The 56,995-nt window shown below is 69.9% G+C and carries 53 protein-coding genes and 2 pseudogenes (1 of these 55 cut by a window edge); 29 read left to right on the top strand and 26 right to left on the bottom strand.

Going from position 1 to position 56,995, the window contains the following annotated elements:
- The 7 genes from KBX63_RS26290 to KBX63_RS26260 form a co-directional block, all read right to left on the bottom strand.
- Positions 1-28, bottom strand: partial view of a hypothetical protein gene (locus KBX63_RS26290; RefSeq protein ID WP_210915807.1) — the 5' portion only. 149 nt of this gene lie to the left of the window's left edge; 28 of the gene's 177 nt are visible here — the first part of the coding sequence; its start codon is at positions 26-28; the stop codon falls past the left edge of the window.
- On the bottom strand, positions 25-291 hold the full coding sequence (locus KBX63_RS26285) for a hypothetical protein (protein WP_247663120.1): 267 nt from the start codon (positions 289-291) through the stop codon (positions 25-27). The genes KBX63_RS26290 and KBX63_RS26285 overlap by 4 nt, the downstream gene beginning before the upstream one ends.
- Positions 288-872 carry a hypothetical protein gene (locus KBX63_RS26280; RefSeq protein WP_210915806.1) on the bottom strand — a complete coding sequence of 195 codons (585 nt, stop codon included), beginning with the start codon at positions 870-872 and terminating at the stop codon, positions 288-290. Before KBX63_RS26280 ends, KBX63_RS26285 begins: the two co-directional genes overlap by 4 nt.
- Positions 873-957: 85 nt before the next feature.
- Positions 958-1,593, bottom strand: coding sequence for a GGDEF domain-containing protein (locus KBX63_RS26275; protein ID WP_210915805.1), 636 nt, complete (start codon positions 1,591-1,593; stop codon positions 958-960).
- 92 nt (positions 1,594-1,685) lie between these two features.
- Entirely contained in the window at positions 1,686-2,498 is an 813-nt protein-coding gene (locus KBX63_RS26270) for a MarR family transcriptional regulator (RefSeq protein WP_210915804.1), read from the bottom strand.
- Between the two features lie 806 nt (positions 2,499-3,304).
- Positions 3,305-4,135, bottom strand: a complete 831-nt coding sequence (locus tag KBX63_RS26265; RefSeq protein WP_210915803.1) for a hypothetical protein — start codon at positions 4,133-4,135, stop codon at positions 3,305-3,307.
- A 569-nt stretch (positions 4,136-4,704) separates the two neighbouring features.
- The gene (locus KBX63_RS26260) at positions 4,705-4,920 is read right to left on the bottom strand and encodes an AlpA family transcriptional regulator (protein ID WP_210915802.1); all 216 of its coding nucleotides are present in this window, start codon (positions 4,918-4,920) and stop codon (positions 4,705-4,707) included.
- A 154-nt stretch (positions 4,921-5,074) separates the two neighbouring features.
- Here KBX63_RS26260 and KBX63_RS26255 point away from each other — a divergent pair, with 154 nt between their 5' ends.
- Positions 5,075-5,362 (top strand): hypothetical protein, encoded by a 288-nt coding sequence (locus KBX63_RS26255; protein ID WP_210915801.1) that lies wholly within the window; start codon positions 5,075-5,077, stop codon positions 5,360-5,362.
- A 107-nt stretch (positions 5,363-5,469) separates the two neighbouring features.
- Here KBX63_RS26255 and KBX63_RS26250 read toward each other — a convergent pair whose 3' ends face one another.
- From KBX63_RS26250 to KBX63_RS26220, 7 genes are all read right to left on the bottom strand, one after another.
- The gene (locus KBX63_RS26250) at positions 5,470-6,381 is read right to left on the bottom strand and encodes a replication-relaxation family protein (RefSeq protein WP_210915800.1); all 912 of its coding nucleotides are present in this window, start codon (positions 6,379-6,381) and stop codon (positions 5,470-5,472) included.
- Between the two features lie 247 nt (positions 6,382-6,628).
- Positions 6,629-9,169 carry a type IV secretory system conjugative DNA transfer family protein gene (locus KBX63_RS26245; protein ID WP_210915798.1) on the bottom strand — a complete coding sequence of 847 codons (2,541 nt, stop codon included), beginning with the start codon at positions 9,167-9,169 and terminating at the stop codon, positions 6,629-6,631.
- An 11-nt stretch (positions 9,170-9,180) separates the two neighbouring features.
- Complete coding sequence (locus tag KBX63_RS26240; protein ID WP_210915797.1) at positions 9,181-10,980, bottom strand: VirB4 family type IV secretion system protein; 1,800 nt, start codon at positions 10,978-10,980, stop codon at positions 9,181-9,183.
- On the bottom strand, positions 10,977-11,948 hold the full coding sequence (locus KBX63_RS26235; RefSeq protein WP_374102266.1) for a PrgI family protein: 972 nt from the start codon (positions 11,946-11,948) through the stop codon (positions 10,977-10,979). The genes KBX63_RS26240 and KBX63_RS26235 overlap by 4 nt, the downstream gene beginning before the upstream one ends.
- Entirely contained in the window at positions 11,948-12,862 is a 915-nt protein-coding gene (locus KBX63_RS26230; RefSeq protein WP_210915791.1) for a conjugal transfer protein TrbL family protein, read from the bottom strand. The genes KBX63_RS26235 and KBX63_RS26230 overlap by 1 nt, the downstream gene beginning before the upstream one ends.
- A 7-nt stretch (positions 12,863-12,869) precedes the next feature.
- A complete protein-coding gene (locus KBX63_RS26225) occupies positions 12,870-13,247 on the bottom strand; it encodes a pilin (RefSeq protein WP_210915789.1) in 378 nt (125 codons plus the stop codon).
- Positions 13,248-14,180: 933 nt separating this feature from the next.
- Positions 14,181-15,272 carry a hypothetical protein gene (locus KBX63_RS26220; RefSeq protein ID WP_210915787.1) on the bottom strand — a complete coding sequence of 364 codons (1,092 nt, stop codon included), beginning with the start codon at positions 15,270-15,272 and terminating at the stop codon, positions 14,181-14,183.
- Between the two features lie 108 nt (positions 15,273-15,380).
- Between KBX63_RS26220 and KBX63_RS26215 the strand changes: the two genes are divergently transcribed.
- Positions 15,381-16,166 carry a hypothetical protein gene (locus tag KBX63_RS26215; RefSeq protein WP_210915783.1) on the top strand — a complete coding sequence of 262 codons (786 nt, stop codon included), beginning with the start codon at positions 15,381-15,383 and terminating at the stop codon, positions 16,164-16,166.
- Positions 16,167-16,866: 700 nt separating this feature from the next.
- On the opposite strand, the gene KBX63_RS26210 is transcribed toward KBX63_RS26215, so the two are convergent.
- Positions 16,867-17,751: a hypothetical protein gene (locus tag KBX63_RS26210; protein WP_210915781.1), complete on the bottom strand. Its 885-nt coding sequence runs from the start codon at positions 17,749-17,751 to the stop codon at positions 16,867-16,869.
- Between the two features lie 700 nt (positions 17,752-18,451).
- On the opposite strand from KBX63_RS26210, the gene KBX63_RS26205 reads away from it, so the two are divergent.
- The 8 genes and pseudogenes from KBX63_RS26205 to KBX63_RS26175 all read left to right on the top strand — a co-directional run bounded on the left by KBX63_RS26205 (position 18,452) and on the right by KBX63_RS26175 (position 25,540).
- Complete coding sequence (locus KBX63_RS26205) at positions 18,452-19,741, top strand: PQQ-binding-like beta-propeller repeat protein (protein ID WP_210915778.1); 1,290 nt, start codon at positions 18,452-18,454, stop codon at positions 19,739-19,741.
- A 199-nt stretch (positions 19,742-19,940) separates the two neighbouring features.
- A pseudogene (locus KBX63_RS35530) lies at positions 19,941-20,226 on the top strand (hypothetical protein); the annotation flags it as partial.
- 209 nt (positions 20,227-20,435) lie between these two features.
- The gene (locus KBX63_RS26200; protein WP_210915776.1) at positions 20,436-21,311 is read left to right on the top strand and encodes a hypothetical protein; all 876 of its coding nucleotides are present in this window, start codon (positions 20,436-20,438) and stop codon (positions 21,309-21,311) included.
- A gap of 55 nt (positions 21,312-21,366) precedes the next feature.
- On the top strand, positions 21,367-22,293 hold the full coding sequence (locus tag KBX63_RS26195) for a DNA methyltransferase (RefSeq protein WP_247663147.1): 927 nt from the start codon (positions 21,367-21,369) through the stop codon (positions 22,291-22,293).
- A 76-nt stretch (positions 22,294-22,369) separates the two neighbouring features.
- Positions 22,370-22,930 (top strand): DNA cytosine methyltransferase, encoded by a 561-nt coding sequence (locus KBX63_RS26190; RefSeq protein ID WP_307871851.1) that lies wholly within the window; start codon positions 22,370-22,372, stop codon positions 22,928-22,930.
- On the top strand, positions 22,899-23,693 hold the full coding sequence (locus tag KBX63_RS26185; protein WP_210915774.1) for a hypothetical protein: 795 nt from the start codon (positions 22,899-22,901) through the stop codon (positions 23,691-23,693). Before KBX63_RS26190 ends, KBX63_RS26185 begins: the two co-directional genes overlap by 32 nt.
- Positions 23,694-23,975: 282 nt before the next feature.
- Positions 23,976-24,203 (top strand): DNA-binding protein, encoded by a 228-nt coding sequence (locus tag KBX63_RS26180; protein WP_247663118.1) that lies wholly within the window; start codon positions 23,976-23,978, stop codon positions 24,201-24,203.
- A gap of 92 nt (positions 24,204-24,295) precedes the next feature.
- Entirely contained in the window at positions 24,296-25,540 is a 1,245-nt protein-coding gene (locus KBX63_RS26175; protein ID WP_210915773.1) for a tyrosine-type recombinase/integrase family protein, read from the top strand.
- A 639-nt stretch (positions 25,541-26,179) separates the two neighbouring features.
- On the opposite strand, the gene KBX63_RS26170 is transcribed toward KBX63_RS26175, so the two are convergent.
- The 3 genes and pseudogenes from KBX63_RS26170 to KBX63_RS36870 all read right to left on the bottom strand — a co-directional run.
- The gene (locus KBX63_RS26170; RefSeq protein ID WP_210915771.1) at positions 26,180-26,584 is read right to left on the bottom strand and encodes a RidA family protein; all 405 of its coding nucleotides are present in this window, start codon (positions 26,582-26,584) and stop codon (positions 26,180-26,182) included.
- Positions 26,585-26,751: 167 nt separating this feature from the next.
- Positions 26,752-27,363, bottom strand: a complete 612-nt coding sequence (locus tag KBX63_RS26165; RefSeq protein ID WP_210915769.1) for a Type 1 glutamine amidotransferase-like domain-containing protein — start codon at positions 27,361-27,363, stop codon at positions 26,752-26,754.
- A gap of 137 nt (positions 27,364-27,500) precedes the next feature.
- Positions 27,501-28,069, bottom strand: a pseudogene (locus KBX63_RS36870) (transposase); the annotation flags it as partial.
- A 654-nt stretch (positions 28,070-28,723) separates the two neighbouring features.
- On the opposite strand from KBX63_RS36870, the gene KBX63_RS26155 reads away from it, so the two are divergent.
- The 3 genes from KBX63_RS26155 to KBX63_RS26145 all read left to right on the top strand — a co-directional run bounded on the left by KBX63_RS26155 (position 28,724) and on the right by KBX63_RS26145 (position 31,687).
- Positions 28,724-29,293: an RNA polymerase sigma factor gene (locus tag KBX63_RS26155; protein WP_210915765.1), complete on the top strand. Its 570-nt coding sequence runs from the start codon at positions 28,724-28,726 to the stop codon at positions 29,291-29,293.
- Positions 29,280-30,446 carry a CU044_5270 family protein gene (locus KBX63_RS26150; protein WP_210915762.1) on the top strand — a complete coding sequence of 389 codons (1,167 nt, stop codon included), beginning with the start codon at positions 29,280-29,282 and terminating at the stop codon, positions 30,444-30,446. The genes KBX63_RS26155 and KBX63_RS26150 overlap by 14 nt, the downstream gene beginning before the upstream one ends.
- A gap of 375 nt (positions 30,447-30,821) precedes the next feature.
- Positions 30,822-31,687, top strand: a protein-coding gene (locus KBX63_RS26145) for an IS5 family transposase (protein ID WP_307871853.1) whose coding sequence is annotated in 2 segments (ribosomal slippage) — positions 30,822-31,161 and positions 31,161-31,687 — 867 coding nt in all. Because the reading frame shifts where the segments join, the coding sequence is not laid out codon by codon here.
- Positions 31,688-31,799: 112 nt separating this feature from the next.
- On the opposite strand, the gene KBX63_RS26140 is transcribed toward KBX63_RS26145, so the two are convergent.
- On the bottom strand, positions 31,800-31,970 hold the full coding sequence (locus tag KBX63_RS26140; protein WP_210915760.1) for a hypothetical protein: 171 nt from the start codon (positions 31,968-31,970) through the stop codon (positions 31,800-31,802).
- A 110-nt stretch (positions 31,971-32,080) separates the two neighbouring features.
- Complete coding sequence (locus KBX63_RS26135) at positions 32,081-33,055, bottom strand: DUF5996 family protein (protein WP_210915759.1); 975 nt, start codon at positions 33,053-33,055, stop codon at positions 32,081-32,083.
- A gap of 1,210 nt (positions 33,056-34,265) precedes the next feature.
- Between KBX63_RS26135 and KBX63_RS26130 the strand changes: the two genes are divergently transcribed.
- From KBX63_RS26130 to KBX63_RS26120, 3 genes are all read left to right on the top strand, one after another.
- Positions 34,266-34,637 carry a helix-turn-helix transcriptional regulator gene (locus KBX63_RS26130; RefSeq protein ID WP_210915857.1) on the top strand — a complete coding sequence of 124 codons (372 nt, stop codon included), beginning with the start codon at positions 34,266-34,268 and terminating at the stop codon, positions 34,635-34,637.
- A gap of 370 nt (positions 34,638-35,007) precedes the next feature.
- Positions 35,008-35,334: a dihydrofolate reductase family protein gene (locus tag KBX63_RS26125; protein ID WP_210915758.1), complete on the top strand. Its 327-nt coding sequence runs from the start codon at positions 35,008-35,010 to the stop codon at positions 35,332-35,334.
- Between the two features lie 69 nt (positions 35,335-35,403).
- Positions 35,404-36,114, top strand: coding sequence for a helix-turn-helix domain-containing protein (locus KBX63_RS26120; protein ID WP_307871850.1), 711 nt, complete (start codon positions 35,404-35,406; stop codon positions 36,112-36,114).
- A gap of 79 nt (positions 36,115-36,193) precedes the next feature.
- On the opposite strand, the gene KBX63_RS26115 is transcribed toward KBX63_RS26120, so the two are convergent.
- The 3 genes from KBX63_RS26115 to KBX63_RS26105 form a co-directional block, all read right to left on the bottom strand.
- Positions 36,194-36,952 carry an SRPBCC domain-containing protein gene (locus KBX63_RS26115; protein ID WP_210915757.1) on the bottom strand — a complete coding sequence of 253 codons (759 nt, stop codon included), beginning with the start codon at positions 36,950-36,952 and terminating at the stop codon, positions 36,194-36,196.
- Positions 36,953-37,078: 126 nt separating this feature from the next.
- On the bottom strand, positions 37,079-37,531 hold the full coding sequence (locus tag KBX63_RS26110; protein ID WP_210915755.1) for a DUF6069 family protein: 453 nt from the start codon (positions 37,529-37,531) through the stop codon (positions 37,079-37,081).
- A 1-nt stretch (position 37,532) separates the two neighbouring features.
- Positions 37,533-38,141, bottom strand: a complete 609-nt coding sequence (locus KBX63_RS26105) for a helix-turn-helix domain-containing protein (RefSeq protein WP_210915754.1) — start codon at positions 38,139-38,141, stop codon at positions 37,533-37,535.
- A gap of 364 nt (positions 38,142-38,505) precedes the next feature.
- Between KBX63_RS26105 and ileS the strand changes: the two genes are divergently transcribed.
- On the top strand, positions 38,506-41,628 hold the full coding sequence (gene ileS / locus KBX63_RS26100) for an isoleucine--tRNA ligase (protein WP_210915753.1): 3,123 nt from the start codon (positions 38,506-38,508) through the stop codon (positions 41,626-41,628).
- 45 nt (positions 41,629-41,673) lie between these two features.
- Here the strand turns inward: ileS and KBX63_RS26095 are convergent, their stop codons facing one another.
- Complete coding sequence (locus tag KBX63_RS26095) at positions 41,674-41,865, bottom strand: hypothetical protein (RefSeq protein WP_210915751.1); 192 nt, start codon at positions 41,863-41,865, stop codon at positions 41,674-41,676.
- Positions 41,866-43,021: 1,156 nt separating this feature from the next.
- On the opposite strand from KBX63_RS26095, the gene KBX63_RS26090 reads away from it, so the two are divergent.
- The 7 genes from KBX63_RS26090 to KBX63_RS26060 all read left to right on the top strand — a co-directional run bounded on the left by KBX63_RS26090 (position 43,022) and on the right by KBX63_RS26060 (position 49,655).
- Positions 43,022-44,173, top strand: coding sequence for a sensor histidine kinase KdpD (locus tag KBX63_RS26090; protein ID WP_210915750.1), 1,152 nt, complete (start codon positions 43,022-43,024; stop codon positions 44,171-44,173).
- Positions 44,170-44,634 (top strand): roadblock/LC7 domain-containing protein, encoded by a 465-nt coding sequence (locus tag KBX63_RS26085; RefSeq protein WP_210915749.1) that lies wholly within the window; start codon positions 44,170-44,172, stop codon positions 44,632-44,634. Before KBX63_RS26090 ends, KBX63_RS26085 begins: the two co-directional genes overlap by 4 nt.
- Positions 44,635-44,658: 24 nt before the next feature.
- Positions 44,659-45,003 carry a DUF742 domain-containing protein gene (locus KBX63_RS26080; protein WP_210915743.1) on the top strand — a complete coding sequence of 115 codons (345 nt, stop codon included), beginning with the start codon at positions 44,659-44,661 and terminating at the stop codon, positions 45,001-45,003.
- Positions 44,981-45,586, top strand: coding sequence for an ATP/GTP-binding protein (locus KBX63_RS26075; RefSeq protein ID WP_210915742.1), 606 nt, complete (start codon positions 44,981-44,983; stop codon positions 45,584-45,586). The genes KBX63_RS26080 and KBX63_RS26075 overlap by 23 nt, the downstream gene beginning before the upstream one ends.
- Before the next feature lie 21 nt (positions 45,587-45,607).
- Positions 45,608-46,849, top strand: coding sequence for a styrene monooxygenase/indole monooxygenase family protein (locus tag KBX63_RS26070; RefSeq protein ID WP_210915741.1), 1,242 nt, complete (start codon positions 45,608-45,610; stop codon positions 46,847-46,849).
- Positions 46,850-48,523: 1,674 nt separating this feature from the next.
- Positions 48,524-49,189, top strand: coding sequence for a hypothetical protein (locus KBX63_RS26065; protein WP_210915739.1), 666 nt, complete (start codon positions 48,524-48,526; stop codon positions 49,187-49,189).
- Between the two features lie 232 nt (positions 49,190-49,421).
- Entirely contained in the window at positions 49,422-49,655 is a 234-nt protein-coding gene (locus KBX63_RS26060; protein WP_210915737.1) for a hypothetical protein, read from the top strand.
- A 58-nt stretch (positions 49,656-49,713) separates the two neighbouring features.
- On the opposite strand, the gene KBX63_RS26055 is transcribed toward KBX63_RS26060, so the two are convergent.
- The gene (locus tag KBX63_RS26055; RefSeq protein ID WP_210915734.1) at positions 49,714-49,881 is read right to left on the bottom strand and encodes a hypothetical protein; all 168 of its coding nucleotides are present in this window, start codon (positions 49,879-49,881) and stop codon (positions 49,714-49,716) included.
- 276 nt (positions 49,882-50,157) lie between these two features.
- On the opposite strand from KBX63_RS26055, the gene KBX63_RS26050 reads away from it, so the two are divergent.
- Together KBX63_RS26050 and KBX63_RS26045 are read left to right on the top strand one after the other, a co-directional pair.
- Positions 50,158-51,564 carry an IniB N-terminal domain-containing protein gene (locus tag KBX63_RS26050; protein WP_210915731.1) on the top strand — a complete coding sequence of 469 codons (1,407 nt, stop codon included), beginning with the start codon at positions 50,158-50,160 and terminating at the stop codon, positions 51,562-51,564.
- A 1,330-nt stretch (positions 51,565-52,894) separates the two neighbouring features.
- Positions 52,895-53,473, top strand: a complete 579-nt coding sequence (locus tag KBX63_RS26045; RefSeq protein WP_210915729.1) for a transposase — start codon at positions 52,895-52,897, stop codon at positions 53,471-53,473.
- On the opposite strand, the gene KBX63_RS26040 is transcribed toward KBX63_RS26045, so the two are convergent.
- The gene (locus KBX63_RS26040) at positions 53,430-53,828 is read right to left on the bottom strand and encodes a hypothetical protein (RefSeq protein WP_210915725.1); all 399 of its coding nucleotides are present in this window, start codon (positions 53,826-53,828) and stop codon (positions 53,430-53,432) included. The two genes, KBX63_RS26045 and KBX63_RS26040, sit on opposite strands and share 44 nt — an antisense overlap.
- Positions 53,829-54,202: 374 nt before the next feature.
- On the opposite strand from KBX63_RS26040, the gene KBX63_RS26035 reads away from it, so the two are divergent.
- From KBX63_RS26035 to KBX63_RS26025, 3 genes are all read left to right on the top strand, one after another.
- The gene (locus KBX63_RS26035) at positions 54,203-54,592 is read left to right on the top strand and encodes a hypothetical protein (RefSeq protein ID WP_210915722.1); all 390 of its coding nucleotides are present in this window, start codon (positions 54,203-54,205) and stop codon (positions 54,590-54,592) included.
- Between the two features lie 222 nt (positions 54,593-54,814).
- Complete coding sequence (locus KBX63_RS26030) at positions 54,815-55,243, top strand: hypothetical protein (protein ID WP_307871849.1); 429 nt, start codon at positions 54,815-54,817, stop codon at positions 55,241-55,243.
- A 213-nt stretch (positions 55,244-55,456) separates the two neighbouring features.
- Positions 55,457-56,278 (top strand): DUF4184 family protein, encoded by an 822-nt coding sequence (locus tag KBX63_RS26025; RefSeq protein ID WP_210915720.1) that lies wholly within the window; start codon positions 55,457-55,459, stop codon positions 56,276-56,278.
- The last annotated feature ends 717 nt before the right edge of the window (positions 56,279-56,995 follow it).

Raw genomic sequence — 56,995 nt, 5'->3', positions numbered from 1 at the left:
CGGCGACGGCCATGTCGAAGGTCGTCATGGCTGCTCCTGTTCGGCGGCGGGCGGCCACGGGGCCGGTTTGGCGTGCCAGCCGAAGATCGGGTCGGTGGTTTCCGCGGAGCCGCAGCGGGTGCAGCGGATGTAGGTGTCCTCGCCGTAGCCGGCCATCGAGGGAAGTTCGTCCTGGACGATCTCGTCGACCGCCCCGCACACCCGGCAGTGCAGCGACGTTCCGTCGGGACCGCAGGCAGTGAAGATGGGATCGTCGTCGTTGGCGTCGCGCGCGGACTGTGCGCCGGTCATGAGACGACCTCGCGGGCGCTGTCGCCGCTGAATCGGGCGGTGGCGGCGAGTAGGGCGGCCAGCCCAGGCAAGGTGGCGGGCGTGTCGTCGGGGTCCGGGATGTCGTCGACGAGCAGCAGCGGGTGGTCCTCACCGCGCAAGTGGGTGAGTTGGTAGGCGCGGCCGTCGGTGTCGACGGCGTCGACGCGGCGGACCTGGCGGGGTTTCTGGTCGACGGTGAGGATGTCGTCGTAGAGGGCGGCCCAGGCCAGCAGCCGCGCGTCGGGTTCGGTGTGGCGGATCAGGCCGATGATGGTGTCGAGGGTGGCCTGGTAGGGCCGCGGCGGTTCGGGGTGGTCGAGGCCGGCCGCGAGGCGGTGCAGCAGCGCGGGCAGCCCGGCGGGGTCGGTGAGCAGGTCGTCGGGGTGCAGCGGGAACTCCACGCCGCGCATCGCGCGCAGCGGCGCCGTTCCGGCGGTGTCGAGGCACCGGTCGTGGATGAGCAGCAGCGTCGCGGGGCTACCCCAGCCGAGCGTTTCGGCGTCGGCGTTGGCGGCCAGGAGGCAGCAGGCCAGGGTGTGGACGGCAGGGAAGGACAGCACAGTCATCTCCCTCGAAGAGGCGGAAACGGAAGGGACCCCGCAGCTGGCGGCTGTGGGGTCCCTTGAAGGGCATGAGGCTCGGGGTTCAGCGGTGGTGCCGGTCCCGGCTGCGCCGCGCCGGCGGTGTGGTGAGTGGGTGATGCCCGTAGACGCCGGTGGCGGAGCGTTTGGCGTGGTACATGGCCTCGTCGGCTTCAGCGAGAAGCTGCCGGGGTGGCGTGTTCAGGTGGGTGTGGGCGTAGCCGACGGAGGCGCTGATGCTGATCTCGCCGCTGTCCAGGCCGATGGGGGCGGCGCCGATGGCGCGCCAGGCGGCGCGGGCGCAAGCGGCGGTGTCGTCGTGGTCGCCGCGGACGAGGAGCGCGAACTCGTCGCCGGACAGGCGGGCGGCGACCTCGACAGGGGCGTCCAGGCCGGCGATCAGCCGCCCGACCTGTGCCAGGAGAACGTTGCCGGTGTCGTGGCCGAAGGTGTCGTTGACGGTCTTGAACCGGTCGAGGTCGAGCAGCACCAGCCCGCACGGCGCGTTCTCGGTGAGGGCGGCGCGCAGGCGGGTGAGCAGGAGCCGCCGGTTGGGCAGGCCGGTGATCTCGTCGTGGGTGGCGTCGTAGCGGGCGGCGTGGAGGGCTTGCTGCTGGCGCCACAGCACGGCGCCGGCGAGGGCGAGGCCGGCGATGATCCCGCCGACGGTGGTCACGATCGCGTGCAGGATGGGAGACACTCGTATCGCTCCTTGAGTAGAAGGAGCACCGGGGGCGGGCGTGAAGCGGCCAAACTTTGACGCCCGCCCTCGGGCTACCTGACGGGTGCGGGCTATCGGCCGGCGCTGGCGGGGGCGAGCTGGAAGGTGGCCGGGCGCTCGACGGTCTGCATGGCGGTGCCGGCGGCGACGAGCTTCGTCGCGGCGTTGACGACCGCGCCAGGGCTGGCCTTGGCCGCGCCGGTGCCTTCATTGGCGGTGTCGATGAGCTTGCACAGCTCACCGGTTTTGTACTGCCGGTCCGGATGGGCCTCGAGGATGTCCAGGATCGCCCCGCGCAGGGACCCGCCGACCCGTCGGGTCTTCGCCGGGCGGGCCTCGGCGCTGGCCGCGTCGGCGGTGTCGGAGCAGGCCGGTTCCCGGCCCGGCGTCGAGCCGACCGGCGTCTCACCGGCGCCATCGGTTTCAGCGGGAGTGGGCGTGGTGGTCTCAACGGTCGCTGCCTCGGGGTCGGTTCCTACCGCCGCCGGCTCGGTGTGCTCGTCGATCGACGTTCCCGGATCGTCCAGTTCGACGGCCGGTAGGTCGTCACCATCTTGGCTGCGCTCGTCGGGGGTTAGCTCGACGGTGACGTCGGGGGGGACCGGGTCGGCAGGAGTTCGCCCGCCGGATTCGCGGGACGTGGCGGTGGCGGTGGCGGCGCGGCCAGCGGCAGTCAGCCGCCACAACGTGCGCCCGTCGTCGGTGCGGAACCGCTCCGCCTGCCCGGACTCCTCCCAAGCGCGCAGCTTCGGGGTGGTCGTGGAATAGCCGAGGCCGGCCAGGTCGGCTACCGCCGCAGCGGTGGCCACCCCGAGTTCGGCGAGCGCGGCCAGCACTTTGATCGTGCTGTGCGCAGGCAGCGTCTCCTGCGACGTGTCGGTCATACGTACGTCCTTCCTGGCGAGAGCGGCCCAGTGGTTGAGGGCCATGCACATCCACGCTTCGACGGCGGCTTTGATCAAGTGCACGGACCGGATCTCGGGACGTGCCGGCGGCGCTCGCATGTCTGCTGGCCACCGACGGCAAGCGAGGCATTTCGGCGACGGCGCGCTGGTGGACGAGGTCCGCCTCGGCGCGAGCGCCAGTCCTGGCACCTCTGGTCTTGGCTGGGCATGGCAAAGCCCCGCGGCCCGACGGCGGCGGGGCGGGTTGCGGGGTGGATGGATGCTCAGCCGATGTGGGCGGATTGCAGGCGGCGTAGCGCCCTGCGCTCCAAATCGCGTACGGCGGCGACGCTGCGGCCCATCATCTGCGCGGTGTCATCGCGGCGGTAGCCGTGCGCGGGACCGTTGGATCCACCGGCGGCGGCTTGAGCGCCGGTGAGGCGGTGGGCAGGCCAGGGCGTGTTCTGCCAGGGGCAGTACGTCCTCGAGCCGGAACCACAGTCGGGTGCACATCGCTGTGCCTCCTGTCGATCAAGGAGTGGGAAGAGGAATAGAGCGGCCTGTCGCAGGCCGAGCTGTGTTGGCGCCCCAAGCCCGGGGCGCCGGGCGGTGCGGCAGCCGGCCATATGGACGGCACGCGGCGCAGCGGGGCGACCTCGATATGACAGGTCGTGCGGTGGTCCTTCCTCGTGGTTGGACTGCAGTTATCTGCGGGCGCGCCAAGAGGGCAGGCCAGCCGGACAGCGCCCCAGGCATCCCCAGCTGGGACGAGGTGCGCTGGCCCGGCCGGGTCCGCGAGAGGCCTGTTACAGGGCGACGGCGATCAGCCGCTGCTGCGGTGCGAGGGTGTCGAGGTGGCGCAGGGCCTGCTCGAGATAGGTGACGCGGTCGGCAAGGGCGTCGCTGACGGGGGCGAGCTTGCCTCCGTCGGCGGTCAGCAGCGCGTCGCCGACCACGGCGGTGGCTGCCCTGTAGTGCTGGTACGCGAGGGGGCCGGCCTGGTACATCTCCAGCTCCCCGATGCCGGGTTGCCCCGGGCTGGGGTTGGTGGCGGCGTGCAGGCGCATCGCGTTGACGCGGGGTTGGGCGTGGAAGTCCGCGGTGGCGGCGTCGTAGGGGTACCGGTCGGGGTCGGCGAGGTGCCGCGCCTCGAAGGCGGGCCATCCCGTGGCGGGTCGGGTGCCGTGCACGGCGTGCTGCCAGATCTGGTGGCGGATGCCGGCGCCGACGGCGCCGGCGTGGCGCATGCCGGGCAGGTCGAGCAGTCGGACGGGTCCGCCAGCGCAGGGCGCGGGTTGGCCCTTGCGCAGGCCGATCATGTGGTGGCGCTGCCACAGACGCAGCCCGGGTACGGCCCAGAAGTGGGCGGTGAGGGTGCCGGGGACGCCGAAATGCTTGTCGAGCTGGTGGGCGGTGAGCGCCTCACCGGGTAGGTCGTCGGGCAGGCACACGATCATCGTGTGGATGGTCGGGGCTGGCGTGACGCTCGGCCGCGGGACGGGGCGCCTCGTCGCGGGGGCGGGGTCCGGCTTGGCTGGGTGGGTGGTGGCCGCCCGGACGGGGGCCGGCCTGGCGGGGAGGGTGGACACGCGGCTGCCGTGGCGGGTCAGCGGGGTGCCGTTGACGGTTGGGGTCATAAAGTGTCCTCCTTCTTGCGGGGCGCCGGGGGCGCGCAGAGGCGACCGGCCCACCGGGTGCGTGGGTCGGGTCGAGGATCCTGGGGTCAGGTGGTGCGGGCTGGTTGGTGCGACCTGGAGGGTCGCCGCGCGGTGCGCGTGCCGACCAGCCGAGGCGGGTGGGCGCGGCGCACCGGGTAGGTGCGGCGAGGGATCCCTGAGGTGGGACCGAACCGGGTGGAGCGATATGTGGGGTGAGGGTGTTGCCGAAGAAGGTAGCGGCGGGTTCTCACAGCGCTCCCCGGCCGCACCGCAGCCCGAGAACGGCCTTGACCTGCACTGTGAGAGATCAACACCCATGACACGCGGGTCGCGGGCGCGAACGTTGTGAGAGCCGACCGCACTCACAGGCGATCTTGTTGTCTGACAGACGCGCCTTGTAGTGACTTCACCGGGCCGCCGGCTGGAGCTGACGCCCGGCGAGTCAAGCAGCTCGCCCAGGCCATGCTGCCCGGAGACGGGACGGGACCACGACGATGGCCAAGACCAGAAGCCTTCGAGTGGTTGCCCTGCCGATGTGGGCGGGCGGGCTACTCGGCGTCGTCGCCGTCGGTGACGCGAGGTGGGCGATGCTCGGCGATCCACGCCTCAACGTCGGCGCGTAGCCAAACCGTGGTGCCATGCAGGCGTTGGAACGGCTCGGGGAAGGTCGGGTAGCGCACGAGCTGGCGCATACGGGTTCGGCTCACGCCGAGCAGCTCTTGCAGCTCGTGCGGGCCGACCAGTAGCCCCGGGACCTCACCCACACCGCGACCGTAGGCCGATCCGGCAGTGCCGAATTGGGCCTACCTACTTGCGCAGCCCTTTCGAGTGGCCCAGAGTGATCCCATGGCGGCCGTGCGGTGGAGGACCCGAACCCGGCGGACGGTCGCCACCTCAACTCGACAGGAGGGGCAACAGGTGGAGCAGGCGACCGAGCTGGAGTGGCTGCGCGAGCGGGTGAAGGGCTTGGAGACGGCGTTGAGGTGCTCGCGGCGGGAGCTGTTCGACATGCGCTGCCGATTGGCGCTGATCGCCCGGGTGGCCGAGGACCTCGACCGGGTCCAACGGGCTCCCGGGGTAGCGATGGGTGCGATCAACGCGGCCTTGTACTCCGAAACCCCGAACCTGCGGCGGATCGGTCGACACGTGGCGCGGCGGCGGCCGGGACACGTGGCCGAGCCGGGCGGTGCGGCCCTTCCGGGCTGAGTCACTCCAGACCGAAGGGTTGTCCGCGCTGGGAGTCGGAGTTTGAACCGGCGTGGGCACGTGCCGTGAACGCCGCGGCTATCTGACGGATTTGCGCGACACCCATGTCAGTGGTCGTCCTCGCCGTGAAAGCGGTGGGGGTTGGTGGCGATGTTGCGGGGCCCATGGTCGCTGGGCAGTTCGTGCAGCCAGCGGCGGGGTCCGGGGTCGGCGGTGAGGGTCCACGCCGGCCCGGCCGGGTGCTCGCCGTGCAGACCAGTGGCGATGGGCATGACGGTGGGTACGCCGGCGAGGGCGTCGATCAGATTGGCCTCGCGGCGGCGGTTCGGCACGCGCAGCAGGACCGGGTAGCGGGGCCCGAACTCGGCGAGGCGTTCGTACGCGCGCAGCTTGCGCACGAGGGTGGCGAGGGGTTCGGTGCCGTTGTCGTGCTCGAGGAAGAACCCGACGGTTCGGCCGCCGACCTGCCAGATGCCGTGGGCGTCGGGTCGGATCTCGGCGAGGGCGTAGGCGGTGGTGGCGTGCTGCTCGGACCACCAGCGGACCAGGCGGGCGCCTGCGTCGGTGCGGGTGTAGGCGAGCAGGTCGACGAAGAGTTGATTGGTGCCGAGCAGGTGTCGCAGCCTCGGGCTGCCGATGATGCGTTCGGTGCGTTCGATGCTGCTGCGCGGCGGTCGGGCGTCGGCTCGCTGGGGGTCGGTGTAGGTGGTGGGGTGTACGAGCATGCCGAGCGGGCCGAGGGTGTAGAGGTGCTGGTTGTCGCCGGTGGTGACGTCTACGAAGCGGTGCACGGCGTCGATGGTGTGCAGGGTGGCCAGCCGCAGCCGGGCTGAGCGAGCCGACGGGAACAGGGCTTGGGTGATCTGGTCGGTGGACAGCACGTAGTGCTCGGCGAGCCAGGCCAGAAGCTGCCGGTCGCGCAGGGTCAGTCGACGCAGGTAGGCCAGGCGCTGCCGCTTGCTGGCGGGGGAACGGGAGGAGGCCGGACGAGATGCGGGAGTGGAGGATTCGCTGGACATGAGGGGATCTCCTCAGGAAGTAGAAGGAGTGGATCCCTCCCACGGGGAGGGAGTCTGGAACTGTCGACGCCGATGACGTTGGGCACTCACGGGCGGTGTGCTGCGCTGACAGACCCAGCCGGGCACCTGTCAGCGACGTGAGCTGGTGGGAGGTGGTGAAGGAGCGGTGAAGGCTCAGCGGAAGGCGTCACGGAAGGCCGAGATTCGCCCCGGCACCGCCATCGCCTGGTAGGCCGGCGGGGCGGGGTCAGGCTTTACGGGCCCTGCGGCTGCCGCGTTTGGTGGTGGCGTGGTCGCCAGCGCTGCCCGCGTCGGTGCGGGTGCCGGTCCGCTCGCCGCGGGAGAGACGGTCGACGAGGGCGTCGATGGCGCTGGCGTCCTGCGGCGTGATGGCTGCTGCGGCGACCTGCCGGATGACGGCCGCCTCGCCGACGATCGGCTTGGGCGGGCGCGTCTTCATGGTGAACGCCGGTGTCTGCCGTCCGGCGGCGACGAGGCGGGCGGCGGCGGTGTAGGCGTCGAGGTGGGTCAGGTCGTGCTCGTCGAGTTCCGGCAGCGTGTGCCGGGCGAGGACCCGGGCGTCTTCCGGCGCGCAGGAGAAGTAGATCTTGTTGCGGGCGTTCGCCGACGCCGCCGCGAGGAGGTCCTTGGGGAACTGGGCCAGGTCCTGGTGGGACAGGACCAGGGACAGCCGGTACTTGCGGGCCTCGGCGAGCATCGTGTCGAGTGAGTTGGCGAGGGTGAGGAAGTTTTGGGCCTCGTCGATGATCAGGGTGGCGTCGCGGCGCTTGTCGGGGTCGATGCGGGCGCGGGCGGTGGCGGCCTGCCACACCTGCGCCAGGACCAGGGAGCCGAGGAGCTTGCTGGTGTCCTCGCCCAGCTGCCCCTTCGGGATGCGCACGAGCAGCGCGCCGCCGTCGAGGACCTTGCCCATGTCGAAGCTGGAGTGCGGGTAGCGCATGGTGCGCTTGACGAAGTCGCGGAGCAGGAACGCGCGCAGTCGGGCGAGGACGGGGCCGATGACCTGGGAGCGCAGGGCGGGGTTGAGCTCGTCGTACCACTGCCAAAACCCGGACAGGCCGGCTGGGTCGTCGAGGTTGACCGTCATCGCCGACCGGAACTGCGCGCTGTTGAGCAGGGGTGGGATGTGTTGGAGGGTGACGTTGGCGTGGCGCAGCAGGGTCAGGCAGGCCACCCGCATCACGTCGTCCATCCGCGGCCCCCAGGCCTTGGCGAAAATGTTCCCGAAGATTGACACGAGGTTGTCCACGACCAGGTCTGGGTCATCGCCGGACAGCGGGTTCAACGTGGGTGGGTTGGGCTGGTCGGGGTCGAACAGCACGACCCGCTCCGCGACGCTCGCGGGGAGCCGGTCGAGGATGTCCAGGACCATGTCGCCGTGCGGGTCGATGACGACGGTGCCGCGGCCGGCTTTGATGTCGTCGACGGCCATGTTCACCAGTAGCGTGGTCTTCCCCGAGCCGGTGGATCCGATCACGTGCAGGTGATAGCGCGCATCCGGCACGGACACGGCGACGCCGTGGCCGCCGATCTCGGCGGTGCCGAGGACCTTCGTGCCGCGTCCGCCGCTGGGGACGGCAACGGGGGTGGGCATGGACTTCGCGCGAGCCCGGTCGAGGCCGGGGACGGCGAGGTCGCGGGGGAGCGCCGCAAGCGCCGCCAGCTCGGGCGTGGACGTCAGGAACCCTAAGCCGAGGCGCCGGCCGGCGAGGACGTCCAGGGGCGTGGACATGCGGGTGCGGTGGGTGAGGCGGTTGCGACCGGAGTAGACCGCGAACGACGAGGCGATCGTGTCGGCCACCCCGCGCAGTCGTTCCAGCGGGCTGGAGCCGCTGCGCTGGCTGTCCTTGGCCATGGCGTAGCGGATCGCGGTCTGCCACAGCGGGTGCGAGGTCTTGTCGAGGATCGCCCGCACGTCCCGCTCCACGCCCGGGTCCCGCCGGCCGGCTGGCTGGGCGGGACGGCTCGCCCCGCCGGTGCGCGCCGGCAGGAACAGCTCGATGAGCCACAGCAGCGGGGCGGCGGGGTTGATCGCCGGTACGGCGGTCTTGCCGTCGCGCAGCCGTGCGGCGGCGCGTCGGGCGCGCAGGGCGCGTCGGGGTGTGGCGGGGCGGGCGAGGACCTGCACGCAGGCGTACTCGTCGGCCCGCAGCCCGGACCCGGCGGACATCAGCGCCCGTAGCGGGTCGTTGTCGTGGTCGGTGTTCAGGGGGAGCCATTCGGCGGCGGTGGGCAGTAGGTGCCCGCCGACAGCCGCCGGTACGTCGAGGGGTATGGGCGGGGTGGCGGTGTCGTCGGTGGTGGTGGCGGCGCCGGGCCACGCGGCGCGGACCGCGGCCTCGAGGGCGCCGGGCGGCACGGTGCCGGGCACCCAGACCGAGATGAGCAGTTGCCGGCCGGTCCAGGTGTACTGCCACGCCACGTGCGGGCTGCCGTAGAGCAGCCTTCGCCGCCGTGACGGGGTCAGCGTTCCGGCGAGGTTCGCCCACAGGGCGGCGGCGCCGTGCGGGTCGACTTCAGGTGGCGGGGCGATCGTGACCAGCCGCGCGCCGTCGGCGTGCCGATGGTGCCGCCACACCTGCAGGAGGTTGCGCGCCGCGACGTAGGCGACCAGGGCGGCGGCCGCCACGGCGAGCAGCCACGGCCGCTGTGTGGCCCAATGCGCGCCGTCGACGACCCATCGACCCGGGCCCGCCGGGGGCGCCACGAACCCGGCGCCCGGCCCCGAAGGGCTGGGCGCCGGTGCCGGTGAGGCGAGCCTCGTCATCTCTAGTGCTCTCACAGGTCGTCTTCCTCCTCGTCGTCGAGGGCGGCCAGCTCCGCTGGTCGCGTCGTGCACAGCAGGTGCTCAGCGTCAGAGGAGATGGCCTCAAAGCTGCTGCGGTTAGTGCCAGAGATGAGTAGCCCCTGCCCGGTGCGGGCGGCGAGCAGCAGCCGCCGTTCCCCGGCGGTGAGGCCGAACGCGTCGCCGATGGCGTCGATGGCTTGGGGGGCCTGCTTGAGCAGCACCTGGGTGGCGGCATTGGCGACGACGGCCTGGCCGAGGTCGGTGCCCAGGATGTCGGCGACGTCCTGGGTGATGACGGTCAGCCCGGCGTGGCGCTTGCGGGCGGCCTTGGACATGCGGAACAGGAACCGGGCCCCTTCGCCGTCGCGCATGAGCAGCCACGCCTCGTCAACCACGACGAGCCGGCGGGTGGCCGGGCGGGCCCGGCCGGGGGCGTCAACGTCGCGCCAGATGGAGCCGAGGGCGAGCAGCGTGCCTACGGTGCGCAGCTCGTCGGGCAGCTGCCGCAGCGACCACACGACGAGGTGCCCCTGCGGGTGGGTGGTGGTCGGCCCGTCGAACAGGTCGGAGAATGACCCTTCAACCCAGGGGGCGAGACGGGAGGCGAGCTGCCGCGCCGCGGGATCCGCGTCGGCTTGCAGGGTGGCGGCGAGGTCGCGCAGCAACGGGGCCGGGCGGTGGTGGGTGGCCGGGTCGGCGGTGATGCCGGCCTGCCGGTAGACGGCCAGGATCGCCCGGTCCAGCGCGGCGCGTTCGGCCGGCGGCGGCTGCTGCCCGAGCAGCACCGCGGTGAGGGTGTGCAGGAACAGACCGCGGCGGGTGAGCACGTCCGGGCGGGTATCACCGGCCGGGAGGTCGAGGGGGTTGACTTTCACCCCCGCATGGCCGAGGCGCACGATGGTCCCGCCGACGGCGTCGGCGAGGCGCAGGTACTCGTCCTCGGGGTCGATGACGGCGATCTGAACCCGTTGGTACAGGTTCCGCAGGATCTCGAGTTTGACGAAGTAGCTCTTGCCGGCGCCGGAGCGAGCGAGGACGACCGAGTTGTGGTTCTCCTGCGCCCACCGGTCCCACCACACGATGCCCCCGGAGTCCGGGTTGACCCCGTAGAGAACTCCGCCGTCGGTCGGCGGATCGCCGGGCAGCGGCGCGGGCAGGTCGGCGCTGGCCAGGGGAAACGCGGCGGCCAGCGCGGAGGTGTCCATGGTGCGCCGCATCTGCAGCGAGTCCGTGGCAAGGGGCAGGGTGGTGGTCCACCCGGCCAGGTGCCGCCACGTGGCGGGTTGCACCTCGATCAGGGTCGACGCGGCGGCGGCCTTGACTTGCGCGCACGCCTCGAGGAGCTCGTCCTCGCTGCGGGCGTGCACGGTCAGGTACAGGCCGACGCGGAAGAGCTTCGCCGCCCCGCGGGCGAGACGCTCGGCGAGGTCAGCCGCGTCGTCCGCTGCCGCTTCGACGGCAGGGTCGGGCAGCTTGCCCCGCCTGCTGTCAGCCCGGCGGGATGATTCGAACCGGGCCCGCTGGGTGCGCAACCGTGATGCCGCGACCGGCGCCGGTAGTGGGTCGATGTGCAGGGCCAGGTCGAGCCGGCCCGGCCAGGACAGCAGCGGCTCCAGCCAGGCGGGGCCGACCTCGGCCGGGTAGCCGGTGACCACGAGGGTGGCGGTGTAGCCGTCGCCGACCCGCAGCATCCGCGGGGTGACCTCCACCGAGGCGGGTGCGACCGCGGCCGCCACCCCGCTGGATGAAGCGGCTGGGCCGGTCGTGGTGGACTGTCTGGGAATCCTCATGTCCGTCGCTTCTTTCTGCGCGGTCCCCGCTCAACCAGGCGGGGTGAGCTGATGACGGTGTCGGGTGCGGCCAAGCCACCAGGACGCGGCGGCCGGTACGGGTCGGTCGCCGCGGCGATCGCGGCGGTCACCGCGGCCCCGTCGAGGGCGCGGGTGGCGACGCCGAGGCCGGACAGGGCCCGGACGGTGTCGTCAGCGCGACGGCGGGCGGCATGCTCACCCCGCTCCCCGGCGCCGGTGCGGGTGACGATGAGGACCTGCCGCCGCAGCGGATCCCGCCGCCGCGCCAGTTCGTCGAGGAATCGGGCGTGATCGGCCGCCGCGTCCGCGAGGGCCGGGTGCGGGAGGTCCTCCGCCGCCTGCGCCAGCTTCCGCGCGTGAGAGCGCAGGTCGACCGGCTGCGCGGACACGACGATCTGCGTCGGCGTGGACAGCGAGTTGAGCCACCGGCCGAACGTGTCGACCAGCGCGGCCTGCTCGTCCGGGGTTCGCAGGGCGAGGTTGACGTTGGTGGCGGCGACCATCGCCGCCCGGGCGCTGCCGAGGCGGATCTCCCCGCTGTCGGCGATCGCGTCGGCGGGCAGCTTCAACGGCGCCGGCAGCACCATCATTCTCTTCGGGGCTTGCACCCAGTCCGGTGTCTTCGACGTCGTGTCGGTGGTCGACAGGGCCAGCGGCGCCCGCGAGTGCCGCACGGCGGCGAGTAGCCACACGTCCAGGGACAGCCCGTCGCGGCGGCCCACGGCGATGCCGAACACCAGCCCACCCATGACGACACCCGCGCCGAGCAGCGCCGGCGCAGGCAGCAGGTCGTGCAGGGCCCGCCAGGCACCGGAGAAGGCGAGGGCGGCGATGGCGAGGATGGCCAGCTGACGGAACGTCAGCCCGTAGAGCACCTTGTCGGGGGCGTCGACGTCGGCGGGCATCCGCGCCCGCCCCGGCTCGGCGTCCCGGTCGCGCCCGCTCATCAGGTCACCGCCCGGATCCGGCCCAGGCCGGGTATCGACCGGGTGACCTGCTGCACCACGATCACCCGCACCGCCGCGCCGAGCATGTTCGCGCCCCCGCCCCCGCCGCTGGTGAAAGCGAAGCGGCGCATCAGGGCCGGCACCCGCAGCGTGGTCCACAGCATGACCATCACCACGAACAGGTTGATCACCCCGCCCGGATCCACCGGCAGCCCCAACACCGGCAGCAGGTGCTCCGGGTCGGTGAGCATCCACTGCCCGGCATAGAGGGTGAACCCCTGCACCACCGGCACCGCGAGGATGCCAACGTACGACTTCCACCACAGCCGGGCGATCGGATCGGTCTGCGGCAGCGCGTGGCAAGCAAGGGCCAGGGGAGCAAACGCAGTCAGCACCAGCACGACGGCGAACCTGACGATCACACTGAACGCGGTGCTGGCGAGCAGGACCGCGATGATGGCCACGCAGACGACGAACAGCAGCACCGCGGTCTTGTCCTGCCCGGCGGCGATGTGAGCCTTGATCGCTCGCAGCGCTCCATCGCTGTCACCCTCGTCGGCGGTCAGGGCGGCGGTGAGCGCGTTGGCGAGGTTGATGAGCATGCCGCACCACAGTTGCGAGAAGTGAGCGGCAACGAACCCGACGATCAACCGGGGTATGAGGTCTTTGACGGTGTAGCGGGAGCCCTCGCTGCCGCCAGCGATCATGGTGAGCACGCCAGCGGCGACGAACGCCAGCACGAACACGGTGTCCACGACGAGGACCGAACGGCCGGTCAACGCCTGCACCTGCGGCAGCGCGGTGACATCCGGGGTGACCAGCAGCGCGCTGCTGATCACCCCGATTAGCGCGTCCAGACAGGCCAGGATCGCCGCCGCCAGCCAGTCCAGGATCTGATCGAGCAGCCAACCCATAACGGCATCAGCCCCCGACGATGCCCCGGACGACCTGCAGCAGCACCGGCGCGAGAACCGCCAGGCCGTAACCGACCAGGGCGTTCTTCAGCGCACCCTTTGCCCTGTCGACCTGGGCCGGGTCACCCCCGGCGGTAGCCCAGTAGACGCCGGCCAGGACGAGGAACAGGGTGGCAACGGCGGCGAGGATGCCCACCAGCCACGTCTGCAGGTTTGCGATCACGACCGGCAGCGAATTCACCGCCGGCTCGCCCGTGTCGGCGAACGCCGCCGCCGGAACGGATAGGAACAGGGCGACCTGGGCCACGACGCCGACAGTCCGGCCGGCGAGGCGGATGGTGCGATGGTCGGTGAGGGCACGCAGGCGTGCCGGGATGCGGGACATGAGTGGGTCACCTCCGGCCCCGTCGCCGTCACCAGGGATGGGGCGGCAGGGGCGCTAGCGGGCGGTCAAGGGGACCGCCGCCCGGCGCGGAGAACGGGACGCGCGCGAGCCGCGCTGGCCTCGGGAGGAGCTGGTCCTCCCTCGCGGGTTGCGGTGTTCGATGAGGTGTCAGCGCACCAAGCACTGCGCGGCACCCGAGGCGTCCAGCTCGCGGCGGCCCGACGATGTCCGGGCCCGGCGGCGGGCGGAACCTCCCGGGTGCCCGGCACGTGCCGGCCCGGGAAGAGTTCCGCACCCTCAAACCCGCGTTTGTGTGCTCTGACGAACGCGGTCCCTGCTCACAGCGGCTCACAGCGCCATCCAGGCGTCTCCCACCGCGGGTCACAGCGGGTTTCCCCGACCCGTGACGTGGAATCGACATTCCGGGGCAAATGATTGCTCGCGGGCGGTGGCTTTGGCTTACAGGAAAGGGCTGCGCTGTGAGCCGCTGTGAGCCGCTGTGAGCGCCGAGAGTTCCCGGCTGACCCGGTGCCTGCCGTGAGTTGAGAGGGCACGAGTTGCAAGCGGCGACAGCTCCGGCGCCGGCCTCAATGAGGCCTCGAACAGTGGTGGAACCGGTCGTGGCGGTCGGGGTGCCGGCGTACAGGTCAACGTGCCCAACCTGGTACAACCGAACATGCCCGAAGTTAGACAGCGATGCATGGTGCTGTGACCCGCGTACGGGTGTTAGGACCTACGCCGGCGAGGCGGCATCCCGCTGGATACGCGAATGATCACGGTCGGCGACTCGGCTCTAGAGTTACAGGATGGTGTGCTGGTGGCACGCGGATCGCGGCTAGATGTGTGCACTTGGTCTTGGGTAGACCGCCGACCAGCGATAAATGCCCATCCCGCCGCAGGAGAGGTGCGCTCGGACCGGGAAATTTTGCTGGCTTAGCCGCTGAACTGTTCCCAGTCGAGGCGAGAGCGTAGGGGTCGCAGGGCTGAGCGTTGCCGGCTGCCGACGCTCAGCCAGATACCACTCTCGCCGTAGTCGGCGGCCATGGCGACCAGTCCGGGAGCCACCCATTGGCGCGTCGGGTCGCCAGGTACACGCATCGGCTGCAGCGGAACGGGAACCAGATCCTCGACGAACCGGTCCAGCGCCTCCGTGGCGACCGTGGCGAAGCCAGTGAACGGTGAGGTGCTCACCGCTTCGTTGAGGGCGAACTGGAGCAGGAAGCCGCTGAGGCGTTCCCGCTCGCGCAGCCGCTCGGGGCCGCCGTCGTACCAAACGACCGGATCGTCGTCGGTGGGGTCGATCAACGCCACCCAGACGCCCTGATTCTCGGCCGCGAAGGCCACCAGCGGCTCGTCTTCCAGGTACTCGATCCTGTCGAGCGGCTCGATGAAGTCCTGCCGGCCGAGGATTTCCTCGCGGCCGGCGGCGATGTCGTGGAAGGCCAGCAACGGGGCCGGAAGTTTCATGGCCGCGTGGGGTGTGGCCGGTAGCACCGGCAGATCGGCGTACCAAGCGGTCACAAAGGAACGCAGTGCCCGGGTTAGGTCCTGCGGCACATCGTCTAGCCAGTCGATACCGGGTGCCGGCAGCTCCGGTATCGGCGTCGGTCGCACCTTGTCCAGCAGGCCGGGGGGAAGCCGCTCGCCCCAGGTCAGTTCAGCGAATGTAAGTGACCCCTGTTCCCCGGTGTACGGGTTCATCCCGCCGTAGATGCTGCGGGCTTGGTAGAGCTCACCGAGAGCCAGGCAGCCATCGGCCATCTTGACAAAGCCCAGAAGCGGCTGATTGGACTCGTTCTTCGAGCGTATCCACTGAGTCGCCTCGCTGGGCAAAGGCTCCCGCAGCACCAGTGTGTTCGCGTTGTCGACAGCGTTGCCGTGGGGCCGGTCTCCGGCGTCGACGATCACGACCAGAGCATCGGTCCCGTACGCGAAGGTGATCCCATCACCATGCACGACCTCGACTTTCGGGCCGGCAGCATCCACCGCCGCCCGCCTCGGGACAACCGACCACCCCTCAATCATCGGGCGAGTATAGGAGCCCGCATCGAACCCGACAGTCGATCATGACTAGGCGAGTGTCGCCCCGCGGCGAGGTCAGCTCGACACGAATAGCCGGCTCGCGCTTGCCGCGTGACGGAAGCTTCGGCAGATCACTGCGTCTCGCGCACGTACCCCGCATTCGGCCACGGTGCTGGACGAGCAGCGCCCGAGTCGGTCATCGTGCTGAATGTGGCTAACCGATCATTTGAGGCAGCGGTCAAAAGCGCGGTCGTGGAAGGCCCGCCCGGGGAGGCGCGGCTGGTCGGGATGCTGGGATCGCTGCGTGGCGCTGACATGGTGACGGTGGTCGCGGCGTTGGGTGATGCCCAGGGCGACGAAGGCGTGGCGGCGCTGCGGAATCTGCTGGCCGTGCCGCAGCGCTCGGTTGATCTGCGCTGCGCCGCGCTGCTCGCACTCGCCAAGCGTGCAGGCGCTGCGGCATCGGATGTGCTTAGCGTGCATCTGACCGGTAATCCAGAGGCGGTCGAAGACTACGCCGTCATCGGGCTGGCCGGTGTGGGCGATGACCGCGCCTGGTCCGAGGTACATACGAAGCTGCGGCGGCAACTCGATCGGCCGCCACCAGCAGTCCAACCTCGCCAGATCACGCCGGGTCTCAAGCAGTTTCAGGTCCTGCTGACCATCGCCTACCTGGCCCGTCACCTGAGCGGCCCGACCTCCGAACGAATCCCACGACTGGTCACCACCCTACGGTCGCGGTTCGACCGCCTCTACCAGGTCGAGCAGGACTGGCTGAGCGAGCACTGGCCCGGCATTACCCCGGACGGACCTCACCCAGACAGGCTCGCCCTGCCCGACCCCACACCATTCCAGACCTTGGTATACGCCACCCACCTGTTCGGCCCGGTGCACTGACCGTTCCGAAACAGCGATCCTCGGTGGCCCGATCGACGAAGACAGCGAAGACGGACCTGCCAACGCTTCTCTCCCCGGGAACCGCCCGCACCGTCGCCGCCTCGGACCCACGCTCAGCGTAGATTCGGCGCATGCTGCATGCGTGGGGACCGACCCTGACCACGGACATCGCGCGGCAAGTCAGGCAATGACGGGCTGAAGGCTACACATGGCGCGCAATCGCTGCCTGCGCCGACGAGGCATGGGGCACCGCCTCCCACGGCAACCAACTGTTCGGCGAAGACTTGTGCCTGGAGAGCGCGCACTCGGCGAGAATCCGAACGCCGATCCCTGGAACTGACCCGGATGACGAATATCCCTCGGCTGCTCCACCGCTGTGACCGCTTGATCTGGTCCGCCTGCACGCGAACTGTCATCGGCATGGTCGTATCTGGGCGACCCACTCGCCGTGACGTTCCGCAGCGAGCTGATCGTGGCTAAGAGAGCGACTCGCGCGGCCGTGCCGGATTTGACCTTGGGCCACTGCTTATGTTCGGTCGTACCTATCGGGGCACGTTCACCTGTACGACGACACTGGGTCCAACGCGGGCGCAGGCCCGCACAGTTGAACGTCCTCGCCGGCGGGTCGGGTGCGATAGGCGAGGACGTTCACGGGCTTCTCGTGTAGCGGCACCGGATTGACGCGGTTCGCGGGTGTGACTCAGGCGGCGAGCCCGGCCGCCGGGGATAGCGGCACTTGATCGACGGTGCGGCGACTATCCGCGGCAAGGCCAGTACGGGTGGCCAAGCGGTGCACGGCTTGATAGGCGAGTTCGTCAGCCGCCTGCTGGCTGGTCACGCCGGTGAGCAGCCCTCTGGCGAGGGCGTCGGCGAGGCGGGTGTCGATGCGTCCCAGCCGCATGCGCAACGCGTCGACGGTGATGCCGAGGCGGGCGGCGACCGGTTCGATCGCGCGCCGCCCGAGCCGGATCTCGATGTAGGGCTGTTCGTCCTCCCGGTCGAGGATGCCCAGGCCGACCGCCCGTTGGACGAGCAAATCCGGGTGCCCGTAGGGCATGGCGGGGGTGCGCGGGCCGGGGATGTGGTCGACGTTGTCCACCGACGTGTACTCGCCGGCTTGTTGGCGCAGGGCGTAGCCGGCTCGGAACGCCGCCCGGCACAGCGCCGCGTAGGGGGCGTCGCGGGCCAGGTCGACCCGGTCGCGCAGTGCCGCCAGGAAGCCGGTGAGGACCTCTGCGCCGATGTCGTCCGGGTCGCCGCCGTAGCCGGCGCTCAGGTGACTGGCGTAGCGGCGCAGCGCCGGCATCGCCATGCCGACTGCGGCGATCACCCACGCCGGCCCGTTGAGGCGGGCGCGGCGAATCAACTCCCTCCACACCTCGTCGCGTGTTGAGTAAGCGCGCGGGTGCGCGAGGAGCCAGTCCCGTAGCGCCGGCAGTGTCGTGACATCGCCGGGCACGCCGGTGCCAGGGTCGACCGTGTCAAGGTTGAGTGTCATTGGTGCGGGGTCGCAGGTCAGTGCGGCGAACGCGGCGTCGGCGGCGTCCAACGGCGAGGCGGGCCAGTCGATGTCAGAGGCGGTCATGTCACTCTCCCCACGGCAACAAGATCGTCGTTTGGCGCCGTCGTGGTGTCACGGCACCAGGCAGGCGCCGATTACGACACGAGCGACTCACAAGGCCCTCACAGCGCAGGTTGCGGCGCCCCTGACACCGCCGCGCCGATCGATGGCACGATCCCGACCCGAATCCCTGGCATCGGCTGTGATCGTTGACGGCGGTGTATGACACAGCCCCTGAGCTGCACTGTGACACCGCTACCCGCCATGGCATCGACTCTCCGCGCCCTAGCGGGCGAGGTGTCCGCCCGATTCGTGACGGCCGATGACACCGCAGGCGATGACACTCACAGCCGCTCACGAGCGCTCACAACGACTAGCGTCCGTGCGGTGGCACGGTCGCAGACCGCGATGTCACACCGGACACCGTTGATGTCATTGCGGCGTCGACCGCTTTGACGACAGTGCCGTCACCGGGGCGCGTCCGCTCGATGTCATCGGGGACGGTGTCATGACACGGCCGGCGACGATGACCGGTGGTCAATCGACTGATCAGGCGCCTGGCGGCTGAACGGTCGACGCCGGAGCCAGCGGCCGTGCCGCAGCACGTCCAGCTAGTGCGGGCGCAGTTCGACAAGTGGATCCCGCGCCGCGAGGGCGGCGGCGACGGGTCATGGCTGTCCGGTCGGAAGTGGCAGTATCAGGTGTGCGTTCACGGGGGCGGGGCATGGCTGGCGAGGTACGGCGTGGCCGTGCTGTCCGATGGCGGGTCTGGGCGGCGCCGGCCATGGTGCTGGTGCTCGTCGCATGGTGCGGGGTTGGCACCTATTTCATGGTCAAGCCGGGCGAATGGCACACGGCGGCAACCGCCCGTTATCCGGACGCGGTCGCCTCTCCCCGGTCCGGGGTGGTCGCCGCGCTGGGTGCGGCACCGTTGATAGTCGAACGGCGGTTGCGGGTCTTCGCCACCGAGCACGATGTGTGGGCCGAACCGTTGACCGCGGCGGATGGGCATCCGCCGTTCTGGTCGTACCACCGGTTTCCGGCGGACGTCACCGGAGTGGTCGCGATTCCGGCACACGGAGCGAACGCGCCGATGGTCGTGGTGAAGTGGTCCGACGGAGCGCTGGCTGGAGTGGACGGGCGAACCGGCACGATCGCGTGGCGTGCCACGGTCGAGCGGGACATCGGCGGCGACAGCTACAGCGGCGGTCCGACCGGCGTCGCGACCGTCTACGGTGACAGCCTGATTGAGCTGTTCGCCACCGAGACCCGGCAGCATGCCCCCGTGCTCGTCAGCTCCGGCGAACATTCCCTCGACGCGTTCGAACCCGCGACCGGGCGGCGGCTGTGGCAGGTCGACCTGCCCGAATGCTCCGGAGTGAAATGGACCGGACCGACCGTGGTCGCGGTGGTCCTGGCGTGTGACCGGCCGAAGCAGGTGCAACTGTACGACGCCGAATCCGGACGCGAGCTGACCACGTGGCAACCCGCGGCAGGCTCGCCCGCTGCGAACCGATCATGGATCGTTGAGCCCTCCGGTTGTGTGGTGGCGCAGTCCATGTGCGACGGCTTCCACGTCAGCAACGACGGCGGAAGCTGGCGCATCCACCAGGACGGTTCGATAACCGGGGTGTGGCACCACGACTGGATCGCTGTCGACGTCGGTGACCTGACGCTTGAGTACCTCTCGGTCCGCGACACCGTCCGCGCCGTGTCCCGGCTCGATGGCTCCCCCGTATGGCAGCGATCCTTCGCCGGTACCGTCAGCGACGTCACCGCGGACCGGACCAGCGTGTACGTCGTCACCGACCGCGACGAGTTGTCACGACTTGACCAGCGCACGGGGCAGGCTCAGTCCCACGTTCAGCTGCCCGCCGGTGCTCACCGGTCCTTTCACGTGTACGCCACGGACGGCTACGTGGTGATCGACAGGTCCAACTTCGACTTCACGGACCGGAACGCCAAATGGAGGCTGCCCCGGGATGCCCGCCCGGCGCTGCTCGTCGCCACCTAGGACAGCCGTGTGATTGGCAGGGCGGAAAAGCGCCGTCGTCAGGAGCGCTGGCCCAGTGGAAACTGCCAGGGAGCATCGCGGGATTTCCGGCGGTGGCCGCTCGCGCCGCGTCGGGTATCAGCTCGGTCAGGGACCACGGCCAGGCCTCCCACGGTCCCAGCGTGGCGCCCGCGACGTTTCCTCCGCGCCGGACGATCCTGTGCTGCTCGTCGGCCTGGTCCTCAACGCCGTCTGGGGCTGGTCGTGGGCCGACCCGATCGCCGCGCTCGTCATCGCCGGGTCGCGGTCAAGGAAGGCGTTGAAGCCTGGCGCGGTGTGAACACTGCGACGACTGCGCATCCCTGCCTGCCGTCGACGCAGCCACCGGCCAAGGCTCGGGCTGCGCCGATGGTTGCTGCACAACCGGACGGCGTAACCAGCGGCCTGGCTCGCGCTGCTGCGCTACCTCCTGGGCCTGCGGCTCGCCTTCGCCTGGCGCACCCTGACCCATTGGCGCCGCATCGGCTACACCGTTCCGCTGCGAAGCGGGGCAGCCACACGGTCGTGAGGCGATACATCCGGCCTAAGTACCTCATTTCGCGCTGGTTGTGAGCGGTTGTGAGCCGTTGTGAGAACGGGGGGCGTTCGCCAGAGCACACAAACCCGGGTTTGAGGGTGTCAGCGCACTGCCCGCGCGGCGCGGAGCCGACACCACATGAGCGAGCACACGCCGCAGCACCAGGCCCCCGCCCGCCCCGTCGACCCGGACCTCTCCGGCGCCGACCCGACCCTGACCGATCTTGTGGCCGGCGACCCGCCGGTGCCGATCACCGTGTGGCGCACCGCCCGAAACTCCGCCGACGCAGGCCGCACGGTCGGCGCCCGCTTGGCTTACCGTCTCGTTTCCGCCTACAGCCGGCCCGGCGACACGGTCGTCGACTGCACCGACGACCACGCCCTGTCCACCGCCTGCCTCGCTGGGCGGCGCCGGCACCACCCTGGCTGGTTCACCGACGGGCCCAGCCTCCTCATCGGTCCGGCCAGCGAACCTGCCGAACCCCACCCGTCCGACGAGCAGCAGCAGGACGACGACGTGCCGGAGGTGAGCGCCTGGTTCGGTGACGACCTCACCGACCCGGCCGACCCCACTGGCTCGCCGCAGGCGACCGGCCTGCTCGTCGCCACCTGGCCCCTCGACGGCAACGAGGCCACGAACCGGGTACGCCTGGCGTGTCTGCTGAGCGCCTGCGCCCGGCTGCTGCGCCCCGGCGGCTGCCTCGTGCTCATCGTCGCGGTCCCCGCCGGCACCATCGCGACGCCGGCGGACTTCGGCCCTCTCGCCGCCGCGGCGGCGAACGTCGGGCTGGGGTATCTGCAGCACATCGTCGCGGTCACCGCCGACACCGAAGCCGACACCTTCGTCTACCACGTCACCGACGAAGAACTCCTCGCCCTCGCCGAGGAGACGGTCGGGCAGCAGTGGACGCTCACGCACCACCGCGTCCACGCCGACCTGCTGGTGTTCAGCCCTTCACCGGTCACCCCGCCGCAGCGGCGGCGGAGCCGCGAGGGCGGTGAGCGACGTGGCTGATTACCCCACCATCCAGGGCCCGGATGAGCCGGTCCGGCCGGAGGGCGCTGGCGGCATGCACCGCGCCCACGAGGATCGCCACCGGGATTACGACGGACGAAACCCGGCCCCGACCGGGCCAGAGAGCCTGTCGGTGTGGGCTACCGCCCAGCGCACCGGGCCGGTACAGCGGCGAGGCCGATACGTGCCCGAATCGGTGAAGCACCCTGCCCGGATGCTGCCGGCGATCGCCGCCCACGCCGTCGCCGCGTACACCAACCCGGGGGACCTGGTTCTCGACCCGATGTGCGGCATCGGCACCACCCTGGTTGAGGCCATCCACGCCGGCCGCGACGCGATCGGCGTCGAATACGAGTCCCGCTGGTCCGACATCGCCGACGCCAACATCACCCGCGCCCAGGGCCAAGGGGCGACCGGTAGGGCGGCGGTGATGCGCGGTGACGCCACGCGAATCCTGTCCCTCGTTCCCGCCGCCCTCGCCGGCCAGGTGGCCCTCGTGGTCACCTCGCCGCCGTACGGGCCGACCGTCCACGGCCTGGTTCGCCCCGGCGCGGACGGGGTGGCGAAGTTCGACAACGCCTACAACGACGGCACCGACCGAGGCAACCTCGCCTACCGCGACCTCACCGGCCTCGCTGACGGGTTCGCGCAGATCCTGGCCGGCTGCCACACCCTTCTGCGTCCCGGCGGCGGCGTCGTGGTCACCGCCCGGCCGTGGCGCAAGCACGGGCAGCTGGTCGACCTGCCGTCTGCGGTCATCGGTGCGGGGATCCGCGCCGGCCTGACCCCGGTCGACCGGTGCGTCGCACTCCTCGCGGCCGTCCGCGGCGGGCACCTCGTCGCCCGACCCAGCTTCTTTCAGCTCCAGCAGGTCCGCCGGGCCCGCACCGCGGGCACCCCGATGCACCTCATCGCACACGAAGACGTCCTCGTGTTCGCCAAGACCCAGCCTCCCACTGAGCTACGGGAGGGCCGCCAGTGAGCAGATGGGCCACACCCTGCCTGCGCCCCGGCGCCAACACGGACCTACTGGACGTGATCCGGATGCGGGAGGTGGAGTGAGTGGCCAGCCTGCCGGGCTGGCGCCTGGACCGCGCATCGGATCGCTGTGCACCGGATACGGCGGACTCGACCTGGCCGTCGAGCTGGTGCTCGGCGGCCAGCTCAGCTGGTACGCAGAGACCGACCGGCACGCCCGCACCGTCCTGGCCCACCACTGGCCCGACGTGCGCAACCTCGGCGACATCCGCACCGTCGACTGGAACACCATCGAACCCGTCGACGTCCTCACTGCCGGGTTCCCATGTCAGGACATCTCCCACGCCGGCAAGCGCGCCGGAATCCGGGGCGAGCACTCCAGCGTCTGGACCTGTGTCGCCCACGCCGTTCGCGTACTTCGACCGCCGCTCGTCTTCGTGGAGAACGTCGCCGCCCTCCTCCGGCGCGGACTCGACGTCGTCGAGAGTGATCTGGCCTCGCTCGGGTACGACACGAGCTGGCTGTGCCTACGCGCATCCGACGTCGGCGCCGCTCACCGCCGCGACCGGTTGTTCCTGCTGGCCGCTCCCCGGGAACACTTTCAGGGGCGTGCGGACGTTGCCGACACCGTGCGCCCGTGACGGCAAAGGCCCCGGCCACCAGTACGGCCTGCCCGACCTGATCGAACCCACCGGCTCGACACACGGGCTGCTACCTCCGTCCACGGTCGCGGACAGCCGGTCGTCGGGCATCGCCACCGCCGGCCGCATCACGCCCATCCCGCGCGCCGGTGGGACGCTGACCGACGCGGCTCGGCTTCTGCCCACCCCGCGAGCCAGCGACACCGGCACCCCGGGCCGGCGGGCCGGCAAGGGATTCCGGCCCCCGCTGTCGCAGGTGCTCCTACCCACCCCGCGGGCCACCGACGGGGAGAAGGGCTGCCCCGGACAGCGAGGTTCCCACGGCGACCTCACCCTGCCGTCCGCGGCAGTGCGGGTCCCCGCCCAGACCCTGCCGACGCCCCGCGCCTCCGACGGGCATGGACCCGGCCAGCACGGCGACGGTGGTGCCGACCTGCGCACCACCATTGCCGGTCTGTCCAACAGGCTGGGGCACCTCGATGAGGACAGGTGGGGCGTCTACGCCGCCGCCGTGGCCCGGTGGGAGCTGCTGCTCGGCCGGTCCGCGCCGGAGCCGACGCAGACCGGCCGGCACGGCAAGCCCGTCCTCGCCCCGCCGTTCGTGGAATGGCTGATGGGTCTCCAGGACGGCCACGTCACCGACCCCGCGCTGGGCCTGCCGCGCACCCTCGCGCTGCGAGTCCTCGGCAACGGCGTCGTGCCGCAGCAAGCCGCCGCCGCACTGCGGCTGCTCCTGTGCCCCCACCGCTGGCAGCTGCGGTGACCGCTGGCCTGGTCAGCCTTTCGCCGTCGGGCATACCGGCACCGACAAGTCGGCCGGCTCGACTGATACGTCGGAGACGGCCTCGAGGTACCCACCGGATGCCGGACGCATCCCTCGACGCAATCGAACCTGGCCACCCATCGGGTTGCCGCGCCGCTACCGGCCGGCTCACCGCCGCCAACACCGCAACCCACACACAAGGAGAACTGCCCTCATGAACTCCGACGACCCCCGGACGACCGCCGCGACCAACAACAGCTCATCGCAGGGCAGGTGTGGACGGTGGAGCGGATCCGCGCGCTCGGCGCGGTCACCGACATCACCACCGCCGGTCAGATCTTCGGCCTGTCCCGCAGCCGCGCCTACCAGCTCGCCGCCACCGACACCTTCCCCGCCCGGGTCCTACGCGTCGGGTCGCGCTACCGAGTCTCCGTCGCCGCCATCCTCACCGCACTCGGCGTCGACCCCAACAGCCCCCACCCAAACCCCACCACCGAACCGTCGACTTGACCCCGCCCGCGAATCACGCGTCGATCACCACCGACCAATCCGATGCCCGCCCCCGGTAGCGCACGCGGCGGCGGCGACGAAAGGACCGAATGATGGCTGACGGATCCGTCGGCAAACGATGCGGATGCGTCCACGACGGCAAGCGCCTCGGCGCCAAGTGCCCCAAACTCCGACGCGGCGGCGGCTGGAACCCCCACCACGGCAACTGGGGCTACCAACTCGAACTTCCACCCGACGTCACCGGCAAGCGCCGCCAACTACGCCGCACCGGCTTCGGCAGCCGTGACGCTGCCGTCGCCGAACGCGACCACGCCCGCGCGCTGCTCGGCCTCGCCGGCCGGGACAAGACCCTTACCCTCCAGGTCGCTGACCTCCTGTACTCGTGCAAGCGCGGCGAACCGCTGCCCGAGCGAGACGCCGTCGCCCGCCGCATCCGCACCGGCGTACCCGCCAACGTCGCCACCACCGTCGGCGACTACCTCACCGGGTGGATCACGTCGCGAACACGGTTGTCGCCCGCGACGGTACGCAGCTACCAGGACCACATCCGCATGTACTGGATCCCCAACATCGGCCGCATCCCACTGCAGGACCTCACCACCACGCACATCCAGGCCGTGTTCACGCAGATTGACCTGCGCAACAACGAGATCACCGCCGCGCGCGCCAGCACCGACCCAGCCGTCCGCGACAGTGTCAGGGGCGTCCGAACGGTGGGGCCTGCCAGCCAACAGCGGATCCTGGCGACACTGCGCGCGGCGCTCAACGACGCGATCCGCAAACACCGCCGGCTCCTCGACCACAACCCCGCCGTGCACGTCGACCTGCCCTCCGGCGCCTCGCCGAAGCCACGGCTCTGGACCGACACCGCGGTCAACCGGTGGCGCAAGAGCGGTGCGCGACCCAGCCCCGTCATGGTGTGGGCACCCGCCCACGCTGGGGCGTTCCTCGACTACGCCGAAACCCACGACATCGTCCTCTACGCCCTGCTCCTGCTCGCCACCCACCGAGGACTACGCCGTGGCGAGCTGTGCGGCCTGCGCGACTACGGCGTCGACCTCGACGCCGCCGCCATCACCATCACCGAACAACGCACCAGCGTCGGCTACAAACCGATCACCAAGCCAGTCAAATCACGCGCCGGAGAACGCGTCATCCCCCTCGCCGAGGACACGGTCACCGTGCTGTGCGCCTACCGCGCCCGCCGTAACGGGTGGAAACTGGTCAGCGGCTCGGACTGGCCCGAAACCGGGTTGTTCTTCGTCCGGCCCGACGGCAAACCCTGGCACCCCGAGACGATCACTCAACGGCCACCGCAGAGGCCACCACGAAGCTGATCCCCCGTCGACCGCATCGGGCGGCATGACGACGGTGGTCAGCCGGTTTGGTCGCGATAGAGCCGGCACACCGCGCCCGTCCGGGGATGGGGTGGGCCAGTACCCTCACCTGACCATCGCCCGCCGGCCCACCATGGCGCACGCCCGGCTGCAAGCCGCTACCTGCCGGTTGCATGGCAGGCAGACGGACAGTTCTCGCGGTGTCGGGTCGGGTCTGCAGCACCTGCCAGCTCTGGACGTCCTTGTCGACAACGCCCTGATATCCGAAACGGCCCCGCCCCTTTGGAAGGGGCGGGGCCGTCGTTGAGCGGCGCGTGAGGATCCTGAAGGTCGCCGAGTTCATCCGGCCAACGCGACGACCATCACGGCGATACACCCGGTCAGCAAGGTGACGGCGGCGTCGACGTGCGTGCGGCCGGAGCTCTTGGCCAAGTGAAGTACCAGGCAGCCCAGGTGGGTCGGCCAGCGCCCTTAACTGCGGATTCTCCCCGGCCGGACGCCTCAGAGCTGTGGTGCGAGCGCCGCAGGGCGGTACGGCATCGCCACGAGCGGCTCGATCATGTTGTTGAGACGGTCGGCGAGCGCCGGCGCGTCGGAGGGACCCAGCCGTGCGGCGGCCGGGTCCCCACCGCCTGGCGGCTACGCGGGCAGGTCGAGGCGGACGACAGCGCCGAGCTCGACCAGCTGCTCCGGCAGGGCGAGGTCGGAGATGCCCACCACGGTGCTGGCGGGTCGATGATCCCCGACGTACGCGGCGTGGAGACGTGCCAAGGTGTCGAAGTTGTCGCGCAGGTTCCTCACCAGCACGTTGGTTTCGACGATCTGCTTGCGGCTCGCCCCGAAGTGCTTCAGCACGAGATCCAGGTTGGCCAGGGTGGTCTTCACCTGTAGTTCAAAGTCGCCGGCGCCGATGAAGTTGCCGGACATGTCGTGGGACAGCTGACCCGAGACGTAGAGCGTGTCACCAGCGCGGTACGCCTGGCTGTACCCGGAGAGCGACTCCCACGGCACGCCGAATTGAAAGGTCTGGGTCTTAACGGTCACGGCTACCTCCGTCGAGTTATCTGCTCCGCCGAGTGACGGCCGACCCTGGCTGTGAGCTGGGTCCCGGACCCCTGCGCGCGCCGCAGGTGCGGTCGTGAACATAACAGGACCATCGCGGCGGTACGTCTTGAAGTTGGGGAAAGCGGGCGAACCGCCCTCTTCCTCGCTCAGTGCAGCAGTTCGGTCCGGTCGCCGTCGACCAGCAGCACCTCGCCGTCGCGCAGTGCCCAGTGCGGCTCGCCGGCGGCGTCGTACGCGGCCGACACGGCGTTACATTGGCTGGTTTCTGGATGGCCGGGTGACCGTACATGCGGGACGAAGGGCCGGTCGAGGAGGCCGAGGCCGGTCGTCAGCGGGTCGGCGACGGCGGCCGGGTCGTCGACCCGCGCCAGCCCCGACAGGTCGTCTGCCAGCACGCAGGCGCCGGCGCTGTAGCCGCCGTAGACCAAAGCGTCGCCATGCAGCAGGTCGAGCAGCGCGGAGTCGGCCCCGGTGTCCGCGAGCACCCGGCGCAGGACGAACACGTTTCCGCCGCGTACCCAAATGATGTCGTGCTCGGCGAGGCGGGCCACCGCGCCCGGTTCGCGCAGGTCGACCGTTGCCACGTCGAGGCCCAACTCGTGGAGGTCGTCGAGGTCGCGTCGCAGGGCGTTGTCACGCACACCGGTGGGCAGCGCGTCGAGGGCGTTCGGAATCAGAGCGGTACGCCGGCCGCCCGTCAGGGCGAGGAGCCGGTCCGGGTGCGCCCCGGTGCGGAACGAGGACAGGTACAGCCGCATCGGTCGAGTATGGGGCCGATCGGCACGCCCTGTCCGCCCTCATGGCCCGTCGCGCATGGTAGGAGTCGGCGGTCTGGCGGGACTCCGGCTGTACTAAGAGGGCGTCTGATTCACGTATTTTGCGAGTGATGTGATCTTCAGATGTCTCGCCAGGTTGGGGTGGTTTCGTCGGTGACCCGTTTGGTGAGGTTGTCGATCATCGCGATGTGGATCATGCTGGCGGGGTTGTCGGGTAGGGCGTTGTAGTCGCGGGCGAGGCGCCGGTGGAGCATGATCCAGCCGAGGGTGCGTTCGATGACCCATCGGCGTTTGACCACTGAGATTCTTTGATGTGCGGGTCTTTGGCGACGACCTCGACGTCGATGCCGAGGGTGGCGCCGTGTTCGATGACCTTGTTCTTGAAGCCGGCGTTGACCCAGGTCTTGGCCAGGGCGGGATGCGCGGCTTTGGCCTGATCGAGTAGGTCGATGCTGATCGTGTTGTCGCTGGCGCTGGCGCTGGCCGCGGTGACGATGACGGCGAGGAGCAGACCGAGGGTGTCGGTGACGATGCCGCGCTTGCGTCCGACAGTCTTCTTGCCGGCGTCGATGCCTTGGCTGGCCAGCGGCGCGTTGGTGGACGTTTTCACGCTCTGGGTGTCGATCACGCCGGCCGAGGGCTGAGCCGCCGCCAAGCTCGCTACCCGAGGCTCTCGTATGGTCGCGAGATGACCATGGGGGAGGGGCAGCAGGATGGCGACCGCACCGACTCCGCGAAGCGAATAGGCCGTCGCGGCAATGGCCGTGGGCGCTCGTGGCGCTCGTCTGCGCCGGCCTCGTTGCTGTGCCCGCCTCATGGGTCGTGCGAAAGCAATTGGAAGCCGCAAGGGGAGGCAACCCCGAAGGCGGCGGCCACGGTTGCCTGTTGAAGCTGAGCGCCGGCGACGAGCTGGGGCTATCCCGGGTGCTGGCCGGGCCCGCCACGACGAGCTGCGGCAGCAGTGGCGTGACTATCGCGCCGAGATGACCCGCTCAGGCCGACCACCGTCAAAGCTTGAGAGCGTGGGGTCGCGTGTCATCGAGCACCAGGGCGACGACCATGCAACGGTGACGGAGCAGGTTCGTGCGGTCTGCCTGCCTGATCGCTGATAGCAGAGCAGGCGGCGGGCTGGGATGCGAGGTGGGCGCTCGGTTTGCCGTCTCTGGTGACGTTGTCTGCCGACATCCAGAGGGAGAACCCGCCATTACCTGACCGCTGTGAGGTCCAGGCGCCAATTGTTGCTGTGCTCCACAGCGGTCTCCTGGAATTTTCTCGCCTGCCTCTGTAATCCGTGGCCCTGCCGTCGACAAGTACCCGCGACAAGGAGAGCTGCGGAGGTGCAATGCGAGAACGGGAAGATCGGGTGACCGAGCTGTTCCGCCGACATGCCGACGACATCCACGCGTACGCGACCTGGAGAGTCGGTCGGCAAGACGCTGCGGACGTGGTGGGTGAGGTATTTCTGGTGGCCTGGCGGTCACTGGAAAGGGTTCGGGCGGGCGAGGAGCGGGGCTGGCTGTTCGGCGTGGCGCGCAACGTGGTGCTGGCCCGCCGTCGGCAAGGCGCCGCCGCGGCCGCGCTGGACGAGCGGGTGGTCACGTCGACGGTCGCGGAGGACGGGCCAGATCGGCTCGCCGATGATGTCGCGCTGCGCGACCAGGTGCGCCGGGCGCTGGACGCGCTCGGTGCGCGGGACCGCGAAGTGCTGGTCACGGCAGCCTGGTTTGACCTGACCCCGGCGGAGGCGGCGCGGGTGCTCGGCGTCTCGCGCCCCACCTACGCTGTCCGGCTGCACCGTGCCCGCAACCGGTTCCGCGCCGCGTACGAACGGGTCACCAAGGACGAAAGCGAAGCCTGGTCGACCATCCGCAATCCAGTGACAGTGGGAGAGGGACTCGATGAATATCGATGAGTTGGTGCGTCAGGGCCGACCGGACTCGGCCGGATGGGCACGCAGTGACGTAGGGCGGCGGGTGCTGGACGGGGTCGTCGCGGCCGCGTCGGCCGGGGACTCGTCCGGTCATCGTGTGGTCGGCCGGTCGACGGCGTCGCGGCCGGTGCTGCGCTGGTCCTTCCTCGGCACCGGGTTGGTCGGGGCGGCCGCGGCGGGGGTGCTGGCGGTGACGATGCTCTCGGCACCGCCGGGCGGGCAGACCGGCACCCCGCCGCTGGCCGGTGGGCAGCCGGGAGCCGCGGACAGCGCCATCGGGGGCGTGACGCCGGTGACGGCGCGCGACATTCTGCTCGCCGCGGCGACCCGGGCGGAGCAGGCGCCTGCTGAGTCGGGCAAGTACTGGCATGTCAAGACGCTCGACGTGTTCGGGCCGCAGCGGGTCGGCACCGACTCTGACGGGTACTGGATGCTCCGGCGCAGCGTTAACGAGAGCTGGGACGCCAGCGACCCGCGGGAGACCAGCTGGACCGGCCGCCGGGAGCTCGGCATACGGCCGTACAGCGCCGCCGACGAGCAGGCCTGGCGCGCGGCCGGCTCCCCGACCGAGTGGACCCTCGACACCGACAGCCCGAACAAGCTGGTCCTGTCCACCCGGCCGGGCGAGGGCACCCTCACCAGGGACACCGAGGCTCCCCGCTACCTGGAGGACCTCGGACAGCTCAGCCTGGAACAGGTCCGGCAACTGCCGGACGAGCAGGGCGCGCTGCGGGTGTGGGTGACCAGCCGGATCCAGAAGGAGATGGGGGTCGCCGCCGGCAGCACCGCGAGCAATCAGCTGCTGTTCGGCTTCCTGAGCCGGATGCTGCTGGACACGCCGGCCCCGCCGAAGGTGCGCGCCGCGGCGTTCCGGATCCTCGCCGACATCCCCGGTGTACGCAGCCTCGGCACCGTTAAGGACGAGAGCGGACGCTCCGGGCAGGGCGTGGAGCACAGCGACAACAGCACCACCGTGCGGTTGATTGTCGACCCCTCGACCCATCGGCTGCTCGGCACGAAGACCAGCTCGACGCCGAAGCATGCGACGGCACCTGCCAAGGAGAGCGGAACCGTGGTGCTGACGGCGGAGTGGTCCGACGCCGCACAGCAGCTGCCGACCCTGCCACAGGAGTAGCGCCGCCCCTTTTTGTACCGATGGCCGGCCGCGCGTATGCGGCCGGCCGTCGTCATCGCTGAGGAGGTTCTGTGAAAAATCTACGGCGGCTGGGCAGCCAGGTCGAACAGACCATCATCCGGGCCGACCTGCTCCGCTGATCATCCCGTCGCCGTTCAAGGAAAAGTCAGGCTAAGGGACGTCTCGTAACCCCGGTGTCTGTCTGCTGAGGAGGGTCGGTCAGGATGCCTGGGTGCAGGTGATCACCGCAGCCCACCCGGAGTGGATCTTTCCGTTCACTGGGCTGCAGGACGGGCTGTTCGGCTGGAGCGTCGCGCTGGTCTAGGGCGTGTCCTGTTGATCTTGTAGTGGTTGATCGTTGACGATGTACCGGTGGTGCGTCGTGGTGAGCTGACCGATGAGGCGTGGGCGGTGATCGCGCCGCTGCTGCCGGAGCCAGGCGGTGCGCGCGGGCGGTGGCGGGATCACCGGCAGGTCATCAACGGGATCTTGTGGAAGCTGCGCACAGGTGCGCCGTGGCGTGACCTGCCAGAACGCTTCGGGCCGTGGAAGACCTGCCATGAACGACTGCGCCGTTGGACGGCCGATGGGACATGGGATCGGATCCTCGCGGCGGCGCAGGTATATAACGATGGCGCACCGGTGCAGTGGACGATCAGCATCGACTCGTCGATCGTGCGGGCGCACCAGCATGCCGCTGGCGCCCGCGAAAAAAGAGCTCCCCGGCAAGTGCGGCGACACCTGGTGCGCAAGATGGCGAGGCCATCGGCCGGTCCCGCGGAGGACTGAGCACGAAAATCCACCTCGCCGTCGACGGCCGCGGACGGCCGCTGTCGATCCTGCTCACCCGGGGTCAGGCTGGCGACAATCCCCAGCTTCTGGCGCTGCTGGACGCGATCCGGGTCAACGAGCCCGGGCCCGGCCGGCCCCGCAAGCGTCCTGAGGTGCTGATCGCGGACAAGGGCTACGCGCATGACTCCACCCGCCGGGCACTGCGCCAACGCGGAATCCGACACGTCATCCCCGAACGCAGCGACCAAGTCGCTCGCCGGGCCGCCAAGGGCAGCGCCGGCGGCAGACCCCCGGCCTTCGACACGGTGATCTACCGCGAGCGCAACGTCGTGGAACGCTGCTTCAACCGGCTCAAGCAGTGGCGTGACCTGGCCACCCGCTACGCCAAACGGGCATCCCTCTACCGAGCCAGCCTGGTCCTCATCGCCGCCATCATCTGGCTCCGATGACCCGATGACTCGCGTCAAGCAGTGACTTGCGCAGAGCTGACGAACCAGGAATCCGACTCGATATCGATGGGCTCATCAACCCAAGGCTGCATGATGTCGGCGAGCTGCGCTGTCATGGGCCACACGTCCACGGCGCCGGCACCTCCCGCAGCCAGACCAGGACCGCCTCCGCCGACGGGACAAGCCGCCGCCGCATCACCTGCCCGGTCACCGTGTCCAGAGCGCAGGCCACGATCGACCGCGCGTGCACGTCCAGACCAACACTCGTACGCTCACTGAACACCGGGGCCTCCCGCAAATGTCGGCACCACCGACAGGGCCCACTCCTCGTCGGCAATCCACGTCAGGTTGCGAATGAGGCCCCGGCCCGGTCAACCGGGCTGCTCATACCGTCTAGGGCTTCGATCTGGCGTTGGTTGCCCCTCGATCTGGGTCGACCTCCAACGCCGTCCTGTCCCAACCGCCCAGGTCCGCAGCCGCAGCGTAGGTGGTGTTCAGAAATCCCGTCAGCATGTGGTCCGGGTTGGCTGCTTCGGCCACGGCCTCATACGGGAGCACGTACTCACCCAGGTCCCGGTGGTAGCACGCTTCGGCCGGGCGTATCGGGTGGTCAGCAAAGCCGGGTGGCTCGGGATAGGCGTAAGCGTAGAAGGCACCTTCCTCGCCTCCACCAGGCCAGAATCCGCAGCTCGCCAGCTCGTGCGTGTATGCCTCGCGCTCTATCCAGCTCGGGTAGTTGGGACGACCGCTGCCGGTATGTGGTGGCGCCGGACGCCCAGAGAACCTGGAGCAGGCCAGATCCATTCCGCCCCAGAAGAACTGCACCGGACTTGCCTTGCCGACGAAGCGGGACCGGAATTTCCCGATCACTCGATCGGCCTGCAGAAGTTGACCCCAGAAGAGTTGCGCCGCGCGCGGGTCATAGGCGGCGTGGCGGTAGTCCTCGGCGAACGGGACGGCGGGGTCCACCTCGTTGGGCTTGGCATGGATGTGCGTGCCGATACTCAGCTCGCTCAACGCATGCATGACCTCGGAGTAGAAACCAGCCACCGGCTTGGCTTCCAGTGCCACCTCGCGTCGGCGGCCGTCGCTGGCCCGGATGCGCAGGTGGTGGTCGACGAAGTCGAACTCGATGTCGAAGGATCCGAGGTCATGGGGGATCGGCGAGGTCGTCAACCCTCGCGGGCTGACGTACAGGGTGACGTGCCACCAGTGGTTGACCATTGGCGCGTGCGCCATTCGGATCTTGCCCACGATCTGGAGCCAAAGGTGCAGTGTTTCTCGCGTATCCGTCCAGTCCGCCAACCGCAGCCGGGGCCAAGCCCCGGCCGGCTGCGGTTCGTTCCTGGTCGTCGTGCCTGCACCCATGCGCGTCATCTTCGCGTGATCCGACGGTTGATACTCGAAGTTCGGCGGTAATCCCGCTGAGCGGCCCCACCCCGACCGCCCTCCCGTGTGTCTGTCGAGAGTGAGGGTGTCGCTCAGGCCCATGATCGGCACTCTGCCCACCGGGAAGGAGGCGTTCAGGTCCGCCCATTTCGGGGTCTGTGCTCTGCGGCCGGAGGACGTCGCCGAATTCTCCCATTGCCGTCAGGAACGCTGGGCCGGCCTCGGGGTGCTGTAGCCACTCGCGGATCGTGGAGGAGCGGGGTGAGCGGCGCGAGGAGGGGGTGCGTCGAGTTCGACGTTGGCGGTCAGTGGCAGGTCACGCGACGAGGCGCCGAGCGAGATCTCGAGGGCGCGCCAAGAGACTGCACCTACTCCTCGAGAAGCTGGCGTAGCGCCCGTGCAGGAGCTTTACGATCTCGCGTTCGCGCGACTCGACCGCGTGTCGGTCAAGTGCCAGGAGTTCGCTCAGTGCTGGGCGAGGTACATCTCGGTGCATCCGTGGAACATCGATGTCCGGAACGTCGATCCCTGCGCGCTGGAGATCCTGGCAGTCATGCGCGAGCCAGCGCCGGTCGAGCTGGCCCTGATCTTCTCCGAGTGGCTGGCAGCGCTGCGGGCGTCGCTCGACAACGCGATCTACGCCCTGGCCTCCGCGACCACCGGCCAGAATCCCCCGCCGCAGGCCGAGCGCATCCAGTACCCGGTCTGCTCGACTCCGGCCGAGTTCAACAGCCAAGCAAAACGCCTCGCTATGTTGCCGCCGTACATCATTGAGGCGCTTGAGAAGTCGCAGCCCTACCAGTCCCCATGGGGCCCTGAGAGCAACCTGACCCGGTGGGTCAACGAGCTGGCCCGGAATGACCGCCACCGAGTGCTCCACGTCGGGCTCGGCCAAGTAACCGAGGTGATGGGCGACTATCCGTCGCCCTGGGTGCTGGTCAACGGCGTGGACGTGATGGGTGGGGTTGTTGACGACGGGGCGGCGTGCCGGCTCGACCTCCCGGCCGCCGGGCACCTCCCGACAGCCCTGCAACAGGCCATGACGCCGGAACCAACGGGGAGGCGATTGACGTCGGTTCGGTGTAGCCGGAAGCCGGCCTCGCTTCGAGCGGAGGGAAGGGGGCCTCCCGAGGAACTCATCGTGATCCAGCCCTCGTTTGTCGGGTCTACCGGTGGTGTTGCTGCAACGATGCAAGACGTGGGAACTGCGAAAATTACGACGCCTGCCGTCTCGCCCCTTGCTGGTGAACCGATCAAGCGCGCCGACGCCGAGCGGCTCGCGGGAGTGCTAAAGGCGTTCGCCGACCCAGCCCGCCTGCGACTGCTCAGCCTGATCCAGTCGTCACCGGAGGGCGAGGCTTCCGTCACCGACCTCACCGCGCCGCTCGGGCTCTCCCAGCCGACCGTGAGTCACCACCTTCGGATCCTCACCGAGGCCGGCCTGCTCGAGCGCGAGAAGCGCGGCGTCTGGGCGTACTACCGCCTGGTACCGTCCGCGATCGCTGCGATAGCCGAGTTGTTGACGCCGCCGCGCAAGCGGGCGACGAAGAAGACCCGCTGAGCGACACCGTCGAGACCGGCGCCATGCCGGCTGACCCGGCTCGGCCAAGACGCCGGGCGAAGGCTGGGCCTTTCGCCACGGCCCCGGCGCAGTGGCCGGGGACAAATTCAAGCTGGGCGCCCGGCTCGACACGGGTGCGCTACTCCTGGGTCGCAGGACCTGGCAACGGTTCGCTCAGCTCTGGCCCAGCCGCTCCGACGAGTTCTCGACGAAAGATGAACACGGCGCCGAAATGGGTGGCGTCCCGAACACTGACCGATGTGGGCACATATAACAACTCCGCCGTCATCAAGGGCGAGCTGACCGGAGAGGTGCAACGGCTGCGGCGCGAGCGGGACGTCATCGTCATCGGCAGTACCAGCGCACGTTGATGGTCCACGACCTCGTCGACGAGTATCGCCTGCTGGTCTTCCCGACGGTGCTCGGCGGCGGTGGTCGACTGTTCGCCACCCCGGGCCAACGCCGCGATCTTCGGCTGACCTCCGTCGAGCAGACCGACGCTTCCGCGCTGTTGTTCTACGAGAGGGCGGCGACCTTCGCCGAGAGCGACCTCGGGCCCTCACCGCGATGCCCCAGCGGTGACCGACCGCCGATCGCCCGGCCCGTCGGTGACGGGCCGGGCGTCGGGTGTCACGGCAGCGTACGGATCCGCAAGGTCACCATCTCCGGCTCGGCCAACTGGTCAGTGACCGCGTAGATCTTGTTGCCGGACACGGCCAACCCCCCCGTCGACCAGGTTGTGCGCCCACGTCTCCTGGTTCGGTAGGTGCCCGAACTAGCTGACGCGGCACGCAACCTCGACCTGGTCCTGAAGACGGGTGCTCGCCTGCTCGCCGAGGATCCGGCGACCAGCATGAGCACCATCGCGTCGACGGCCGGGGTCGACCGGCGCACGGTCTACCGCCGATTCGCCACCCGAGAAGCGCTGATCAGCGCCGTCTACACGACCAAGCTCGACGCCGTGGACCTCGTCTTCGAGCAGGCACGGCTCGACGAGGCACCGGTACCGGTGGCGCTGACTACAAGATCGGCAGGACACGCCCTAGCCGCGTCGGCTCCGTCGACGCCAAATGAGCAGACCTGCGACTGCGGCCGCGATGGCGACGAGGATGGACCAGTCCCCCGCGACGGTTGCCTCCGGCAAGGCCCGCACCGGCTTGGGCTCGGCCTCGTACTCGTCGCTCCCGGGCGCTTCGCTCATGCCGATCACGCTATCAAGCCGAACACACCAACCCGGGTGACGCTTGCGCCGCGACCGACGGAGCACACATCGGTCAGCGCCGGGGGTCTCGTCAGCCGGCCAGGCGGCGACGGCGACCTTCGGCTGTATTGGCGAGTCGCGTTCATCGGCGTTGCGGTGACGCCGGTAGAACCATTCGGGCACCCGGGCTGCATCGAGGCGGGTGCGGAAGATGCCTTCCGGCAGGTCGTCGGGGTCAGCTCTCGCACGTACCGCGGCGCGCACCGGAGGGGCTGACGTCGGAGACGCGAAAGCGGCCGCGCCCGCTGCTGTCGCGGGAGACGGTCGCTCTCCGGTGCGTGCTGCGGCTCGGCTGTCAGCCGATCGGCAACGTGTTCACCCAGTTCTGCCAGGCCTGCTCGGTCCGGGACGAATCCTTATCGGCGGTGAAGATGTGGTGGCCGAGGACCAGGACGTTGCCCCGCTCGGTGCCGGAGTGCAGGAACCGGTAGAGCGCGTCGTCGGTGCGGACGCCGACGTAGGTCGGAAGACCGGCGAGGTCGACGACTCCCTCGACCGGCGGCCGGCCGTCGATCGTGAGCCTGGCCTTGGCCCCCTCGGTGATCGGGCCGGCGATGCCGATGGCGTCGGCCACCGCGGCCCACACCTGCTCCGGACGGCCGGCCTCCGGACGGAACGCGGTGACCGGGGTGCCGGCCTGGCCGGGGAAGTGGGCGAGGTAGGCGGCCAGGCTGCCCAGGTACATGTTCCAGCCGGTCTGCATCGCCTCGTACTCGGTCTCCCAGTTGTCGCCGAGCACGCCGCTCTGGACCAGCCGCAGCACCGTGCCGCCCTGCTCGCGACCCTCGATGAGGTATTCGATGGCCATGAAACTGCCGTCCGGCCCGGGCTCGGTGCGGTTCGCGAACCGCTTCCCGGGCTCCCAGGCGGTGACCGTCGCCTCGCCGACGTGGCCGGCCATGGTCAGGCTGGTCCGCCCGCCCTCGCGTGGCTCCACCTGACTGCGACCCATGAACCAGGAGTCGATGCCCGGTCCGGTGGTGATCGCCGCCCACACCTGCTCCGGGGTGGCGGCCAGCTCGATGTCCTTGTGGAGCTCGAAGTGGTGTCCCATGATCCAAAGCCTTTCGTCGATGTTCGGTCGTTCACGAGTCGTCGTCGGGTCAGTTCTGTCGCTGGCAGCGCGGGTAGTGACGCCGGCGGGAGGTACGTGCGGTGAGCGTGTCCGGTCGAACGCGGGTCAGCGGGCGGCGGCGCCGGCCGGCTGGCGGAGCATCGGCAGCAGCGCCGCAGCCACCACGACGTGCAGTACGCAGAGCATGACCCGGGTGTCCGTGGTGGCGTGCTCGAGGAAAACCGGGATGAAGGAGGCCAGCAGGACCGCGCCGGCGAGTACGCTCCAGATCACCCGGGCGTGCCGGGAGAACCGCTCGATCAGCGCGAGAGAACCCCAGCCGAGCAGCGCGAAGACCAGGCTGAAGACCCCGATCTCCGGCAGGATCAGCTGGTGCGACCGTGTCGCCCCCGGGTCGGTGAGGGTGAAGTCCGTGCCGGCCGTACGGGCGACCAGGTAGAGCAGGCTGTTCGCGGCCACCGCGACGCCCACGCCCAGGGCCCGTTGGCGGCGACGCCGGGTGGTGGCGCTGACGGTGCCGATGGCCCGGGCAGTGGTCGGGCTGGTCATGGCGGTCATGTCAGGACTCCTCGGATTCGGTGCCGGTGGTGGGATTGACGGTGGGGTGCAGGGCGAGCACCACCCGGTGCTCGCGACCGCCGGGGGCGTTCTCGTCGTGGTATTTGCCGACCAGCGCGGTGACCGCGGCGGCCAACTCCTCGGCGAACGCGGCCCGGTCGCTCGCCGAGGCGAACCGGACGGCGCCGTCGAGGGTGAAGGTCGCCACCCGCTTCTTCGCCCGGTCGGCGCCGGTGATCAACGTGCCGACGTCCTGCACGAGGCGGGCGGCGACCGCGAGCAGCCACCGCGCGGAGAGCCGGTCCGGCGACGGCGACGGGTTGGGTCGCACCGCGGCCAGGGCCGCGGGCGAGATCACGTAGGACGCCGCGGTGGCGCGCATGACCCGCTCGGTGACGTTGCCCTTGCGACGCTCCTCGACCAGCTCGATCAGGCCGTGCTGCTCGAGCGCCCGGAGGTGGTAGTTGACCTTCTGCCGCGGCAGGCCGACCCGGGCGGCGAGCATCGTCGCCGAGGCCGGCTCTGCGAGCTCGGCCAGCAGCCGGGCGCGCATCGGGTCCAGCGACGCCTCGGCCGCCGCCGGGTCCTCGATCACTGCGATGTCGAACATGGCTTGACTCTCTCACCGACAGATTCTCCTGTCAAGACAAAATAAATTGTCGGTGAGTCCAAGGGTCAGGGCGTCCGCAACGCCGTGGTCGTGATCAGATGCGCTGGGATAGGATGCGTGCGGAAAGCGCAGATGGGGACGAGTACCGCCACACGCAGCCAGAAGCGATCCGGGGATGGTGGAAGCCCGGGGGTGTGCGTGGCGGGAAGATCACCCCGGAGCCGTCGGAAGAAAGGCCGCCAGGCCGAGTAGACCCGACCACAGGAGAACGAGAGGGCCTTGACCGGCCAAGGAGGGTGGTACCGCGGGGCCTACGGCCTCGTCCCTCCGGCGGAGCTTCACCACACGCGCCGACGGAGGAACGATGTACCGCAGCGTACCGACCCAGGTCGATCTGCCCGAGCTCGACCATGAGGTCCTGCACTTCTGGCACGCCAACAGCATCTTCGCGCGTAGCCTCGAGCAGTCCGAGGGTCGCCCCGAGTGGGTGTTCTACGAAGGGCCGCCGACCGCCAACGGCTTGCCTGGCGCCCACCACATCGAGGCCCGGGTCTTCAAGGACGTCTTCCCGCGCTACAAGACCATGAAGGGGTTCCACGTCGCCCGCAAGGCCGGCTGGGACTGCCACGGTCTCCCCGTGGAGCTGGCCGTCGAGCGCGAGCTCGGCTTCTCCGGCAAGCAGGACATCGAGAAGTTCGGCATCGCGGAGTTCAACGCCCGGTGCCGCGAGTCGGTCACCCGGCACACCGACGCGTTCGCCGAGCTCACCGAGCGCATGGGCTACTGGGTGGACACGGACGACGCCTACCGGACCATGGACCCGGAGTACATCGAGTCCGTCTGGTGGTCGTTGAAACAGATCTTCGACAAGGGCCTGCTGGTCGAGGACTTCCGGGTCGCGCCGTGGTGCCCGCGGGACGAGACCGGCCTGTCGGACCACGAGGTCGCCCAGGGCTACGAGACGGTCGTCGACCCGTCGGTCTTCGTCCGCTTCCCGCTCACCTCTGGCCCACTGGCCGACCGGGCCGCGCTGCTGGTCTGGACCACCACCCCGTGGACCCTGCCGTCGAACGTCGCGGTCGCGGTGCACCCCGACGTGCGGTACGTCGTGGCCAGCGACGGCAACGAGCAGCTCGTGGTGGCCGAGCCGCTGCTGGCGTACGCGCTCGGCGACGGGTGGGAGCTGACCGGCGAGTCGTTCAAGGGCAAGGAACTCGAGCGGTGGACCTACCGAGCGCCGTTCGACCTGGTCGAGGTCCCCGACGCGCACATCGTGATCCTCGCGTCGTACGTCACCACGGACAGCGGCACCGGGCTGGTCCACCAGGCGCCCGCCTTCGGCGCGGACGACCTGGCCAACAGCCGGGCGTACGGCCTGCCGATGGTGAACCCGGTGCAGTCCAACGGCCGGTTCTTCCCGGAGGTACCGCTGGTCGGCGGGCTGTTCTTCAAGGAGGCCGACCGGCCGCTGATCGAGGACCTGCAGATCCGGGGCCTGCTCTTCCGTAACCAGCCGTACGAGCACACCTACCCGCACTGCTGGCGCTGCCACACCGCGCTGATCTACTACGCCCAGCCGTCCTGGTACGTGCGGACCACCGCCGTCCGGGACGCGCTGCTGCGGGAGAACGAGCGCACTACCTGGCACCCCGCCACGGTCAAGTACGGCCGCTACGGCGACTGGCTCAACAACAACGTCGACTGGGCGCTGTCGCGCCGCCGCTACTGGGGCACCCCCCTGCCCATCTGGCGCTGCCCGAACGAGCACCTGACCTGCGTCGGCTCGCTCGCGGAGCTGGGCGAGCTTACCGGGTCCGACCTGAGCAACCTCGATCCGCACCGGCCGTTCATCGACGACGTCACCTTCGGTTGCCACTGCGGGGAGACCGCCCGCCGGGTGCCCGACGTCATCGACGCCTGGTACGACTCGGGTTCCATGCCGTTCGCGCAGTTCGGCTACCCGCACCGCAACACCGAGCTCTTCGCCGAGCGCTACCCGGCCCAGTTCATCTCCGAGGCCATCGACCAGACGCGCGGCTGGTTCTACACCCTGATGGCCATCGGCACGCTGGTCTTCGACCGGTCGGCGTACGAGAACGTGGTCTGCCTCGGCCACATCCTGGCCGAGGACGGCCGGAAGATGTCCAAGCACCTGGGCAACATCCTGGAGCCGATCCCGTTGATGGACCAGCACGGCGCGGACGCGGTGCGCTGGTTCATGGCCGCCGTCGGCTCGCCCTGGTCGGCGCGGCGGGTCGGGCACACGGCGCTCCAGGAGGTGGTCCGCAAGATCCTGCTGACCTACTGGAACACGGCCGCCTTCCAGTCCCTCTACGGCCGCACCGCCGGCTGGACCCCGTCGGCCGCCGACCCGGCGCCCGCCGACCGGCCGGTGCTGGACCGGTGGGTGCTCTCCGAGCTGAACACGCTGGTCCAGCAGGTCGACGCGGCGATGGCGGCGTTCGACACGCACCAGGCGGGACGGTTGCTCGCCACCTTCATCGACGATCTGTCGAACTGGTACGTCCGGCGCAGCCGGCGGCGCTTCTGGCGGGGCGACCGGGCGGCGCTCGCCACCCTGCACGAGGCACTCAGCACCGTCACCCTGCTGCTGGCGCCGCTCACCCCGTTCGTCACCGAGCGGGTCTGGCAGGACATGGTCGTGCCGGTCGCCCCGACGCTGCCGCAGTCGGTGCACCTGGCCGCGTACCCGGAGGTCGACGAGTCGCTGATCGACCCGGCCCTCTCCCGGCAGATGGCGCTCGCCCGCCGGCTGGTCGAACTGGGCCGGGCCGCCCGGGCCGACTCCGGGATGAAGGTCCGTCAGCCACTGTCCCGCGCGTTGGCCTCCGCCAACGGGTTCGAGGAGCTGTCGCCGGAGCTGCTGGCCGAGATCGTCGCCGAGCTGAACGTCGGCTCGGTCGAGCCGGTGGGCGGCGCGGGCGGTTCGCTGGTGGACACCACCGCCAAGGCCAACTTCCGTACCCTCGGCAAACGGTTCGGCAAGGGGGTACAGCAGGTGGCCAAGGCGATCGCGGCCGCGGACGCCGCCGCGCTGCGGGACTCGCTGCGGGACACCGGCTCGGCCACGGTTCTCCTCGGCGACGAGTCGGTGACGCTCGGCCCGGACGAGGTGGTCGTGGTGGAGACGCCGCGGGAGGGCTGGGCGGTGGCCAGCGACGCAAGCGCGACCCTGGCCCTGGACCTGCACCTGACCCCGGAGCTGCGCCGGGCCGGGGTGGCCCGGGACGCGATCCGGCAGATCCAGGAGGCGCGCAAGAGCAGCGGCCTGGAGGTGACCGACCGGATCGAGCTGCGGTACCAGACGGACCGGGAGAAGACCGCGCTCGCCCTCGCCGAGCACCGCGACCTGGTGGCCGAGGAGGTGCTGGCGACCGACTGCGCCGACGGTGAACCGTCCTGGCCGGACGCCCAGCCGTTCACCGACGAGTCGCTCGGCCTGACCTTCTGGCTCCGCACGGCCTGACTCTCCGCCGCCCCGGGCCACCACGGCCCGGGGCGGTAACCCGGGTCAGCCCGCCGCCCGGACCCGCGCCGCAACCGCCCGCGCCGATCGCTGATGGACGGCGGCCTCGTCGTCCCGACCGAGCGCGGCAGCGAGGTCGGCCAGGTACCGGGCCACCGGGCCGAGGCTGAGCACCCCGCTGCCCGCCCCGGCCAGCTCGCCGGCCGCGGGCAGCAGCTCGGCGTACGCGTACTCCATGGCGGTCTGGTCACCGCTCCCGAGCCGACCAGCGGTGCCTCAGCGAGACCCTTGGGTAGTGTCGGTGGCCGTCGTGACGTTCCGCGACCAGCGATGCGCCATCGGCATGGCGGTAGATGTAACGCCCCACATTTCCGCGACGCCTGTAAATGATGGAAAGGTCGGGTGCGCGGCCTGACGAACGGGCGGGACCCACCACCCCCGCGATCTCGCCCGGTACCTGGTCCGAACAGCGCACCATGAAGCCCGCCGGGAGATATCCCCATGGCTAATTCGACAGCTCGTATCCCACCGCCGCGCTGGCCGGGCCGCAACGGCGTTGCCGCACCTGCCGTCTGGAACCTGCCAACCCAGCCACTTCCCCAACAGCCGCAACGCTCGGGCGAGTGGTGGCCCTATGCGGTGTTCGGCGCAGTGACCCTACTGCTCGGGTGCTTGGCGATGGTGGTCGTCGTGCTGGCCAGATAGCCCGGGGGTGCGGTTTCTTACTGGGCCAGAGGCTGAGGCGTTCTTCCACTCCGGAGTGTGGGGCGGGGAGCCGCTACCCCCCTTTCTACATCGTGCCGGCCGGCCGAGTTAGACGACAGCGATCTGGGCCTAACCCACTACGCCGCCCCGCGCAGCGCCCCCGTTGATCACGGCTCGTTTCGCTGCGCTGCGTCGCCGGCACCTGCTGACGCCGACAGGTAGATCCTGGTCGGGGCGGACCGTAACGATACCCGGACCATCGACGCTTGTTCCTCTGGAGGTTGGGGTGCGCCACACCCATGGCGGGCGGGACTCACGCCCCCGGATCCCGCCCCGTCAGTAACCGACAGCACCGTGGGGCATACCGGGGAGTAGCGATTTCAGCCGATGCCGCGCCCTTCACCGTAGTGCTGCACTCAGGACGATGGCGTTGGTGCGACAGGACGCCGAGATGGTCCTGCCGTGACCGACCGGACGGGGCAGGGCAAGGTGAATAGGAAGATTTCTCCCACTCGGGTCTGAAGTGTTGCGATCGGTGAAAGACGGTGGTTGACTCCTGCACCATGCCAGAACACGAGATAACCGATTGGTCGGATAGATCGTGAAACATCAAGCCGTGGCAACTCACTCGATGGATGGGCATCCGGTGACGTGGCGGCAACGGTTGGCCAGATGGCTGGATCCCACCGTGGCGCAATGGGCGGTCCCGCAAAAGCGGGGGTCGACCCCACCGGACCCGTCGCCACCACCGGAGCGTGTCGAGACCCTGTGGCCCGCGATCTGCGAGCAGTTCGCGCTGCGCATTCTGGCGTCGGCCTACCAGATGGGCAGCCACCTTGAGGTTGTCGAGGCCGATGAGCAGGATCCCGAGCGGCTCGAGCGGCTCTACCGCATCGACCACGCGAACACCCGCATCCGCCGCCACGCGGAGAACCTGCAGGTCCTGTTGGGGCGGCGTGTCGAGGACGCCGACCGGCAGACGGTCGCCTTAGTCGATGTCATTCGGGCCGCGACGTCGGCTACCGAGTACTACGCGCGAATTCGTGTCGGACATGTGGTGGGCCTCGGGGTCGTAGAGTTCGCGGCCGACGACGTGATTCGGGTGCTGACTGAGCTGCTGGACAACGCAACCCGCTTCTCCCCGCCGACCTCGCCGGTGATCGTGTCGTCGTTCATCACCGAGGACGGCAGCGTTCTGCTTCGTGTCGAGGACGCCGGCGTCGGTGTCAGGTCCGACCAGCTCGCTGCGCTGAACGCCATGCTGGCCGGGAACCCATCGGCGCCGATCGCGGAAAACCCGGCAGCGCATCTCGGTCTCGTCGTCGTTTCGTACCTGGCCCGCGCCCATCACCTGCGGGTCGCGCTGATAAACCGACCCTCGGGCGGCACGACCGCGACCGTGCTGGTTCCCGCGCCGCTGCTATGTGAGATGGCGCCCGCACCCCCTTCACCCTCGCATCCCCAACGTGCGGCGCCGGAGGCCCACCGCCCTTCGGTCCAAAGGGGAGCCCGTGAAGGAGGGGGGCAGGTGGACGCGTCTCACCCGAGCGCGCAAGCTTCCACCTCTCGCCTGACTCTCGTACACGGCCAGCCGGCCGGTAACGGCCGCCGCGCCGCAGTGCAATCGGTTGCCAGTGGCGGTGGTCTTCCCCGTCGCGTACCGGAGAGTGTGCGCGCTGACGGCCGCCCCGATGGCGGGATTGAAAACACCGTTGCCGCGTCGGGGGACCGCTCCTCGCCAAATCGGGACACGTGGCCGGACGAGACGGTTGCTTTCGCCGCCGGCGTCACCGATGCACAGGTACCACCAACCGTGAAAACCGAAGGACACCTGCCATGACCCACCCGAACGGCGGCAGCGGCGGACCACAGGCGGCGGCCTCCGCGCACCAGGATTTCGCGTGGCTGGTGCGCCAGTTCGCCGACGATGTGCCCGGTGTCATCCACGCTTTGATCGTGTCCCTCGACGGTCTGCAGCTCGCCGCTTCCCGCGGGGTTTCCCGTGACTTGGGCGATCAGTTGGCTGCCTTGACCGCGGGACTGCTCAGCATGGCCGACCGCAGCGCCGATCTGCTCGATCTGGGTCCGTCGGAATATCTGACTGTTCGCCTGCCGCGCGGACACCTCATGTTCATGCGGGTCGGCGAGTCCGCGGGGCTGACCGTGGCCGCTGCCGCCGGTTCTGACCTGCGGGTCGTCTCGTACCACATGACGCAGTTCGTCGGCGCCGTCGGGCACGTCCTGACCCCGCAGGTCCGCCACGATCTGCACCGCCTCACCGTCAGCCAGTCGCCCGGCTGAATGGCCAGAGCCGAGGGAGCGAAAGTGCCCACCACCTACTGGAAGGTGCGGCCCTACGTGTTGACCGGGGGACGCGCACGCACCCGGCAGCATCTGCTGGTGCACACCCTGGTGTCGGTGCCGTTCTATGACGCGATCTTCGCATCAGGGCTGCTGCCCGAGGCGCGGTCACTGTACGAGCAGGCCCGGCAAACCAGATCGGTTGCCGAACTGTCGGCGGTATGCGGCATGTCGCTGGGCGTGACCCGGGTCGTGGTCGACGACCTCGCCGCCACCGACCGGCTGCAGATCCACGACGGTCACTACACCACCCAGTTCGATCTTCACCTCCTGGAGAGACTGCGCGATGGCCTCCGCCAGCTTGCCTGACAGCCCCCTGCTGACCTCGGCGAAGATCGTCATCGCCGGCGGCTTCGGCGTCGGTAAGACCACCTGTGTCCAGTCCATCTCCGAGATCCCCCCGATCAACACTGAGGCGTGGATGACGGCGGCGAGCGAGACGGTGGACCGGCTGGACCCGGGAATCGACAAGACGACCACGACCGTGGCCATGGACTTCGGCCGGCTGACGATCGGCAGCGACCTCGTGCTGTACCTGTTCGGCACACCCGGGCAGCCACGGTTCTGGCCGATGTGGGACGACCTGTGCCGGGGCGCGGTCGGCGCGCTGGTGCTGGCCGACACCCGGAACCTGGAGGCATCGTTCCCGGCGGTCAACTACTTCGAGCAAGACAGCGACGTGCCGTTCGTGGTCTGCGTCAACCTCTTCGACGGCGTGCTGACGCACCAGCTAGAGGACATCCGCGCCGCCCTCACACTGTCCGTCGAGGTTCCGCTGATCACCTGCGACGCCCGTGACCCGTCGTCGGTCGCCAGGGCCCTGCTGGCAGTCGTCGAACACACCATGACACGCACCACCGGCGCGGTCCCGGGCGCACTCGCGGCCCGATAGCTCAACCACCTGGAGGCACCAATGCGGAAGATTCTGATCGTGGGGGCCGGGCAGTCCGGGCTGCAACTCGGGCTGAGCCTGCTCGCCGAAGGGTACGACGTGACCATCATGTCGGCCCGTACCCCCGATGAGATCCGCCGTGGCTGGGTGATGAGCACCCAGGCGATGTTCGCCGCGGCGCTCGACACCGAGCGCGAGTACGGGCTGGATCTCTGGCAGGAGCAGACACCGCACATCGAGGGGCTGCAACTGTCCCTGTCCGCCCCACCCGGCGAGCGAGCGCTGCGCTTTTCTGGCCCTCTGGATCGCTACGCGCAAAGCACCGACCAGCGCCTGAAGATGACCACCTGGCTGGAACTGTTCGAGCAGCGTGGCGGCACCGTGCACTACCAGGGTGTGACGACCGCGGACCTGGACGGCCTCACCAAGCTGCGCCGCTACGACCTGACCATCGTCGCCGCCGGCAAGGGCGACCTGGTTGGCGTCTTCGACCGCGACCCGCAGCGGTCGGTGTACACCGCACCCCAGCGAGGACTCGCCGTCGCCTACGTGCACGGCATGACACCGGACCCGCTGTGGCCGGTCCCGCACGTCAGCTTCAACGCGGTACCCGGACTCGGGGAACTTTTCGTCATCCCCGGGCTGACCCTGTCCGGGCCATGCGAGATCCTCTTCTGGGAAGCCGTGCCCGACGGCCCGCTTGACCTGTGGAAAGACCGGCGGGACCCGGCCGAGCATCTCAAGCTGACCCTCGAGCTCGTGCGCCAGTACACCCCATGGATCTATGAGCGGTGCGCCGACGTGGAGCTGACCGACGGGCGGGCCACCCTGTCCGGTCGATACACGCCAACCGTGCGCCATCCCGTGGCGGAGCTGCCCTCGGGCGGCCTCGTCCTGGGCATGGCCGACGTCGTGGTCGCCAACGACCCCATCACCGGGCAGGGCAGCAACACCGCCGCCAAGTGCGCCCACTCATACCTCGGGTCCATCCTGGAGCGGGGGGACCAGCCGTTCGACGGACCCTGGATGACCCAGACGTTCGAGCGGTTCTGGGAAAGCGCCGGACAGGCCGTAACCACCTGGACCAACGCCATGCTCCAGCCGTTACCCCCGCACGTACAGCAGATCCTCGGCGCCGCCTCCACCAACCCGACCATCGCCCGCCGGTTCGCCAACGGCTTCTGCGACCCCAACGACTTCCAGAACTGGTTCATGACACCTGACGCCGCGGACACCTACCTGGCCACACTCGCCGCCAACTGATCCACCGACCACAGCGATCCTCTGCCGGCACATCACTACCAAGCGACTTACGGCGGGGGCTGTCTCGCTGACCCTCCCACCGAAGATTCGTCGATTAGAAGCGTCGGCGAAGCGTCCCGTCGGGGGCGCGGCGGGACGCTTGCCCCTTGTTGAGCTTGCGCTGGTACTCGAGCGGATTGCACTGATCCCCATGTCGGAAGGTGACCGGCCGACCGCTCTAGGGCACAATGAGCGAAGTTGCTGGGCGACTGTCGACGAGCCGGGAGGTGCCCTGATGCGGCGTCGCGGCCGACCGTTCGCTCAGACGGCAGTGCGCGGGATGCTCCTGTTCGGCGGCCTAATTGCCGCCTGGGGCGCCTATGAGGCGGTCATGCAGGTGCCCGCCTACGCCGTCGACAATCCTCGCCCGAGCCTCGTCGGCCCCCTACTCGACGACGCCGGGGCGCTGATCGACGGCGTCCTCGCACCCTCACCCGCCGAGTCAGTGACGGTTCAACGCAGCCGGAGCGCAACCGAGGCACTAGACGGGCCGGTGTCCGTGGCCCCAGCGACAAGCGGCACACGCGCCCTTGGCCGCGCGGGGCCCAACCCTGCCGTGCAACTACCACCCATTGGTCTGTCTCCGGCGGTGACGCCGCTGCGTCCCGCTTCGAGCAGCGCGGCCGGTACGGGGCTGGCGAGAGTCGTCGACGCCGTGGCGCCGGTGACGCGTCCGGTCGTGGATGCGGCGGCGCCGGTGGTGCAGGGGATCGCCGCGACGGGAGAACTCGTACCCGTAGGCGTGGTTATCCGGCCGGTGGCTGAGCCCATCGTCGAGACACTGAGCCCAGCCCTCGCGCCGGTACTCGAGGTGACCCGGCCGATCTTCGGTCAGCCGGCGCATCCGGTCGAGCAGCCCACTGAGCCGGTCGAACCGCAGCCTGGGCCCGTCGAGGCGCTGCCCGGCATCACTCCAGGCAGTCCAGATCACTCCGTCCCGGCTCCGGCTGTGGTCCCGGCACGCTCGCAAGGCGCGTCGCCCGCGCTGCGCTGGAACGTGTCAGTGGAGCGTTGGAGCGGCGGCGAGCCGGCCGAAGGGGCTGCCGTTGACGTGAGTCGTGGCCAGGGGCGCACCGGTGGGATTCCCTCCGGTGGCCTGACGCCTGCCGCGTCCGGCAGTGCGAACAACTCGGCTTCCTCAGGCGCTGGTACGGCGGCGGCTGCCGATGTCCCACCCCACTGGTGTACGCCGGAGTTCGTATCCCAGCGTGGCGTCTCGTCCCGGGCTGAGGCGTTCGCCGAACGATCGCCCCAGCCCGACACCAGACCTGCCTGAGGCGTCACCTCCTGCCGCTACGGCCGACCCGGGAGCAGGGAGCACAGGCACCAGCAGCGCGACCTCTACCGTTGCCCCACTCCTGCCAGCCGCAGCCGGGCGACACGGTGGTGACCTGCCGAGATGACCAGGGGCACGTCTGGACCCAGCGCACCTTCATGGCGGCGCCACCGGCGGTGCCCGGGTGTCCGCAACCGGGTGGGCCTGGGATGACCTTGTCCTTCACCGACGTCGGTCCGTGACGCGCGTGCCGGCATGTCCGCTCCAGTGGCGGACGACCTGACCCTGACCGCACGCCATTGCCCAACGGGAGGTGGCTTCCCGTCGGGCAACCACGCCACATCCACAGGAGATGTCACATGCGACGTATTCCGCCCACAGTCCGCGCCCGTTGGTGCGACAGCGGCCAGGTATCCAGCCTCGTCGCCGATTCTCTGCACAATGCGGCGATCGGCGCCTGGCTCGTGCCCGAACACGACCAGCGACGCACCGTGCTCACCGCCGTTGCCCGTATCTGGGTCGAACACGCCCTCCTGTTCGGCGAGGTCTACCTGCTCGCTGACCGCTCCGCCGCCGCCGTCTGGTTCCACCGCTACCGACCCATCCCGCCGCCAGTCAGCTACCGCCAGCGGCTCGCCGCCGCCTGCGGCGACCATCTCAACCGCTTCCGACGCCTGGACCGCGTCCTCAAGGTGCACCGTCCCACCGAGGCGCACAACCACCTGGCCTTTCTTGCGGTCCCGCCAGCCACCTGGCGCGCCACCCGCACTTCGGGCCTGCTTGCCAGCTGCCTGGTCCGGATGGACCGCCTCGCGCTTCCCTCCTACGCCGAGGTGACGACTGCCGCCGAGACTGCCATCTACGCCCGGCACGGCTACATCTCCCGCGAGCCGTTCCCACTCCCCGACGGCACAGTCCACCAACTGTGGCGTCGGCCAGCGGGGCAGCGACCTGCCCCGCCAGTCAGATCGTCCAACAGGGCGACAGGGCCGATATGGGGGAAGCCGCGAGTAACGGCACCGTGAGCGCCGGGCCTCTCCGTACGGGTCCATCGCTTCGGTCGACGGTGTGACGAGCAGCCGGACATCGCCCCCGCGAGCTGCACCTACCACTCCCCACGGCCACATAAGACAGAGCGGTCCGCGCGCCAGCGCACCCGCAAGCTGCAGGTGAACGATGCCGGTGCGGCGGCTGGCAGCCACGATGGTTTCCCGCCGTCCGGTTGACGCCGAACCTAGAAGTTGATCAGGGGGCTGCATGGACACGGCTGTGATCTGGATACCTGCCGACATCGATCCCATCGAGCCGGCTGTGGTGAAGTGCCTGGACTACAGCCGTCGGCGAGGCTACCGGTTGGAGGGCATCGTGCGCGGATCGTGGGAATCGGTGAGTTGGATGGTGACGAATCGTGAGGTGGCCGTGGTCATCATCTCCGACTGGGCGTACCTGCCGCCGGCCCCGATGCTCCGAATCGAGGTAGCGGACGATTGACCCGGCCGCCGGTTCCGAGTTGGCAGCACCGGCATCGACAGCGCTGACGAGTGTGGTCTTACTCTTCGACATCGCGGCCATCCCGGGCCACCACCTCCCGGCCGAGCCGGTCCACGCCGCGCGCCCGCTCCGCCCGCAGCGCCTCATCCTGCGCTGGCGTGCGCTTGCGGACGGCGGCGAGTACCGCCGTGAACGCCTGCCACCACATGTTTGCCCTCACTGACACCCCCGTCTGATGTCGCTCGCGGCAACACCTCCAACATCAACTCCTCGACAGGAGGAAAGCGCCGCCTTGGCTGCCCGCGTTACGGATGCCAGTTGCCGCCCAGCGCAGCGGTGACGACGGCCTTGGTCTCGGGAGCGGGAGCCACATCGCGGTGGCGAGGTGAGGCCAACATGTCGTTCAGACCCGGTACACCGCAGCCCCCCATGCGGTGGTCGTGCCGGGCAGGCGCCGGGCACTGAGGCGGGGCACCCGGTGAGGCGAGGCCGGCTCGCCGACGTGCTGCTGCGCATCTCCACACTGGGGCTATCGATGGGGGCTTTCGCGCAAGAACCCGGTAACCCCCTAACGCCGAACGCCACCCATGCCCTAACCCGGCGAGGCAGGGCTGGGGCGCACCCCCGATGCCCGATACCGCTGTTCAACCTACGGTCGATCGTGGGTCGGGCGATCTTGTCTGGACCACGTCCTAGAACACCTATCGAGGGGACCGGCAACATGATCGAAAGCGCCCGCACGAACTCAACCGCCGACGTGAACTCCACCTTTGCCGCCGATTGGACCGGCAACACGGAGGTAACTGCCGATGCGAACTCGACGACCAGTCTGGAGTCCACCGCCAACGCGGGGTCGACCGCCGAAATGGGCGTAACCGCTGAGATGGTGACGCCGCAGAACCTGCAGGACTTCGTATTCGGCCTGCTCACCAACGTCGACGCCCGGGCGGCGTACGAGGCGGACCCGCAAGGTGCGCTGGACGGCGCGGGCATCAACGACGTGACCCCGGCCGACGTGCAGGACATTGTTCCGCTGGTCGCCGACTACGTTCCTGTCCAGGGCGTCACGTCCCTTCTGGCCGGAGACAGCCTCGGAGCTAGCGCGGGTGCCACCGTCAACGGACTGGCGCTCGGCGGCGTGGCCGGCACCCTCGACAGCACCTTGGGCGGCCTCGGCCTCACCGGTGTGACCGGCGACGTGGGCGCCACCCTCGACAGCGTGAGCCTCAGCGGCGTGACCGGCGCCCTGGACAACACCGTCGGTGGACTCGGTGTCAGCGGAGTCACCGGCGGTCTGGGCGGCACGGCGCACGGCGCCATCACCCTGGCAGCCGGTGTGACCGGTGACGTCGGTGGCACCCTGGACAGCACCGTCGGTGGGCTCGGTGTCAGCGGCGTGATCGGTGACGTCGGCGGGACTCTCGACGGTACGGTCGGCGGGCTCGGTGTCGGTGGCGTGACCGGCGACCTGGGCGGCACGGTGCATGGCGTGACCGGCCTGGCTGGCGGCGTTACCGGTGACCTCGGCGGGACTCTCGACGGCACGGTCGGCGGGCTCGGTGTCGGTGGCGTGACCGGCGACCTGGGCGGCACGGTGCATGGCGTGACCGGCCTGGCTGGCGGCGTGATCGGTGACGTCGGCGGGACTCTCGACGGTACGGTCGGCGGGCTCGGTGTCGGTGGCGTGACCGGCGACCTGGGCGGCACGGTGCATGGCGTGACCGGCCTGGCTGGCGGCGTCACCGGTGACCTCGGCGGGACTCTCGACGGCACGGTCGGCGGGCTCGGTGTCGGTGGCGTGACCGGCGACCTGGGCGGCACGGTGCACGGCATCGGCGGCATCGCGGGGGACCTCGGTGTCAACGGCGACGCGCAGGCCAGCGTGGATGGCGGGCTCCTGGGCGCCTGACCGGCGGCCTGCTTTGAGCTGGGCCTTTGAGTAATGCGGGGGCCGGGGTCGCGTTCCATCGCGCGGTTCCCGGCCTCCTCCGCAGGGACTTTGCCGGGGCCTCGTTGACATGCTGTGCGGCTGGGCGGGCGCGACCCCGGCGGGGCCTTTCGCTGCGTCGGGCCGGCTCTCTACGACCAGGGGGCTGAACCGCAGGAGCGCGAACTTCATGATCAAGCGCCGCGGGGAAGCCGGACACACCTCCTCGGTTTCAGCTACGCGGCCTGGGAGTATTTGTTGATCAGGCCTTGAGGATCTTTCCGTCAGGGCCGACCGGCCTCGGCCGACTGGGTGTTCGACCGATGCCGGACGGTCTCCGAGCTCGGCCGCGGGTCCCCGTCGTCCCGCCGGCGCTGCCGTGGTCGCGACGTTGGTCGTTGCTCGGTGGCCTTCTCCACCGCCTCGGGGGCCGCGACGGGTGGTGTGGTGCGGCTCGCCGCGGTGTTTACCAGATCCGGCAGGTCACGCCCGGCCACCAGGGGTAGCTCTCGCGTGACTTCCGCGATCGGCGCCGCCTCGCCCGCCAGGTCGGCGACTCGGGCGACACCTGCCCGTCCCGTCGCGGTTCGCGGCGTCGGTGCCGCGCGGCGGGTCGTTGCCGGTGGTGCGGTGTCGGCCGGCTCCGCGACGGAGCCTGGCGCGTCCGTGGTCGACGGCGACTCTGCCCGGCTGGCGGCCGACCGGCCTGCTGTGTTGCGCGGCGTTCGTCGCGGTGCGGCTGCCGGCAGGAGCGGGGCGAGTTCCGCGTGCAGCGCCGCCCAGTCGGAGGCGGGGGGCGCGTCGGGCTGATCCGTGGTCGAGGTGAGCTGACTCGTGCCTTCGGACCGCTCCAACTGCCGGTCGGTACGGTCCGGCGTCGCCGCCCGGGACCGCTCCGATCCAGGTCCCTCGTCACCGTCGCCCGCCTGCTGAACGGCGTCCCCGGCTGACTCTGGCCGCGTTGACCCGCCGGAGGCCCCGTCCGCCGCAGGGGCAACGAGGGCCGCGTCCATGACCGGCTCGGGGGCGTGGGCGAACAGCCGCTCCGGGGCGTCGGCGAGCAACCGCGCGGCCGAGGCTAGTGCGACGGGGTCGGGGTGGCCGACCCGACGCCACCGCCGGCGGCGGCCGCCAGCCGGCAGGTTCCCGGCCAGCACACGCGCAGGTGCCAGGTCGGCGGCGATCAGCGCGGTGAGCCCGTCGTACTGGGACGCTGGGTTATCTACTCCGCGGGAGGGTCTACCCTGACGAGCACATCGCGCTGGTGTTCCGGCTGAGGCACTGATCATCGTGATCGTCCTTTGCACACCGCTTGTCGCACCAGTCGACCTGTCGCACCAGCAGTACACCAACGACCTCTGCGTCGATCTGGCCGACTCCCGGCAGGCAGCCAAGGCCGCCCTGCCCTGCCCTCGCCCGCCGGTACCAACAGCTCAGCGCCGAAACCCGTGAACTCGACGCCGAACTATCCGTCCTGGTCACCGCCGCCGCGCCCGACCTGCTGGAGCTGCCCGGAGTTGGCGTTCAAACCGCCGGGCAGCTGCTGACCACAACCGGCGACAACCCCGACCGGCTGCGTTCCGACGCCGCCTTCGCCCGTCTCTGCGGGATCGCGCCCATTCCCGCCAGCTCCGGACGCACCGATCGGCACCGGCTCAACCGCGGCGGAGACCAGTGGGCCAACTCCGCTCTACACACCATCGCCCTGTCCCGCATGCGCTGGCACGAGCCCCGCGCATGTACGTCGCCCGCCGACGCCAACAAGGCTTGTTCACCAAAAGAGATCATGCGGTGCCTCAAACGCCTCATCGCCCGCCAGATCATCGACGTCCTCCGCCGCATCGACGTCATCCGTGCTGCGCAGTTATCTCTTCCGGGGGCATACGACTGACCTTGCTCCCAGACTCCGTCTCGACGAGCGTGATCGCTCCCACCCAGGTAGCGCCCTCGGGGTACTCCCAGGTCGCCGGGTCGGCCAGCAGTTGCGGAAGGTGCTGCCGCGCGACAGCCTCCCCCGGCATCAGTCCCTCCCGCCCGTCCTCGGCGATCCACCGGTCATACCGACGCACTTCAATCCAGCCACGATCGATCAACGACAACAGGACCTGGGTGAGCTCGTGGAGAGGCATCTCCTGCTTGCTCCCGGCGAGGTCACCAAAAACGCCCGCCAGAAGATCCATCTCGAACGCGTTGACGAAAAAAGCCCGCTCCACGTTCGTCAGGCGCTCCCGATCACGACGGCTCACCGAGCGATCGTGGCACCCCAAGAACCGCCCGGCTACCTGTCTCTAACGAAGACTTGACGATCCATAGGAGGATCACCCTCGATCTCCGGCTGCTTAATCGCGTGACGGTCGTGGGCGGCTGGGGCTGGACACTTGACGCTGGGGATAAGGCCCGCCACGCGACACGGTCACCGCCCAGCGCCCAGCGCCCGTAGGCTGCATCGAGTGATCCACTCCTGGCTGCCCGGGCTGCTCCTGCGGATCCGGCTGTGAGGCGCCGACTGGTAAGCATCATCGCTCTGGCCACACTGACTATTGCCCAAACCGGCTGCTCCGGGCCGTTCAACTGCCCAGCGTCGGAGGTGACGGTTGACGCATCCGTTCACACCGAGACCGTGCCAATCGAGCGGGAGCTGCAGCCGCTGGGCCGGGTGCTGGAGGTCCACTGGCGGGAGTGGACCACGAGCGGCCGCTGCGACTTCAGCATCGGCGACCTCATCCTGCTGCGGGAGGGCGTGGCCCGGCTTGCGCCCGCCGACGTCGCCAGGCTGACCCTGCTGACGACATCCGACGCCGCGAAACTCCCCGATCCAGACTCCCGGCTGTCGTCATGGCTGCCGTCCGCGGCGGACTGGCGTAGCGGGACGGGCTTGGATTGGCGCGACGGTGAGGAAGGCGCCTTCGTGTCAGCCTCATACTGGCTGGACCCGGCCAGCGGCGTCGTCTACTTCCTGTCCGACGCCGACTACGACCCGGCGGCCACTCCGACCGGCTCACCCTCCTGACCCTGTCGCGGCGGCCCCCCTCCGCCGACTGCGGCATCGTCCCGGAACCCGCCGGCCCTGAGAAGCCGCTCGCAGTTCGAGCGCCTTCGGCACTCGTCTCATGCCAGCTCACGAGATCGCGGCTGGTTGTCTCCGGGCAAGGGGGCCGCTGTCGGATCCAGCCGTCCCGGCAGCACCAACAACGGCTACAGATCGGGACATCAGCTGGACTAGCTTCAGCCCGTGACGGTCATCCGTTGGCTCCGCGCCGTGCTCGATAGCGCCAATCGGGTGCGATCCAGCCAGGCTGCCGCGACCCAACCTTTCGCTCCGGAATGCATGACCCTGCTCGAGTTGGCACGGTTGCTTCCTGAGCGGCACAGCGCCAGGGTCGCTAGTGCGTACGTCGAGGTCGTTACCTTCGCACCGCCCGAGGAGATCGTGGCGATGCTGTGGGTGATGCTGGAAGAGGACTGGATGGGTCTCCCGGTCTGGGCGCGAAACCTCGCGTTCCGGCTGGCCTGCCTTCAACGGCCCGAGGATGCCGAGCTGCTGCGGGCGGCAGGCAGCGACCTCCACGCCTTCGGCCCGGACTGGGACAGCATTGCCGATGACCTCCTGCAGCGGGCTAACAGAGTGGCTTCCGGACAGAATCCCCCGACCTCTCCCTGACCCCATCGATAGAATCGCGGGCGGCAACGGGCCTGGGACGTGGGTGACCCGACCCGCTTCGTGAGCTGCTGCAGCAGCTCACCCTGAAGCCTTTCGCGATCATCTTCGCGGAGGCCGCATCATCCCAGCGCCACCAACGACCATGCCGGATGGGTTACACCGGAAGCTCGCACTCCCTCCCGCGCCGGAGTTACCAGGTGGGAAGATGCGCCGATGCCGCTGACCTTTCCGTCGCACCCGGGTGTGGTACTGCCGCTCAAGCTTTGGCGACCCCGCTGGTTCGACGGTGTCGCGCTGACGACTGGGGCGGTCGCACCCGACGTCAGGTACGCGTTCCTCGGGGTCGGACCGGAGTGGCAGAGCCATACGCTCACCGCGCTGGTGTGGTGGTGTCTGCCGGTGGCGCTGCTCGGCGCGTGGCTCGTCCGCGCCACCGTCGCGACCCTCGCCGCCCACCTGCCCCACCTCGGCCCGTTCGCGCTGCGCGACTACGGGGTGCTTGCCACGGTGCGCCACCCGTGGCAGATCACCGTCGGATCTGCGCTGCTCGGCGCGGCCAGTCACATCGGCTGGGACTACCTCACGCATACCGTGGCGTGGCTGCGCATCGTATTCGGCATCGAGTGGGATTCGGTCAGCGAGGTCGCCTGGTGGACGGTGTCCGATATCCCCAGCAGCCTCGTCGGCGCGCTGGTCACGCTCGGCGTCGCCGTCGTGGTCGGCCGCCGCCGGCTGCTTCGCGCCTGGCACGGCGACCCACCGCCAGTCCGTACCCGCTCAGCGGCGTTCTGGTCCGTCGCGGGCGCCGTCGCAACCATCGGGTACGCCCTGACCGCGGTGATGCCGGCCGGGGAGTTGCCCTGGGCGACTGTCGTACGGTTGCTGTGCGTCACCGCGGGAGGGCTGCTCGTCGCCGCCGTGGCGGTGCAAGCAGTGAACACCAACATTGCCCCCGCTGAGACACGGACGCTGGAGCATGGGAGCCGCTCGGACGTGCCACCCTCGTCGCCAACGGCCTCGCCGCCGCCACGGTGAACGCCGGCCGGTCGCCGCAGCGGTAGCTGCTGCGCCGCAAGGATGCTGAGCTGCGGCCGTTGCCGATCCGACCTATATGGCCTGGCGGGTTGCAGGATCGGTCGCACCGGCGGATTCCGTGTCCGCCTCAGGCCGTGCTGCCGCGCTGTCGCGGTCAGCCTGGCTGACAATCGTCGGAGTTCTCACTGGTGTGCTCGGTCGTCTCCTGGCGAAACCTCGACAGGTCGGCGAGCGCGAGCCGCGCCTGCCGGCCCGCCTCCTCCTTGTTCTTCGGAGCGGGTCGAGGCGGTGGTGGCGCCGGCTTTGGCCGTCGGCGAAGCGGGGGCCGCCGCCGCCTGCCACCGCTCCCCGGTCGGCTCAGCGGCGCCACAGGCTGCGAGCCCGCCTACGACCAGCATCGACAGAATGATCGGCACAACACGGCGACGCATCGCGGGACGTTTCCTTGCGTAGGTGGACCGGGCCCGCCCGGGGCCCCAGTCCACCGGCGTGGCCGGGCCTGACCGCGTTACGTCAGGCCGGCAGGTAGCCGAAGGTGCCCGGGGACGGCGCCCGGCCGCACCCCTCCTCGGCTGAGACGCCGGGCCGCGGCTTAGAGCGCCCGGCAGTAGGTCCAAGATTCGGACAGGCGAGTACCCGCGGGCAGTAGACAGGCACGGGTCCATCGATCATCGGAGTTCTCTACGCTCTGTGACCGATGGAGTCCCGTGCCTGCCC

Origin of the sequence: Micromonospora sp. U21, assembly GCF_018070045.1 — a bacterium.
Taxonomy (GTDB): Bacteria; Actinomycetota; Actinomycetes; order Mycobacteriales; family Micromonosporaceae; genus Micromonospora.
The sequence above is the reverse complement of the archived record's forward strand: the minus strand, read 5'-3'. Positions and strand labels throughout refer to the sequence as shown.

Bases quoted from the DNA above. Each gene is read 5' to 3' on its own strand.
- KBX63_RS26285 (WP_247663120.1), bottom strand. From the start codon at position 291: ATGACCGGCGCACAGTCCGCGCGCGACGCCAACGACGACGATCCCATC.
- KBX63_RS26270 (WP_210915804.1), bottom strand. From the start codon at position 2,498: ATGACCGACACGTCGCAGGAGACGCTGCCTGCGCACAGCACGATCAAA.
- KBX63_RS26265 (WP_210915803.1), bottom strand. From the start codon at position 4,135: ATGACCCCAACCGTCAACGGCACCCCGCTGACCCGCCACGGCAGCCGC.
- KBX63_RS26250 (WP_210915800.1), bottom strand. From the start codon at position 6,381: ATGTCCAGCGAATCCTCCACTCCCGCATCTCGTCCGGCCTCCTCCCGT.
- KBX63_RS26245 (WP_210915798.1), bottom strand. From the start codon at position 9,169: ATGACGAGGCTCGCCTCACCGGCACCGGCGCCCAGCCCTTCGGGGCCG.
- KBX63_RS26240 (WP_210915797.1), bottom strand. From the start codon at position 10,980: ATGAGGATTCCCAGACAGTCCACCACGACCGGCCCAGCCGCTTCATCC.
- KBX63_RS26235 (WP_374102266.1), bottom strand. From the start codon at position 11,948: ATGAGCGGGCGCGACCGGGACGCCGAGCCGGGGCGGGCGCGGATGCCC.
- KBX63_RS26230 (WP_210915791.1), bottom strand. From the start codon at position 12,862: ATGGGTTGGCTGCTCGATCAGATCCTGGACTGGCTGGCGGCGGCGATC.
- KBX63_RS26225 (WP_210915789.1), bottom strand. From the start codon at position 13,247: ATGTCCCGCATCCCGGCACGCCTGCGTGCCCTCACCGACCATCGCACC.
- KBX63_RS26220 (WP_210915787.1), bottom strand. From the start codon at position 15,272: ATGATTGAGGGGTGGTCGGTTGTCCCGAGGCGGGCGGCGGTGGATGCT.
- KBX63_RS26210 (WP_210915781.1), bottom strand. From the start codon at position 17,751: ATGACCGCCTCTGACATCGACTGGCCCGCCTCGCCGTTGGACGCCGCC.
- KBX63_RS26205 (WP_210915778.1), top strand. From the start codon at position 18,452: ATGGCTGGCGAGGTACGGCGTGGCCGTGCTGTCCGATGGCGGGTCTGG.
- KBX63_RS26200 (WP_210915776.1), top strand. From the start codon at position 20,436: ATGAGCGAGCACACGCCGCAGCACCAGGCCCCCGCCCGCCCCGTCGAC.
- KBX63_RS26195 (WP_247663147.1), top strand. From the start codon at position 21,367: ATGCACCGCGCCCACGAGGATCGCCACCGGGATTACGACGGACGAAAC.
- KBX63_RS26175 (WP_210915773.1), top strand. From the start codon at position 24,296: ATGGCTGACGGATCCGTCGGCAAACGATGCGGATGCGTCCACGACGGC.
- KBX63_RS26165 (WP_210915769.1), bottom strand. From the start codon at position 27,363: ATGCGGCTGTACCTGTCCTCGTTCCGCACCGGGGCGCACCCGGACCGG.
- KBX63_RS26155 (WP_210915765.1), top strand. From the start codon at position 28,724: ATGCGAGAACGGGAAGATCGGGTGACCGAGCTGTTCCGCCGACATGCC.
- KBX63_RS26150 (WP_210915762.1), top strand. From the start codon at position 29,280: ATGAATATCGATGAGTTGGTGCGTCAGGGCCGACCGGACTCGGCCGGA.
- KBX63_RS26135 (WP_210915759.1), bottom strand. From the start codon at position 33,055: ATGGGTGCAGGCACGACGACCAGGAACGAACCGCAGCCGGCCGGGGCT.
- KBX63_RS26130 (WP_210915857.1), top strand. From the start codon at position 34,266: ATGCAAGACGTGGGAACTGCGAAAATTACGACGCCTGCCGTCTCGCCC.
- KBX63_RS26125 (WP_210915758.1), top strand. From the start codon at position 35,008: ATGGTCCACGACCTCGTCGACGAGTATCGCCTGCTGGTCTTCCCGACG.
- KBX63_RS26115 (WP_210915757.1), bottom strand. From the start codon at position 36,952: ATGGGACACCACTTCGAGCTCCACAAGGACATCGAGCTGGCCGCCACC.
- KBX63_RS26110 (WP_210915755.1), bottom strand. From the start codon at position 37,531: ATGACCGCCATGACCAGCCCGACCACTGCCCGGGCCATCGGCACCGTC.
- KBX63_RS26105 (WP_210915754.1), bottom strand. From the start codon at position 38,141: ATGTTCGACATCGCAGTGATCGAGGACCCGGCGGCGGCCGAGGCGTCG.
- ileS (WP_210915753.1), top strand. From the start codon at position 38,506: ATGTACCGCAGCGTACCGACCCAGGTCGATCTGCCCGAGCTCGACCAT.
- KBX63_RS26095 (WP_210915751.1), bottom strand. From the start codon at position 41,865: ATGGAGTACGCGTACGCCGAGCTGCTGCCCGCGGCCGGCGAGCTGGCC.
- KBX63_RS26085 (WP_210915749.1), top strand. From the start codon at position 44,170: ATGACCCACCCGAACGGCGGCAGCGGCGGACCACAGGCGGCGGCCTCC.
- KBX63_RS26075 (WP_210915742.1), top strand. From the start codon at position 44,981: ATGGCCTCCGCCAGCTTGCCTGACAGCCCCCTGCTGACCTCGGCGAAG.
- KBX63_RS26070 (WP_210915741.1), top strand. From the start codon at position 45,608: ATGCGGAAGATTCTGATCGTGGGGGCCGGGCAGTCCGGGCTGCAACTC.
- KBX63_RS26065 (WP_210915739.1), top strand. From the start codon at position 48,524: ATGCGACGTATTCCGCCCACAGTCCGCGCCCGTTGGTGCGACAGCGGC.
- KBX63_RS26060 (WP_210915737.1), top strand. From the start codon at position 49,422: ATGGACACGGCTGTGATCTGGATACCTGCCGACATCGATCCCATCGAG.
- KBX63_RS26025 (WP_210915720.1), top strand. From the start codon at position 55,457: ATGCCGCTGACCTTTCCGTCGCACCCGGGTGTGGTACTGCCGCTCAAG.